Genomic DNA, 57,671 nt, shown 5'->3' with positions numbered 1-57,671 from the left:
GCCAACAGCCTGTCATCCCTTTCCGAAGCAGATGGTGGCGGGCTGAAACGACTTGAAGGTGACTTTGGCCAGTTGCGCGCCATGGCTGCTGACGAACGCCCGGATGGCTGGCGCGTGATGGCGATGCCGTTCAATATGGGTGGCAAGATTGAACAGGTGCAATTGGGCTGGCGTCACGGGGACCGGGACGAAGATGCCGAGAAAAAGGACGATCAGGGCACGCGTTTCTTGCTTGATCTGTCCTTTAGCGAAGTGGGCCATACCCAACTGGACGGACTGGTCAAAGGCGAAGACAGCAAGTTTGATCTGATCATTCGCACGGAAAATCCACTTCAATCACATAACCGCGACGACATTCGTGGCATCTTCCGCGAGGCATTGCAAATTTCCGGCTATAGCGGCCATATCCTGTTTCAGGATGGTTCGCGCTTTGTCCATATCGCGCCATCTGCCGACAGCGGCGGACCAAATTCCCATCATGGCATCGAAGCGTAATCCCGCAATATCTGCCTAGAACACCCGCCAATAATCCGATGGAAGATTGCGCAATCGTTCGGACATGCCGGGATTATCAATCATGAAATGTTTGCGTTCCGACATCTTGCTGTCCTCAAGTACACGTTTGATCATCGGGTGCTTGTTGAAATAGCTGTCAAACGCGCCACTTGCATGGGCCCGCTGCAATCCTTGGGTCAGGATCGCATGGCGGCGCGTGTCGGTCCGATTGACATACAGAAAATAATCAAACGGATAGATCACCTGAACCGAATGATCGATCACCAGATCGCGGCCTTGGTCACGCTGCTGTTCGATTTCGACAAATGCTTCGTGAATGCCACGGTTAAAAATATCAAACCGTTCATTTTCAAGCATCTTCCAAAGATTGGCATAGGTGCTTGATACGACGTTAAAGCCGTTTTCGCGAAACACGGTCGTATCAGGCCAATCAGTACCCGAACCAACACTGAACTGTTTCAGGTCATCCAATGTTTCAACCCGCTGAAGGGCGGAAAGCATATCAGGGCGCGTGATGAAAATCCGGTTGCCCAGCAAACCACGGGTCATCGGGAAATCGACCTGAAGAAAATGCTGTTCGCGGGCGGGACTGTGCCCGGTGAAGAACACATTGATTTCGGTCCCGTCTTCCATCAATCGCAACAGGCGTTCCTGCGGTGTGCGCGGTAACAGAACCAGTTCAAGCTGATGATCGCCATCGGCATATTCCAGTGCCAGCTTAACGACCCCGATTTCATAATCAAAAACTTCGACATCACCATGCAGGATCGCCAGGCGAAAAACTTCTGCATGCGCCTGTTTGCCTGCGATCAAGACAATGCAAATCCCGATCGCGACCACAGCAGCCAAGATGCGCCTCTGCACGTTCATGCCGCCCCCTTGCGACCGTTCCAATGCCTTAAACGTGGGGGCAGCTTGCTGATACACAAGGACAAATTGTTAATTTCGTCACCTTGGGAAAGGCAAATGAATGCTTTTCCTGATCTGGACACAGGCGTATCCTGATTGATCTGGAAACATAAGAACGGTTCAACGTCATGCTGGAAATCTATCAACGCCGAAACCTGATCCTGACCGAAGCCAATCCCGGTCCGCAGGTGGACTATGTTGTGACGTTGCAAAGCAATCTGACCGGTGCTGAAAACGTCTTTCCGGCGCGCATGACATTGCGCTATGTGCCTGACCGGCTGATCCTTAAAACTGACAGTTTGGCAGAATATTACGCCGAGGTATCAAGCATCGCCTTTGACAGCTTCGAAGCCGCTGCCGTTCTTTTGATGGATGATTTCAATAACGAACTGGTCCCGCGCTGGATCAGCTTGCGGCTTGACAAACAGACTGCGGATAATGATCAGGTCTTCCATCACGAAACCGCCCTTGAAGACCGTCAGCCAAAATGGGGCAACCCGCGCCTGCTTGATCGTCTGGAACGCTACTAGGCCCATCCCCTTCAAGACGCCTTATTCCTGATCAGCGGAACGGATTTCCATGCACCCACTGGGTCAGGGAATAACGAAGGCCCGCGGTGGTCGGGGCAACCCGGTGCAGAACAAAGCTAGGAAAGAAGATCGCAGATCCGCGTTCCATCGGCGCATCAATGAAATGCCCCGCCGGGTTTAATTGCAATTGCCCGCCTTCATACTGATCAGGTTCAGAAAGCTGGATCACCATGGTCAGTTTGCGACGACGTGCGACTTCGGATGCACCAACATCGCTGTGCCAGTCATAATGACCGCGCAAGTCCCCTGCATAGCAGGCAATCTGGGCGTCCTCGGCAAAGTCGGTCAGGCCGAAATCAAACACATTGCGGTTCACATCGGCCACCAGATCAATGATCCGGCGGGACACGACCGGTTCCTGTGTTTCATTGAACCAGGTGATTTTCGAACGGCGGATATGGGTTGCGGTTTGCCCCTGGACCAGACCGCCTTCATCCATCTCGTGGGCGAACCCTTCGATCAGACGATCACAGGTTTCAGTATCGAGCGCATTCGGGACAACAGCATACATTTCTTCAGGGAACATCACCACATTCTCCATGCCGCACGGGCCTTGTGATTTAACGTCTCGGGCCCAAGACAATTCTTTTGCGGTGAGTTGCTATTACGACCAAACCCCCGGCAATACCAGCAAATTTGATCCCCTGTGCCATGACATAAATCACAGGGTTCTATGCAAGATTGATCACGCGTCCACCTGCCGCTGCCCCGTCTTCGGGATCATGGGTCACCATCAGGGTCGGCAAGCCATTCTTGCGGCACAGATCAAAAACAAAGGCCCTGATCTGATCGCGCAATGCGCTATCAAGTTTTGAAAACGGTTCATCAAGCAAAAGCGCACAGGGCTCGGACAACAATACCCGCATCAGGGCCACACGTGCACGTTGCCCGCCCGATAATGTTGCCGGGTCTCGATCGGCAAATCCGTCCATGTCCGCACTTTTCAGGGCTTCCTCGACCCGTGCCCGCCGGCTGTCTTTGCCCTTGATCGATGCGGGCAAGGCAAAGGCAAGATTGCCGCCAACCGAAAGATGCGGGAACAACAAGTCATCCTGAAACAAAATACCGACATGCCGGTCCTGTGGCGGGCATCCATCAAGTATCCGACCATCCAGAATGACCTGCCCTGACACATCAAACTGCGCGGGCAAGGTGCCACAGATATGCCCCAGCAAGCTTGATTTACCCGAACCGCTTGGCCCCATCAGGGTGACGATTTCGCCCGGCGCAATCACAAGATCAACCGCAACCAGTTCCCGACCGGCAAGACCGATATGCACATCGCGAAGTGCAAGACCTGTTTTTAATCCGTCGGCCATCGCCTATCCCCTGTTCTGTGCATCCATGCCCCGCCGATGGCGGAACAGGATTGCCGGTATCAGCAACGCACAGGCAAATCCGGCAAATGGCAAAACCATCTGCAACAATCCATAAATCCCGATCATCCGCCGGTCTCCGCCCGATGCCAGTGCCACGGCCTCGGTCGTGACGGTGGCAAAGCGTCCGGCACCGATCAAAAGTGTTGGCAGATATTGCCCGACTGTCACCGCCAGCCCGACCGCCGTCGCGGTCATAACCGCACGGGTCAAAAGTGGCAGGCGCACCTGCCAGAACACACGCGCAGGCGACGCACCATGACACAATGCCGTCTGCCCATAGCGCGGATCAAGGGCGCGAAACGGATCAGAAAGCGACAAGAACACATAGGGCAACACAAACACCAGATGCGCCACCACCACCGATATCAGGGTTCTTTCCAACCCGATCAGGGTAAAGAACACCTGCAACCCGAACATGAAGCTGATCTGCGGCACCAGAAGCGGCAAATAAACAAGCCACATCGCCCCGCGACCGGGCTTATGCGTGCTGCGTGTTTCCTGTTCGAGACATCCCAGGACAAGCGCAATCGCGATCATAACAGTCGGGATGGCAATTAAAAGCGTCGCGCCAAGATGACGACCAATCGCATCATATTCACGCATCCAAAGGCGCAAGCTGAAACCGCGTGGCAGAATATCGGGAAAACCCCAAAAACCCGCAATGCTCCAGACCAAAAGGATGACTAGCCCAAGGATCACCGCACCGGCGGCAAGCCCCGCCAAAATGGCTGAACCGGACCGAAGCCCGCCATCGCGGGCAAACCGCCAACCGTTTTGCGCCCAACCATATCCAAGCACAGCCACAATCCGCTCGCCCGCGATCCAGATCGCAATCGCCCCAACGACAACAAGCAATTGAAGGATCGCGGCACTGGACGCCATAAAGCGCAAACCAAGATCAGGATCGGATAACCAGCCCAATATCCGAACCGCAAGCGGCGCGGGCGTCGTCGGTCCCAGAATGATCGCCACATCAACAACCGAGGTGGAATAGGCAAGTACGGCCAAAACCGGCAACCGGATTTGGGGGTAAATGCGGGGCAATGTAGCCTTGAACCAACCTGCAATCCGGCCATAGCCCAATGTTGCAGTTATTTGGGCAGTTCGTTCGGTGTCTGCCTGTGGCAGGGCCGCCAGTGTCATCAAAAACAGAAACGGGATTTCCTTGGCAACCAGTCCGGCAATCATCGCCAAACCCCATGGATCATGAATGATTGCGATATCGGGCGGGCGTTCCCAACCGGCAAATTGCGCAACCAGCCGGGCAATCCAGCCCGATGGCGCAATCAAAAAGGCCAGACCGAATGCCGCCGTTGCATGGGGCACGGACAGGATCGGCGATAATATCCGCTGCATGGCCCGAAACACAGCCGTCCCCTGCCATGCAGCACAAAACAGCATGACAATCGCAACCGAGATAAAACTGGCAACAAGACCATTGACCAGCGACAGGCGCACCGACTGCCAAAGTCCGGGTTGGTCAAACAAGGCAATCCACGGATCAAGTCCGGGTTCAATCCCGCCAAGGGCCGGTAAAATGCCAAAGGCAGGCAGCAAAGTGCCAATCAGCCCGGCAGATACGGGGCCGATCATAAAGGCAATCGTAATGATGGGGACAAATCGCAACATGCGCGATTATTGCACCACGCCGTAATGTTTCTGCCATTCGGTTTCGACCAGCTCCATCCAGCTTGGATGGGGTTCGGGCAGAACCGTTCCACGTTCAGCCGGTGCCAGGGACGCAATGCCAAGATCAAGATTGGCAAAGGCTTCCTGCATGTCAGCGGGCAGTTTATCCATCGCCAAAACCGTATCAGCTCCCCAATATTGCGGGTCCTGTTTGCGCAACTGTGCTTCTGGTGACATCAGGAAATCACCCAGAACAACCGCCCCGGCCTTGGCCGACGCATTATAGGGAATGGCAACAAAGTTGGTATTGCCCAGCGTGCCATTGTCAAACACATAGGAACGCACAGTATCAGGAAGCTCGAACGCCTCGATCGCCGATGAAACTTCGCCCGAGCTGAATGAAAATGCGATATCAACCTCGTTATCACCAAGCAGGGTCCGCATCGCCGCCCCGTTCTGCGGATAGGCCTGTCCATTGCGCCACAAAAGCGGCTGCAAATCTTCAAGATATCCCCAAAGCGGTTCAAGAACGGCCTTGGCATCGACTTCATCTGCGGGTTGTTGCAATACCTTGGGGTCTTTGACCAGTTCGGTCAGGATCTGCTTCAGGAAAGTCGATCCCATATAGTTTGGCGGCTGCGGATAGGTGAAACGCCCCGGATTTTTCACAAGCCATTCCAGCAAACCTTGTGCTGATTTCGGCACGCTATCAAGTTTGGCCGTGTCGTAATAGAAACTGACCTGCGCCATGCCCCACGGTGCTTCAAGCCCGTCGGTCGGAACGGTAAAGTCATTCACCACGGTCGGCTTGCCTTTGACATCGACATAGTCAAAGTTGGGCGTGTCTTCGACCCACGGACCAAACAGCAATTCATTGCGTTTCATCGCGGCAAAGTTTTCGCCATTAATCCAGATCATATCAACCGCCCCGCCGTCATTAACCCCGGCGGTCTTTTCTGACAGTACCTTGGTGACCGCATCGGCGGTATCAGTCAGTTTGACCTGAACGACCTTGACGCCATAACGTTCAAAAACCTGATCACCGGCCCAGGCGATATAATCGTTAATGCGCGGCTCCCCGCCCCAGGCATGCCAGTAAACCGTCTGCCCGCGTGCCTGATCAAGAACCGATTGCCAATTGCCGACATCCGGTGCTGGATCGGCAAAGGCCGGTACGGAAACCGATGCAGTTGCAATGCCCGTTGCCAGGGCCAGCGCAGAGACAAAAGCACGCATTCGTAAGCGCATGTCGGACAATCCTTTTCACCTGATAACCTGTCACCATCGCCCATTTCATATGGGGATGATCGCGGTAGCTGCTTGATTTTATTGTTGGCATTGTTTTAAGCGCCAACAGAGTAAAATCAATTCACGCTTGCGTTAGATCGCGATGAAACACACCTTACTCCCTGTCAATTAATCGTACGCACAGCCTGCATTGGGGTTTTGATAATGTTTGAATGGATGAGCGATCCGCACATGTGGATGGGTCTTGCCACCCTGACCGCGTTGGAAATCGTTCTGGGGATCGACAATATCGTTTTCCTCTCGGTGATCGTTTCCAAACTGCCCAAAAACCAGCAGGCGGCGGCACGACGGATCGGATTGCTTGCCGCGATGGGAATGCGGTTGGCACTTCTGGCCGGGATTGCCTGGGTGATGCAATTGACCGCCCCGCTATTTGCCGCCTTCGGACAGGAAATAAGCGGGCGGGATTTGATCCTGATTGTCGGCGGTCTGTTTTTGATCGCCAAGGCATCCAAGGAAATTCATCACACAATTGACGAACCCGAAGAACACGGGCCCGGCAAACTGATGACCGGCTTTGCCATGACCATCATCCAGATCATGCTGCTGGATATCATTTTCTCGCTTGATAGCGTGATCACAGCGGTTGGTCTGGTCGATCACATTTCAATCATGGTGATTGCCGTGATCCTGTCCGTTCTGGTCATGTTGGCAGCCGCCAAAACCATTGGCGACTTTGTTGAAAAGCACCCGTCGGTTAAAATGTTAGCGCTATCATTCCTGATACTGGTCGGGTTTGTACTGTTGCTTGACGGGGTCGAGATCCATGTCCCCAAAGGATATATCTATTTCGCGATGACCTTTAGCCTCGCGGTCGAAACCCTTAATCTTTTGAACCGCAAACGCAAACTGAAACGCCGCGCACAAGAGAACGGATCATGAAAAAAGTTTCTCCGCCCCAATGCCTGCAAAACGCGTTTGATGAAAACAACCTTGATCATGTCGAGGTGTTCGAATTTCCCGATGGCACGCGCTCGGCTGCTGACGCGGCAAACGCGATTGGCTGTGATATCAGTGACATCGGCAAATCACTGGTCTTCATGACCGAAGGCAATAAACCCGTGCTGATTATCATGAATGGCGCCGAACAGGTCGATCTGAACAAGGTCGCAAGCCTGATCGGATTATCGATCCGCAAGGCCGATGCCACCGAAGTCCGCGAACATACGGGTTACGCCATTGGCGGCGTCCCGCCATTTGGTCATGCGCATCCGGTTGAAACCCTGATTGATGCCAAACTTCTGGCCAAGGAAACCATCTGGCTTGCCGCAGGCACGCCCAAAACGGTGTTTTCACTGACACCTGATGAATTGCGCAATGTCACGGGAATTGACACCGGGGTCCACATCGCGGCCTGATCAACCGCGATAATCCCGACCACATCAGATCACATCAGATCAACCCGTCATCGCGGGTGGCGGAACGTGTGCCAATCTCGTCCAGTTCGTCCTGTTCTTTTTTGTCTTGCTCGGCCCGTTCGGCTTCGACACGGTTGCGTTCGGCGATTTCGGCCGTCTTCATTTCCTTGAAGGCATCGGCCACTTCATCGCGGAAGGCATCAATCTTGGCCTCCTGATCGGCAATCATTTTGCTGATGGCCTCGCGCTCGGCGATCACGGCATTGGCAAACCCGCCATAGGCAAACCCCGCAAGCTCGGGATTCTCGGCTGCAATGCGCTGTTCGCGAAGAACGGCCTGTTCAAGGGCTTCCTTCTCGGCCTCAAGCTTCCCCAGCACGCCAAACATTTCACCAAGCTGGCGTTGCTTGTCATCAAGCGCCCATTTGCGCATGCGTACCAGTGTTTTGAAATCCTTGGCCATCGGTTACGTCCCGACATTCCAGACAAATGCCATCACGCGATATTATCCCCGATTGCCATCACGGCGAAGGGCGCGCTTGGCTTCGTTCAAATCGCGTTCACCACCGGAATTTGACCGGCTGTTGACCTTCGGCCCGCGATTGATTTTGGGACCCGTCGAAGGCGGCGGTGCCGGTGCAGCGGCCGGCATTTCATTTGGAACACCCTGCGCCCCGGGCCGGTTGGCCTGCCCGTTTCTGGCCCCCTGTTGTGCCGCTTGTGCCGGATCGGGTTCTGCTGCCAGCATATCAAGTCTGCGCGCCAGCTCGTGATACCCTTCATTAAGGCGGGTACATTCGATTTTGCGCTGTTTCAGGAATTCTTCGATCAGCGGGAAATAATGGATGGCTTCGTCGACTTTGGGGTCCGTCCCCTGCCGATAAGCCCCCAACCGGATCAGTTCGGCCATATCTTCGTAGGTTGCAAGCAACTGACGGGCGCGGGCAACGATCTGGTTTTCTTCCTCGCTGTTACAGCCGGGCATGGTACGCGACACACTGCGCAGGATATTGATCGCCGGATAGCGCCCCTGTTCGGCAATCGAACGATCCAGAACAACGTGCCCGTCAAGAATACCACGCACCGCATCGGAAATCGGTTCGTTATGATCATCCCCGTCAACAAGGACGGTGAACAGACCGGTAATCGATCCCTGCCCCGGACCACCGGGACCGGCACGTTCAAGAAGGCGTGGCAATTCCGCGAACACGGTTGGCGTATAGCCCTTGGATGCAGGCGGTTCGCCGACCGACAGGCTGATTTCACGCTGTGCCATGGCAAAACGGGTAACGGAATCCATCATGCACAAAACATCACGCCCGATATCGCGGAAATATTCCGAAATCGCCATGGTCATATAGGCCGCCTGACGGCGCATCAACGGGGGTTCGTCCGACGTCGCCACAACGACCACCGACCGGCGCAGACCTTCTTCGCCCAGATCATCCTCGATGAATTCACGCGCTTCGCGACCACGTTCCCCGATCAGTCCGACCACCGAAACATCCGATGTCGTGTGCCGGGTCATCATCGACAGCAAACTGGATTTACCAACACCCGACCCGGCAAAGATGCCCATACGTTGCCCGCGACAACAGGTCAGGAATGTGTTCATCGCCCTGATGCCCAGATCAATCTTGCCCGACACGCGCTGACGCGAATGGGCCGATGGCGGCATATTGCGCATCGGATAGGCCTTGTTACCCTCTGACAGCGGTCCTTTGCCGTCAACCGGCTCGCCAAAGGCATTCACAACACGCCCCAACCAGCTTTCATCGGGATAGACCTGTGGTTGGGTATCGCCCAGTTCGACCTCGCACCCGATCCCGATGCCATCAAGGATACCAAACGGCATCAAAAGGGCCCGTTCGTTGCGGAAACCGACCACCTCGCAGATCACCGCCTTGCCATCACGTCGCTTGACCTTGCAGCGGTCGCCAACCGACAGTGCGCCTTCGACACCGCCAATTTCGACCAGCAAGCCAAGCACCGCAGTTACCCGTCCGACCACGCGGTAATCGGGAATGCGACGAAGCTCGGCGATGATGTTACGACCAATCTGAAACACGTCTCTGAACTTTTCAGCCAGCGGTTGATATCAAACTCCGTGACACGGGGACTGGCAAATCGCGCCGCGTCGTACCAAATATATTGGCATATTCGACGTTAAAAAGCTGTGTAGACGACAAAAAGGCAAAAATTTTGTCTGTGCGCCCCCAGTGGGTTAACGTCGCAAACCGTTGGGAAAACTCGCATTCCGGCCCCGAGTCGTGTTTTGGGATGAAAAAAAGTTAACAAGATGCGACTCGCCTGCTTGCCACGAGTCGCAAAGCAACGTATCGTTAACGGAATGGGAAAAAATTTCCTACCGACAAACGTTGGGGCGCTTGTCAAATAACCGGATCAACACGGACTTATTGCGGAACACGGTAACGGAGCAGAGACATGCGGGTGCTGCTTGTAGAGGATGACAACACCTATGCCGATAGCATCGAATTGATGCTTAAGTCGGAAGGCATGGTGATTGACACAACCGACCTTGGGGAAGATGGCCTCGAGATCGGCAAGCTGTATGACTACGACATTATTCTTTTGGACCTGATGCTGCCAGATATTGACGGCTACGAGGTCCTTCGACGTTTGCGCGATGCGCGCGTCGACACGCCGGTTTTGATCCTGTCGGGTCTGACCGAAACCGAAGACAAGGTCAAAGGCCTTGGCTTTGGCGCCGACGACTATCTGACCAAACCATTCGACAAGGTCGAATTGCTGGCACGTATCCAGGCGATCGTTCGTCGTTCGCGTGGCCATGCCCAGTCGATGATTTCGACCGGCAAACTTAACGTGAACCTTGATGCACGCACCGTCGATGTTGACGGTTCGCCGCTGCATCTGACCGGCAAGGAATATGGTATCCTTGAACTGTTGTCGCTGCGCAAGGGCACGACACTGACCAAGGAAATGTTCCTCAACCATCTTTATGGTGGGATGGACGAACCGGAACTCAAGATCATTGACGTCTTTGTCTGCAAACTGCGCAAGAAAATCCAGTCTGCAACCAAAGGCGACAACTACATTCATACGGTTTGGGGCCGCGGTTACGTCCTGCGCGATCCTGATACCAATAGCGCTGCCGCCTGATTTCCGACCTTTCCTGTCCAACTGTGTCCGGAAACGTCTCTGCAGTGCTCGTTACACAAAAAGCCCCGGTTCTGCACCGGGGCTTTTTGCATTCCAGTTTGCCGGTATCGACCGTTAGGGCAGATGAATAAACGGATGGATCATCCCGTTCACCTGAAGCCAGTCAAACAATTCCATCAGCGGCACAGCCAGGAAAAACACCATTCCGTCCCGCAATGTCCGCCACAACAGTTTCGGCCGAACCGCGATCGTTTCCTGATCCTTCCAGGTCGCAAAGCGCGGACCGAAACGCGGCACACGTGCCTGATATTCCTTAAACGTGTCGCCAAACAATTCGGCAAGGGCGCGTTCCTCGCGCAGGATCACCGGCAAAAACACCGCAACCGCCCCCAGCACAAAGACCATTGAAATAACAATGCTGCCTGTCTGCGCGCCAACACCGGCCGCACCGATAAAGCTGAAAACATAAAGGGGATTGCGACTGATGGAATAAGGACCAGTATCGGTCAGTTGCTGCGCCTTGCGACCACCAATATAAAGCGTGCACCAGGCCCGGCCGAAAATGGCAATGGCAATCAGCAACATGCCCGCCGCCTCGACCAGTTCATGGGTCGACATCTGCACCTTGGCCAGTGACTGGATCATCGGCAAGGCACCAAGCAATACAACGGCAAGCGCCGCAATAATCAACTTGCGGCGACGTTGCAGCAACGTCAATGCCTGACGCGGCGCGGCGATTGTCTGGGTCAATTGAGGGATCATGTTCATTCCCGACGTTTCAGTTTAACGGAAACAGTCGGCAATGAACCGGCTGCCGACTACTTTTTGTCGTCCGGTTTGCCGAAACGTGACCGATCAAACGTCGAAGCAGGGCGGGTGGTTCCGGATGTACCGGACGAACTGCCACTGGACGGGTTTGACGTCGTTCCACCGGCACCTGTTCCAGTACCCAGTGGACGGCGATAGGTCGAACCGGTGGTTCCGGTCGTCCCCGGACGGGTTGTCGAACCTGTACCAGTCGAACCTGACGGTTTGCTGAACGAGCTTCCTGTTGTTCCGGTGGTGCCAGTGGTCCCCGGACGGGTCGTCGAACCGATCCCGCCAAGTGGCCGCTGCGTTCCCGTACCAACAGTGCCGGTTGTTCCCGTTGTGGTCGGGCGCGTTGTAGACCCAAGACCGCCCGTTGTCGACGGACGCAGGCCGGCTGTACCGGTGCCTGTGGTTGTCGTCGGACGGGGTGGTGGTGTGCTGCCAGCCGTACCGGCGGTACCCGCCGCACCGGTTTGCATGTGTTTTGGTTTCGGGAAGGCAAAGCCGCCCGCCGCCGCACCTGCTGCGGCACCGGCACCGGCACCGGCGGCCTGCACTTTTTCAAGAGCACTGACATCAACATCCGGTGCCCCCGGACGGTTCAGCTGATAAATGCCGCGCTGACGGGCAAGCGGTTTGAACTTGTCAGAAATCCCCAGAACCGTTTCCGCACCGCCAAGGAACAGGAAACCGTCGTCGGGCATCAATGCCGCCACGCGCGACAACACATCACTTTTGGTCGGCTGATCGAAATAGATCAGGACGTTGCGGCAATAAACGACATCAAACTGCCCCAGCGGACGGAAATCTTCCAGAAGGTTGAATTCCTTGTACTGGACCTTGGAGCGAATTTCCGATGAAATCTGCCACTGGTCTTCTTTCTTCTGGAAATATTTGACCAGAAGCCCGATCGGCAGTCCCCTTTGGACTTCGAACTGGGAATAAAGACCGGCCCGCGCCTTGGTCAGAATTTCACGCGAAATGTCGGTCCCGATGATTTCAACCCGCCAGCCCGCAAGCTGGGATTTGAATTCATCCAGGATCATGGCAAGCGAATAGGGTTCCTGCCCCGATGATGCCGCCGCACACCAGATGCGCAAATGACGTTTCGACGCACGTTCCTTGATCATGTGTGGCAACACAACATGGCGGAACTGGTCAAACGGTTTGGTATCGCGGAAGAAGAAACTTTCATTGGTGGTCATCGCATCGACGACTTCTTCGACCAGATTACGGTCGCCACCACGCAGGGTTCCGATAAGTTCGCCGAGATCCTTAAGCCCACGCTTGCGCGCAATCGGCATCAGCCGGCTTTCGAGCAGATAAGTCTTGTCCTCGCTCAGAACGAGCCCGGACTTGGACTTAATCAGTCTGCTTACGAAATCGAAGTCTTCCGGCTTCATCATTGTGGGTTAACGACCCCCCGCAAATTTTTTGATATAGGCCGCAATTCCGCCAACCGGCAAGACGGCGGAACAGATACCTGCATGTGCTGCTGCGCCTGGCATCCCCCACACAACACTGCTTTGTTCATCCTGCGCAACGACCATCCCCCCGGCATTCACTACGTCGCGACCACCCAACATACCATCCTGACCCATTCCGGTCAGTATCGCGGTTAGAATATTTCCACCGTAACTGGCGACCAGACTGCGCAACATCGGATCAACCGACGGACGACAGAAGTTTTCCGGTGCATTCTGGTTCAGCATCAGATGCCGGGAACCACCGCGTCCCTCCACTGTCATGTGGTAATCACCGGGCGCAAGATAAACCTGTCCGCCAACAATCGGCATATTGTTCTTGCCTTCCTGACACTTCAAACCGGTCAGGCGCGTAATATGTTCGGCCAAAATCGTCGTAAAGGTCGCAGGCATATGCTGGGTAATGAAAATCGGCTGTCTTACACCGTTCAGACCGCGCAAAACTTCAAACAAGGCCTGCGGCCCACCTGTCGAGCTGCCGATTGCAATGGCTTCGACATTCACCCGCTTTTCCGGCAACAGGCTTATCTCGCCGCGCGATGCAGGACGGCGCACCGGCGCCGGTGCCGAAGCATCACGCGCGCCCTTTAAACGGCCGGGCTTTGTCGCCCCTTCGGAAGCATTTGCAGCCGCACGACGTGGCGCAGCAGCAGGTGATGCCTGCATTGGCCGTGTTGGCGTTGCAGATGCCGATTTCGGTGCGCCCCCTGCCGCAATCGCGGCATCACGGATCAAACGCCCCGGATCACGCGAAGGGGTTTGCGGACGGGTCGGAATGCTGTTGGCAACCGCCGCACTGCGGGTTCCCGAAACACCATCAGCAGGACTGTTGTCCTTAAGATTCTGGGGCTGGGACGATGCTGAGGTCTGCGGTGCCGGATGATGTGGCTGAACCGGTGCCTGCCGCATCTGCATGGCCTGCGGGCGCGGATGCTGTTGCATCGGACGCGGACGCAGTTCGGCGGTAAATCTTTTGCGCTGGATGCGCCCCTGCTTTTGCAGTTGCTGATGTTCGACCGACATTTCCGCACGGAACGGGCCCTGCTTGCCATCATGATGTCCGTCATCAGCCGGATGATCATGATCGGCTTCGGCCGGATGTGCAGATGCTTCTTCCGGAGCGTGATCGTCTTCGTGGGTTGGCTCGGCATCCGCATGCGCAGCCGCTGTTGCCGCCTCTTCGACTTCCAGCATCTTGCGACGCTGTTCCGCCCATGCCTTGACCTTGTCAAGAAGCTCGGCACGGAAACCGGCACCGACATTCAGGTCTTTGGATGAACTCGGCTTGGGGATGTAATCCACCGCACCAAGGGTCATGGCCTGAAAACTGATATCGGCATTTCGCTTGGTCAGGGTCGATGCCATGATCACCCGAACGGTCGGATCGATTTCCAACAGTTTGGGCAAGGCCGTCAAGCCATCCATAACCGGCATTTCGATATCAAGAACAATGACTTCGACGCCACCTTGTTCCATTACCGATAATGCTTCTTCGCCATTGCTGACCGATCCGATGACTTCGATTTCCGCGTCATCGGACATCATGCGTGTCACAAGTCCGCGCACAATGGCGGAATCATCCACGATCAGAGTTTTGTATGGCGAATGGATAGGCGTGTCTTCCACGTAGCAGGTCCCCGCTTGGATCAGGAGATCAATCTCGAAATACTGGAATGGCACCGCAAAAGTGCCATCCAGTCTAGATCAGGCCGACCTGTTCAAATTTCGCCTGAATGATCTCGCTGTCGAACGGTTTCATGATGTATTCGTTCGCACCGGCTGTGATTGCTTCCTGAATATGCTCCAGATCGTTTTCCGTCGTACAGAAAACGACAACCGGCTCATCTCCGCCCGGAGTTGCACGCAAGTCACGCAGGAACTCGATCCCGCTTTTAACTGGCATGTTCCAGTCAAGCAGAACCGCATCTGGCATGGATTCAAGGCATTTTTCCAACGCCTCTTGTCCGTCTACTGCCTCTACGACCGCAAAGCCCAATTCTTCAAGGATGCGGCGCGCCACCATTCGGATGACTTTCGAATCATCGACGACGAGACAACTCTTCATCGACTTCCTTCTCGTTTATTTAGGTCGTTAAGCCACTAACGGCAGAATACCGGGCACATTACGCGCCCGGCATGTCAAAATCTATATTACCCAGCCTGCTTGATCGACGAGGTAAAATCAAGAAGACGTGTGACGTCGAGAATCACCAGAAGCTTTTTATCCAGACGGAAGATACCGTCGGAAAACTCGCGCCAGCGCGGATCAAGCGTTGCCGGGTTCTGCTCGAACGCCTTTTTCGGCACGCTCAGAACTTCGCCAACCTGATCGACCATCAGGCTGTAAAGCTCGCCGCCCTGATCGACCACGATGCTCATGCCGGGATTGTCGTCATCCTTGTCACGCAGACCAAGACGCTTGCGCACATCAATGGCAGTCACGATACGTCCGCGCAGGTTCAGCGAACCGGCAACTTCTGGCGGGGCCAGCGGAATGCGCGTAATGCGCTGCGGACCAAGCACGTCCTGAACGGTCAGAACCGGAATGCCAAAAAGCTGCTTGCCGATATAGGCGGTAACGAAATCCTGGCTGTCACCACCAAGATCAAGCGCGCCGCCTCTTTCGTGGCTCGGGACGAGTGCGTTGCTATCGCTCATTGTACTTTCTCCCGATTATACGTTGCTCAATGTCTGGACCAGGGTCGAGACAAGCGCATCACGGTCAAACTTCGCGACATAGTCGCTGAAACCGACCTGACGACCGCGTTCGAAATCTTCTTCGCTGGTGTGCGAAGACAGGGCAATGATCGGAACTTCGCCCCACTGCTCGTCATTCTGAAGCGCCTCGGCGAATTCAAAGCCGTTCATACCCGGCATTTCAATATCGCTGATGATCGCATCAAACAGATCGCCGCGGTTCTTAAGTTCCATCGCCTGTTCTGCGGTCTCGACCGCCGTCACCCGGAAACCGGCCACCGACAGCATCGGTGTCAGCAGGTTACGGAAGAACGGGCTGTCATCGATCAGAAGAACACGCTTCTTCTCGCCGCCATTATCCTCGGTTCCGAACCAGTCACTGAACGCCAGTTCAAGATAGTAACCGGCATCAATAAGGTCGGTTGCCTTGCCATCGATCACAGCCGAACCAACAAGTCCGTCCTGATCTGCGGTCAATTCAACATTAAGGACATCATCGACGATATCGACGATTTCATCAACCACCAGACCCATGGTCCGTTCGCGATCCTGGAAGACCAGGGTCGGCTGGCGACCTTCGGCCTTCATCTGATAGCTGCCGTCAATAAAGACCAGCGGCATCAGCTTGCCACGATACTGAACCAGCGGGCGACCGTTGGAATGTTCGATATTCTCGACATCGATTTCTTCAAGACGGGCAACAAGGGCGAGCGGAACCGCACGCACTTCGCTGCCACCGGCCCGGAAGACCAGCATCGAGGTGGTTTCGCGATCCGAAGCATCGGTTTTGGCTTTGCCTTCGACACCCTGCGAACCACCCACGGTGATTTCGCCGGTGCGGGTCGCAATGCCGTTCGGATCAAGGATCATGATCACGCTGCCATCGCCAAGGATCGTGTTACCCGAGAACAGCGACAGATCACGCAGGATCGGTGCGACCGGTTTAACAACGATTTCCTCGGTATCGAAGACGCGGTCAACGATGATACCGAACGAATAGGTGCCGACCTGGGCAACAACGATGAATGCTTCTTCATCGACGCCCTCGTCACTTTCTTCCTTGGTATCCAGACCGAGAATTTTCTTCAACGTCACCAGCGGCAACAGACGGTTGCGCAAACGCAGAACCGGCGTGTCGTGGATACGTTCGATCGAATGTTCGGAATTGTTCGATGCACGAACAAGTTCAAGGACGCTGATCTGCGGAATGGCAAAGCGTTCGCCGCCACTTTCGACGATAAGGGCCGAAACAATCGCAAGGGTCAGCGGGATCTTGATGATAAAGGTCGAACCACGGCCTTCGACCGATTTCAGTTCAACCGTACCACCGATCTTTTCGATGTTGGTACGCACAACGTCCATACCCACGCCGCGACCGGAAACCGACGTTACCTTTTCGGCGGTCGAGAAGCCCGGCTTGAAGATGAACTGCTGAATCTGCTGTTCAGCCATCCCTTCAAGTTCGCTTTCGGTGGTCAGGCCGTTGGCAATTGCCTTTGCCTTGATACGATCAAGGTTCAGGCCACGACCGTCATCGGAAATCTCGATGATGATGTGACCGCCTTCGTGATACGCATTCAGCGTCACGGTACCGGTTTCAGGCTTGCCTGCTTCGCGACGGCCCGGAATATCTTCCAGACCATGGTCGGCAGAGTTACGAACCATGTGGGTCAGCGGATCCTTGATCAGTTCAAGAACCTGGCGATCCAGTTCGGTATCGGCACCGATCATTTGCAGATCGATCTTTTTGTTCATCTCAAGCGCAAGGTCGCGAACAATACGCGGCAGTTTCGCCCAAGCATTGCCGATCGGCTGCATACGGGTCTTCATCACACCTTCCTGAAGGTCGGTGGTGATGTGCGACAGGCGCTGCAACGGTACGGTAAATTCACTGTCATCCTTGCCGCGTACCATCTGCAACAGCTGGTTACGGGTCAGGACAAGCTCGGAAACCAGGGTCATCAGGTTTTCAAGCAACTCGACATTCACACGAATGGTCTGGGCTGCGACCGAGCTTTCCTTGGCTTCGCCACGCGGGGCTTCGGCCTTTTGCTCGGCTGCCGGTTTCTTGGCCGGTGCAACCTGCTGGGACTTCGCCGCTGCCGGGGGTGCCGGTGCAGGCGCCGGTGCTTCCGGTTCGGACGAAGTTGCAAATTCGGGATCGACTTCGGTTGCGTCAAACGCAGCCTGAAGCGCATCGCTATCAACCGCGACACCGCTTTCCGGAACGTCGAGCGGCGGCTCTTCGACCGGTTCGGGTTCCGGCGCAGCAGCTGCTGCCGGTGCAGAACCACCCAAAATCGTGCCGGTATCGGCAAAATGGTTCAGGCGTGCGATCAGATCGGCGTCATTGCCATCCGGCTCGGCTTCGTTCTGTTCAAGCTCGCCCAGCAGATATTTAATCGTATCGATGGATTCCAGAACCAGCGTCACCGCCTCGGCGGTCACAACCAGCTCGCCATCGCGGATTTTGCCAAGAACGTTTTCACCGGCATGCGCAACGGCTTCAAGGCGCGGCAGCCCAAGGAAACCACAGGTCCCCTTGATGGTATGCACCAGACGGAAGATGTTCGACAGAATGTCCGGATCATTCGGGTTCTGCTCAAGCTTCACCAGCTCAACGTCAAGCGTCGAAAGACTTTCCGAAGTCTCGGTCAGAAATTCACTTAATAGATCGTCCATATACCCCCTCCAAATCTCCGACAAAGGAACGTTTGCCGGAACCGGAACTCCCATTCCACGTGCTCATGGCCAGAAACGTATGTTACATCGGTTACTTACGTAGAAGCTAGCACACGTTATTACCAGACCCACAGGTCAAATTTTTATACATAGATCAATGCAATATTTCCGTCCTGTTGCAAGACCGAAAGCGCCCCGCCCGTCCGATTGGCAAGATTCCTGACGAAAAACCCGTGAACAGTACGCGGATCAAGTGTATCCGCCGCCACATCTTTCTCCAAGACCTCCATAACTTCCGGACGAAATGCCGCACGTTTGCCTTCTGCAAGGACAGTTGTACGACCGGATTCGTGTGAAACGGTAATGTCTCCGCCAAAGGGCAAAGCCTCGCGGGCCAACATCACCATGTTCAGGACGACTCGTCCATGAGCTGGATCAATTCCAAGGTCGGTCCAATCCAGACTGACCTTGCCTTCGGCTTCATAGGTCTGGCGTGCTGCATCGCGCATGGATTTGGTATCAACACTGTTGCCCGCCCGGCCAAAGGCCAGACGGAACAATTGCAAACGGCGCGCTGCTTCAAGGCCGCTTTTGCGCATAAGGGCAAGCGCCTCGTCATCGGCAACACCGTCTTCGCCCATCAGTTCCGCCCCGGCATTGACGGCACCAACCGGGCCGACAAGATCATGGCAAATGCGCGAACTGATCAATTCAATCAGCGTCATTTCAAGGGCGTGGTCCTGAACCATTACGCGGGTTCTCCAAGGTATTTTGATCTATTCATCAATGCATCACGTCCCCAAACATGATGCCCGGTCTCTCGGGCCCCATGATTGACCTTGATATGTTAAGAGCTTATTTAGCGAGGATGAAAATTAAGCGATCCCGACCCGGCAAAATTTGCCGACGGAACCTGCAAACATGACCAAAACCTGTTTGTACGACCCGACAAATTTGTGCGATGGACGCAAGCGACCTATATTACAGTCACGATACATTCAAGACAGAGCACCCCATGGATTTCTTGCTGACCCCAGGCACCATCGTCCGCCACCCCAACCAGCCCGACTGGGGTTTGGGCCGTATTCAGGCCGTTGACGGTGACAGGATTGCCGTCAATTTCGAAGAAGCTGGCCGCCAGATCATCCGGCCGCGCTATGTAGTGCTTGAAATTGTCGAAGCCGCGGCGGGCTACGAATAGGATTCCACGACCCGGGCTGTCGATAATCCCTGCCGGAGCCCCGCACGGATTGCCGACATCGATCCTGATCCGATGACCGCGCCTTGGCACACGAATTGCTGACATCGAATTGTTAATAAATTCGGCGTATGCAGAATTCAGGGCCCTATTGGATCTATCGCAACAGATAGACCCGCCTGATCATGCATATTCCGCCATAATCAAGGTCTGGACACTTCATGATTGCAGCCAACAAACCACCACGCGACAGCTTCAAGCAGCGCCACCATGTTGCCGCCTTCACCGTACTGGAACAATTTTCCCAGGGGCTGATCCATTTCGCGCGCAACCATGGCGGTGCGATCACCGAAGAACAGATTCTCAAGGCCATTGATGGCCTGCGCGAAAAAGAAGACCTGTTTGATGCGGCCTGGGCCGTGCTTGAAAGCGACCTTGAATCGATCAAGGCCCGCGAACATGCCGCAGTCCGCCATGATCCGTTTGGCCGTTTGCTTGTTTCGCGCTTTGATCACCTGCTTGAAGGCAGTACCGCGGGTGACATTGAACATGGTGCCCTGCCGCGTTCGATCCTGCAGCCGTTCTTCAAGGTGATCCGCATGATGGTCGGCATGGACATGCTTCAGGAAATCGACCGCGAAATTCATGAAATCATCGAAGCCCATGCCGACGAGGATGATGAACTGCGCGATCCGGCCGAATATTGGGATCACCTTGCCAAGGAACCGGCCGTCAAATTGCGGATCAATCTGGTCTTTGCGCGCATGGCCCTGCATTTCCGCGACTATGAACATCGCAAGAAATGGCTGCTTCAGCTGGTCAATGACAATCTGCCTGCTGGCGATGTTCCCTGGACCTTTACCGAGGCCCATTGCGTCCGTCTGCTCGATGCGCTGTTTGGTGATGTCCGTGAAATCCTGACCGTTCCGGAACAGTCCGCCGAACTGGTCGCGAAAATGGGCAGCGAAGATGTCGCAAGCCTGCGTGAAGTCATGAAATCGATTGATGCGGATATCGCCCGTCACGCTGCGGCGTAAGCCGGGCGCGGACAACCGCACATTTACCCAACGGTTACCCGTTACAGACATATGATCAAAGCCGCACAGCCGATATCTTTGGATATTGCCCGCGGCTTTTTTCTTTTCATCTGACGGAAAGGTGAATGCCCGACAGTTAATCGGGCTGGTCAACAGCGGGGCTGCTGTGCGACAGTTATGTTATAGAACACCCCGCGAAACTCAGAATAGTGTTGCAAACCAACGCCATGACCAAACCACTGATCGACAAATATGGCCGACATGTCTCGTACCTGCGCGTATCCGTAACGGATCGCTGCGATTTTCGCTGCACCTATTGCATGGCGGAAAACATGACATTCCTGCCCAAGTCCGAAGTCCTTTCCCTTGAAGAACTTGATCAGCTGTGCACGGCCTTTATCAATCGCGGTGTCCGCAAATTGCGCCTGACCGGCGGCGAACCGCTGGTGCGCCGTGGCATCATGGATTTGATTTCCGATCTGTCGCGTCATCTGAAAACCGGTGCGCTTGATGAACTGACCATGACCACCAATGGCAGTCAGCTTGCCACCTATGCCGATGATCTGGCCCGCCTTGGCGTCAAACGCCTGAACATCTCGCTTGATAGTCTCGATTCCCAGAAATTCACCGAAATCACCCGCCGCGGCCGCCTTGAACAGGTTCTCGCCGGGTTGGAGGCCGCCAAGGCCGCCGGGATCAGCATCAAGATCAACACGGTCGCGCTTCGGAATTTCAACGAAGATGAAATGTCGCGTCTGGTGTCATGGTGCGGCAAGGAAGGTTTCGATCTTTGCCTGATCGAAACCATGCCGCTCGGTGATATCGATGGCGACCGCACCGATCAGTATTTGCCGCTGACCGTGGTCCGTGAACGTCTGGAACAGGAATTCACCCTAATCCCGTCCGACCACGTCACCCCCGGCCCGGCCCGCTATACCACCGTGGCCGAAACCGGCGGGCGTCTGGGCTTCATCACGCCGCTCACCCATAATTTCTGCGAAGGTTGCAACCGAGTACGCGTGACCTGCACCGGTACGCTTTACATGTGCCTTGGCCAGGAAGACCACGTTGATCTGCGCGCCGCCCTTCGCACCGGCGATCCCCGCGCCCTTGATCAGATGCTTGATGCCGCCATGGACCTCAAACCCAAGGGCCATGATTTCGTCATCGACCGCAAAGGCCAGAAACCAGCTGTCGGTCGTCATATGAGTATGACCGGGGGCTAATTGCCTCCGCCATCAATCTTCGAAAAATCAGCGTCCCAACCGATCCGCATCTGTACCAGATGCGACGGGCAATCAGCGCAATCGCTGCTGCCAAAGCCGGGGACCGGAACAACTGTATTTGGTTCCTGAAACTTCGCCCGAAGTTCGCACTCGTTCCCGTCCGGCACCACCAGAACACTTACAACCCGCCCGACCCCGTTTGAAGTCAGTTCATCAACATGCCAGTGGGGTTTCTTGTCCTGCTTGCAGTGACGTTTGACGCGTGCGGCAATGCCGCCGGGGCCATTGGCCGAGCCGCAGTAAAGATAGGTGCCTTTGGCTAATATCGTTCCGGCGAAACGTTTGTTTTGAAGAGTCAGGTCAGTGGCGAGTTCGATCACCAAAACATATGCCCCGGCAACTTTGGGAAGCTGCCGGAGCGTTTCGTCATTTATCTCTTGGAAAAACCGGGTCACGAATTATCTGGATCGCGGAGCAGCAGATCAATCGAAAGCCCCGGTCCGGCCATGCCGTTGACCAGCACCGGTTCACAATGCTCGTTGATCCGGGCGGCAATGCGTTGGCGAAAACCGCTGAAGCGTTTTGAGGCAACCACGTCGACCGGTTCATCCAGATGCACCTCGACCCGGAACACGCCCGGTGTTGGCGTTGCCGTGACACTGCGGATCAGGCCGGTGACCGCATGACCAAGATATGATCCGGCAAAACGTTTGCCGATACCAAGGTCGGAAACATTGGTCGGGATATTGCGACGCGCCATGGCAACCGCCGTATTCCAATCGCGAAAACCGTGGCTTTGGGCCAGAAGTTCCAGCGATCCGGCATGTGATATCGAAACATCACGCGCAGCCAAGGCTTTGCGCAGGCGTTTGGCCTGTGCCTTGAATTGCTCGGTCGGGTCCGTGTCGATCTCGGCACGGCTGATATTGAGCGTATTAGAAGTCATTGTCGTCTCCACACAGGAGGCCGGGGGTCCGCATTGCCGGGCCGTACCCTGATCGGGAAACGGGTCCGATTTATCTATAAGCGCCCCTTTACCAAAGGATGAACCTTGCGGACGGCGGGTGTGCGCAACCCAAGGCTGGGTAATTAGCTTAATATCTTGCCCAAGACAAGCCTTGCAGCATCATTCACCAATGATTGATCCGCCCCCGTGCGCAGAAATTGACAGCCCCCGGCGCAACAACATATACCAGATAAAGCAGGTTATATCGGGCCCGCCAAGGATGCCCGATCAATTATAAGGAATAAACGCCATGGCCATGGAAGCCTATGAAATCGAAAGCATGATCAAGGAAGCCCTTCCTGATGCCGAGGTCCGTATCGAAGACCTGCGCGGTGATGGCGATCATTATGCAGCAATCGTTGTGTCTGAATCCTTCCGCGGCAAAACCCGCGTGGTTCAGCACCAGATGGTCTATTCCGCGCTGAAAGGCAAAATGGGCGGCGAACTTCACGCCCTTGCCCTTCAGACTTCTGCGCCGGAATAATCCCGCCAATCGGCATTTGGCAAACGCCAAGATCTTTTCGGGCGCCGGCATAAAATCGGCGCCCGATCTCGTTAAACCGGGAACGGCACGCCACCCACATGCAGTCCGGACCATGCAGCCCCATTAACTGACCACGGCTCATCAAAATGTCATCTCAGGATAAACCGGCTTTGATCGGTGCCGGACCGCTTGCCGGACTTGGTGCCTTTACCATCTGGGGCATTTTCGGCCTGTATTTCAAAATGGTGTCCTTTGCGGTGCCGCTTGAAATTCTGTCGCACCGGATCATCTGGTCGGCGGTTTTGACATTTGCGATGATTTTTGCGCTGGGCCGCCGCAAGCAACTCTGGGTGCTGATTTCATCGGCGCGCACCTTGGGGCTTTTGTTCCTGAGCAGCCTTTTGGTCGCCGGGAACTGGGTGATTTATATCTGGGCGGTCAATACCGGCAACGCACTTGAAGCAAGCCTTGGCTATTACATCATGCCGCTGATCATGCTGATTTTGGCGCGCATCTTCTTTGCCGAAAAGCTTAACCGCATCCAGATCCTGTCGGTTGGCATTTGTGCGCTGGGGGTTTTGAACCTTCTGGTGTCCTATGGGCATTTGCCCTGGATCGCGCTTAGCCTGTCGTCGCTTTTCGGGTTTTACGGGGTGATCCGCAAATTTGTCCCGGCCGATCCGATTGCCGGTCTTTTTGTTGAATGCGCCCTGATCACGCCCATTGCCCTGATCTATATGATCTGGCTGCATGCACAGGGCGACATGGCGTTTGGCAATACCGGCCTTACCAATGATTTGCTGTTTATCGGGCTTGGGGTTTGCACCACGATCCCGCTGATCATGTTTGCCTATGCCGCCCGGAACATGAAATTTTCGGTGCTGGGACTGATGCAGTATCTTAATCCCACCCTGCAATTCTTTGTCGCGGTTCTGGTATTTGGCGAAACCTTTACCAGTGCGCATATGGTGACGTATGGGCTGGTGTGGTTCGGACTGGCTGTTTTCACCTGGGATAACCTGCACAACGTGCGCAAAAACCGCCGCAACAGTTGACAGAACCACAGGTTCCAGCCATATCTTCGGCCATAAAAGTTTAATCTGTTTCCGCGGACGAGAGATCGCCGCCCAAGCCAAGGACAATCATTATGACCGACAATCCGGTTTTCGATCGCATCCAGAAGGACATTAACGATAACGACATCGTTCTGTTCATGAAGGGTACTGCAATGTTCCCGCAGTGCGGTTTCTCTGCTGCTGTGGTTCAGGTCATGGCGGAACTCGGCGTTCAGTTCAAAGACGTCAACGTTCTGGTCGATCCGGCAATCCGTCAGGGCATCAAGGACTTCTCCAACTGGCCGACCATTCCGCAGCTTTATGTTAAAGGCGAATTCGTTGGCGGTTGCGACATCGTTCGTGAAATGTTTGCGTCGGGCGAACTGGCCCAGCACATGAAAGACAAGGGCGTTGCTGTCGCTGCCTAAGGCGCGATAGATACCCGATCAGAAAACGCGCTGTGCAATATCGCCAGCGCGTTTTTTCTTGCCCACCGGTCTGGAAAACACATCTTTTGCGTTTATTGAACCGATGCTGGCAAAACTATTCCTTGATGACTTGCCCGAACTTCCCCATCTTTGATGGATGCGATCACATCGCGTCACTGGGGGAAGTTTCGGGGATGAAACACGCAATTAAATCAATCGTCTGTCTGGCACTTATGGTCTTTGCTGCGGGCGTGACATTACCCAATGCACCGGCATTTGCGCAGGCAGCGGCCCTTGCCGCCATCGCAAGTTCCAGTGACAACACGTCCCCCCCGACAAGTGTCGCAAGTGACGTCGCCGCCGATACATTCAGTTATTACGAATTCCTCGACGAAGGCGTTGAACGCACCCAGGAACGCATCGCCGAAACACAGGCAGGCCTGACCAATTTCGGTGCGGAGTGGGATGCGACTTCCACATACCTATCAACCGATGTCGGCTCCCGGGGCTTGATACATCTGATCATGTTTACCGTGATCTTTGTTGGTGTCGGGATCATTGCCGAGCTGATTTATCGTCGGGCAACCGCCCCGATGTGCGCCTTTGTTGAAGCGCAAACCCCGACCCTGTTCGTCAACAAGCTCAAACAGATTGCGGTTCTGTCCGTTCTGTCGATCCTGTCTTTGACGGTCTTTGCCATCGGGTCCATCGGCACTTTCATGATCTTTGACTGGACCGAGATCATGAAAAAGGCGCTGATGTCGCTTTTGATGGCGTTCTTTATGCTGCGCATTCTGATGATAGCCCTGCAATTCCTGTTTGCGCCAAAGGCCGACGGGTTGCGGATGATCAATCTTGATCCGTTGGCGGCAAGGAGACTGAGCAAGACCATCACGATTGCCGCGGCCGTGTCGCTGTTTTCATTCGGATTGGCCGGGGTGTTTAGCGCCGCCGAAACCATGGTGACAAGCGATATCATCCTGTTTGATATGGCTGTTATCATCACTGTGGCGTCGTTCTGTATCGCCAGCCTGTCACTTGGCCGGTTCTTTGCCGTCCATAAATCCGGCGATCAGATAGAAGCCATCGCCCTGCCGACGTCAATCGCACGCTTGTGGCCGACAATTGTCTGTGCATGGCTGATCGTCACCGGGGCGACCGCCATTATCGGGGCCGAACGCGGGCTTAAGGCCCTTCTGGCGATTGGCTTTGCCTGTTTGTTTGATGTCGTCTTGCGCAACATCATCGAAAGCCAGCATCGCAAAAAGGCACAAGTCGCCGAACAGCTTGCCCACGAACAAAACGCCGCCGCCGAGGCCGCCGCAATCGAGACCGACGAAGAGTTCGAACCGGTTAAACCCAAAATGCCGGTCTTTACCAGCGTTCTGAAACGGGCGGTGCGCCTTCTGGCACTTGTCTTTGTTTTGGCCAGCATGTGGCGCATCTGGGGATTGGATCGCCTGGCACTTTCGACAGATGCCGGGATCTTTGCCCGGATCATTGATGCCTCGACCGAGATCATCATGGTCCTTTTGATTGCCGATCTCGTCTGGTCACTGACCCGCACCTATCTTGACGAACGCATGAGCAGCAGCAATCAGGGAAATGCCGGGGATGAGGGCGGCGGAACCGGCCTTTCGCGCATTGAAACCCTTTTACCGTTGCTCAAGAACTTTGCCCTGACCGTGATTGTTATCATGGTCATCATGTTGACCCTGTCATCACTGGGCGTTGATATCGGGCCGCTGATTGCCGGTGCCGGTGTGGTCGGCTTGGCCCTTGGTTTTGGCAGTCAGGCACTGGTCCGTGACGTTGTCGCCGGGGTTTTCTTCCTGCTTGATGATGCGTTTCGCCTTGGCGAATATATCGAAGTCGATAACCTGCGCGGGCGGGTCGAAAACATTTCCATCCGCTCGATGCAGTTACGCCACCATCGCGGCCCGCTTCAAACCATCCCGTTTGGCGAGATCAAATCAATCGTCAACCACAGCCGTGACTGGGTGATCGTCAAACTCGAATTCCGGGTGCCGTTCGATACCGATGTCAACAAGATCAAGAAGCTGGTCAAAAAGCTGGCGGCGGAGCTTTTGAATGATCCGCTGATCGGGGACAGCTTCATCGAACCGTTAAAGTCCCAGGGCGTACGCCGGATGGAAGAATTCAACATGGTGATCGGGCTTAAATATACCTCCAAGCCCGGCGAACAATTCACCATCCGCAAAACCGTCTATCAAAGCGTTCTGGCGATGTTCAAGGAAAACGGTATCCAGATGGCATCACGCAACGTCAAGGTCGACGTCCCCGCCGATGCCACGCCCGAACAGAAACAGGAAGCCGCCGCCGCCGCCGCCCAACAGGCATCAGAGCAGCAAATGCAGCCCTAGCCTGCCTGCGCTCCACGAACCTGTTTGAAATTTTCGTCAGTCAAAGGCCAGGAAAATGGCCAGCACCGGCAAAACAATCAAGGCAAGGACGGTCGCCACCAGCATGGTGGTGGCCGTCCGTTCGCGCGCGGTTTCATAGGTTGACGCCATCAGAACCGAATTCACACCCGGCGGCAGGGCCGCGATGATAATGGCTGGTGCCAGACTTTGCATCGGAACCCCCAACATCATGCCAATCACAAAGACCAGGGCGGGCATCAGGCAGACCTTGGCAACAGCACCGATAATACTCGCCCCAAGATTGCCGCGCAGTTTCTGGCCGTAAATGCCCGCCCCGATCAGCAACAGGGCAATTGGCGGCATCGCAGACTTCAGCATGCCCAAAAAGGTGGTCGCGAACTGCGGCACGGGGATTTCAAAGGATGCAACAATCACCCCGCACAGGATGGCGACGATAATCGGATTGCAGATTTGCGCACGCAGGGTTTTAACGACGATGGCGGCCGGATTACCGCTTCGATTGCGTGTCCATTCCAGCAACATGATCGTCAAAGTCAAAAGGCTGATGGCGTGGATACAAAGAATGGTCGCCAGAACAAGCAGTCCCTGATGCCCGAACAGAATATCCACCACCGGGATTCCCAACATCCCGATATTGGAAAAGATCGCCCCGAAGGCCAGAACGATTGCCTCGGGCGTGCTGTTTCCCTTGGTCAGGCGCAGGACGATAAAAACAGAAATGGCCGTCAGCGCGACGGCACCGTAATAGGCGATCCAGATCGACAGATTGAACAGTTCAGACACCCGGTTTGCTGAAATTGTAACAAACAGGGTCGCCGGAATAAGCGTCCAAAACGTCATCTTGGTCATGCCGGCAATTGATGCCTTCTCTACCAAACCGATCTTGGCCAGCCCGTATCCCATCGCCACCAGCAGGAAAATCGGGCCAAGTTGATCGACAAGGTTAATCAGCATCATAGTTCCAGTTCATGGTATGCATTGACAGTGTCAAAAAAGAAAAGGCCACCTGCCTCGGGAAGGAAACGAGGCAGATGGCAAGTTCAGCAGGAGATTGTCAAGCCTTGGGTGTTTTCGGCACTCGAATGACCATGAAATAGAAGAAGATAGCTGTCAGGACCAGGAAGAACAGACTGTCGGGACTGGTCACGAATGTCAGCGGATTTCCGTCATTCAATGACAGCGAACGACGCAAATACTGTTCAAGATCCGGCCCCAGAATAAAGCCCAGCAACAAGGTCACGGTCGGGTAGTTCTGCTTGCGCAGGAAGAAGGCCAGAACACCAAAGACAAGGGCCAGCATCATCTGGAACGGCGAATAGGTCGCGACATAGCTTCCGACCAGCGCCACAACCGCGATGCAGGAATATAAAAGCGCCTTGCGGATCGAAACGATTTTGACGAAGTACGGCCCCAGAAGGAACAGCGTCAACGGGATCAAAATCAGGGCACTGATCAAAAGCGATGCGAACATCGGTGCGATCAGATCAAGCTGCGTATCAAGCAGCCGCGGCCCGGGTTGCAGACCATTGATCACCAGAACGCCCAGAACGATTGCCGTGGTCGGATCCCCCGGAATACCGAACATCAGCATCGGCACGAAAGCCCCGCCGCACATGGAATTGTTCGCCGTTTCCGCAGCGGCAATGCCTTCGCGCGATCCTTTACCATATTCTTGCGGTTTCTTTGATTTCCGCATGGCTTCGGCATAGGACACAAAGGCCGCCATCGATCCGCCAGCCCCCGGCAGAACACCAATGAAATATCCGATCAGCGCACTTTTAAGATAGGTAAAGACACCGATTTCCCGAATTTCACGCAAGGGTGGCAGGAAATCCCTGCGCCGGATCGGCGCCAGCTTGCGCGTATCGACATCAATCGCAAGCGGATCACGGCGTTGATAGGCCTGATACAGGATTTCACTGATGGCAAAGGTGCCGATGATCAACGGCATCATGTCGATACCTTCAACCAGCGCCTCAGTCCCAAAGTTAAACCGCGCAATCGGTTGCATGACATCAATACCGATTGTCGCAATCATAATCCCCAGAAGGGTCGCAACCATACCCTTGGCAATCGCATCGCGCTGGGAAATGACGATCACGACCATCGCAAACAGGATCAGCGAAAATTTGCCCGGCGTCTGGATCAGCAACGAGACCTTGGCGGCAACAGGGGTCAATGCGATCAACAACAATGCGCCAACCACGCCACCAATCATCGAGCCAAGGGCGGCATGACCAAGGGCATTCGCACCATAGCCCTGTTTCATCAGGGCATAGCCCTCGATCGAGGTCATCATGGATGATGGCGCACCCGGAATATTGATCGTGGTTGCGGTGATTGATCCGGCATACATGCCGGACATGAAGATTGATGCGCACATCACCAGCGCCGGAACAACATCAAGGCTGTAGGTAATCGGCAATAACAGCGCAATCGCCAGAACCGACGTCAAACCGGGAACACTGCCAAAAAAGGTCCCGATCAAAAAGCCGACAATCATGTAGGCCAGAACTTCCGGGGATGCGAGGGCACTAAACCCGCCGAGAATTTCGACAATGAAATTCATGGTAGCAGCCCCTCCAGCAACGGTAGACGAACCTGGAAAATCACAGCAAACAACACATAAAACACGCCGGTAATGATCACGGAATAAGCGATGCGACGAAGCTGCCCGGTATTTTCAAGCTTGAAGAGAAACAGCAGCGCATAGACATAAAGGAAGGTCGAAATCGGATAACCGACGGTCTTGAACGCCGCGATATAAAGGGCGGTAACACCGACAACCTTAATCGGAACGACAAGCGATGTTTCCTCGTCCGATGTATCTTGTGTTTCGCTATCAGCGGCACTTTGTGCCTTTGAAGTCATAAGGACATCGCGAAAAACAAAACCCAGTGCGAGATACATTAAGATTGATGCAAGAACCGGAACGAAAGACGGTCCGACCAATCCTTCGTCGAACTGAGGGGTAATTTGAAGTGCAGTGGCAAGGTAGATAGTCGTAATGATCAGCAAGAAAAGAAGCATCAGAATGCTTTCCCGTCTTGCGGCAATGCTGGAAGATGACATTGCGGCGAACTCCGTTCCGGCAGTGCTCAACCCAAACAGGTCCGGACAGCCACCATATTTTGATGATGCGCCGTCCGAACCGTATCCGGGACTAGTTACTTCTTGATAACGCCCTGATCGACCAGGGTCTGCATCTGATCAAACAGGGTCTTCTGCGTACCGTCGGCCCATTCGGTTACCTCGTCGGTGCCAAGCCAGTTCGGCGATACACCAACTTTGGAAACCCATTCCTGGAACTCGCTGCTTTCAAGCGCGGACTTGTAGCTGGCTTCGATCTTTGCAACGACGTCATCGGGCGTATTTGCCGGTGCTGCAAGAACGATGAAGCTGCCGATCTGAAGATCAACGCCTTCTTCCTTGGCGGTCGGGACGTCCGGGAAAGTCGGGTTACGGCTGTCAGAGAATTCAACAAGACCGCGAACATCACCGCCCTCGATCAAGGCCGAGAAATCCCCCATGCTGGTTGCGACCACGTCGACTTCTTTCGACAGGATGGCTTCCTTCTGCGGGGCAGCACCACCCGGATAGGCAATCAACTTGAACTCGGTGCCGGTTTTTTCCTGGAACTGCAACATCGCAAGATGCAAACGCGAACCGGTGTTCTGAATGGCAACCTTGATTGTTCCCGGATTTGCTTTGGCTGCGGCAATCAGGTCAGCAACGGATTTGTACGGTGCGTTGGACGAAACCAGAATTGCATCAGGTTCGCTGGTCACACGCGCAATCAGTTTCAGCTTTTCAAGCTTGTAGGTCGGCAGAAGCCCCTGCCACGGAACAGTGACAACACTGTCATAGGTCAGCGAACCGACGGTATAGCCGTCCGGACGTGCTTTCATGACCTGCATGACGCCGGTCGCGCTGATGCCGCCTTCGATATTTTCCGCATAGACCGACTGGCCGATTTCTTTTTCGGCAATCGTGCTCAGCTTACGGACGATCCCGTCGGTACCGCCACCGGCACCCCATGGGATCACCATGCGGATATCTTTTGTCGGATAGTCAGCAGCAAATGACTGGCCACCAAAACCAATGGTGAATGCCAGCGCAGCGCCAGCGATTTTCAAAAGTGATTTCATTGTTTCCTCCGTGATGTCCTGCCCTTGAAGACAGGGAACTTCTTTTTGCCGTCGGTGCTTCGCACTTCTTTTTGACCGGCGCGGGTACAAGCTCGTTTTACAGGGCCGCCTTACTTTTAAAATTCATAAGATGAATGGTTATCTGACAACTTGTTTTGCGGACTCTCACCCGGAATGCAAGACAACCTCTGCTTCTTCACCGCAAGGACACTGATATGCGGTGATTTCATTCTGCGCGACACTGTAGGAAATAGAATAAAGGATGTAAATAACATATTATGACATTGTCATTACCGAAACCCGAATACCGGCCAAAAACCGCCAATCAATGCGGGAATCACCAAAATTCATCATATGAAAATTTTAAAAAATAACACTCATAATACAATTATCATCCGCTGTTTTACCGGTCCAATCCCCGCCGGATAGACCACAAACCCGTCGCCCCGAATCCTTCCACCAGAATTCAGACAACAAAAAAAAGCGCCCGCTTTCCCGCGGACGCCTTCGTATCGTCTTGTCGCAAAATCCATAAGGATCAACGCAAATGGAATTCAACAAACAAAAACGCCCGCTGTTTCCAGCGGGCGTCTTCGTATCGTTTCGTCGTGAAATCCGTAAGGATTAACGCGAGTAGAATTCGACGACCAGGTTCGGCTGCATCTGAACCGGGTACGGAATTTCTGCGAATTTCGGAACGCGAACGAAGGTACCTTTGAAGGCTTTCGCATCAACGTCGAGATATTCCGGAACGTCACGTTCTGCAAGGGTAGCAGCTTCGAGAACCATCGGGATTTCACGCGAAGCGGATTTCACTTCGACAACGTCACCTTCCTGAACCAGGTAGGACGGAATGGTTACTTTCTTGCCGTTGACAAGAATGTGGCCGTGGTTAACGAACTGACGTGCAGCAAACACGGTCGGAACGAATTTCATGCGGTAGATAACCGCGTCAAGGCGCTGCTCAAGGATACCAACGAGGGTTTCCGAGGTGTCACCCGGACGGCGCGATGCTTCTTTGAAGTAACGCAGGAACTGTTTTTCGGAGATGGAACCGTAGTAGCCTTTGAGCTGCTGTTTAGCGAACAGCTGGGTACCATAGTCGGTCGGCTTCTTACGACGGGTTGCGCCGTGCATGCCTGGTGCGTATTCGCGCTTGTTCAGCGGCGACTTTGCACGACCCCAAAGGTTAACGCCAAGGCGACGGTCAATCTTATGCTTTGCAGCAATACGTTTCGACATTTTGTAACTCTCTTTTTTTAAAGATCACTTATTGTCCCGATAGTTTCCGAAGGCCCGGAACACGGACATACGGAACGGGGACGAAAACACCTGTTTCGACCCGCTTTCTCGGAAGTGAGGCGCAATATAGAGATGATTGATCAAGAGTCAAACATTAATCGCCGCCCGTGACTTGCATACAAGCCCTGCGTTTCTGCCGCATTGAGCCGGTTTGACACTGCGCCTTCTTTTCCCACATCCCCCGCCGTTGCGCAATGCCCGGCTCCGCTCGCCCTAACCCCTTGGTAAAAAAAACATCATCAAATCTGAAACCCGATGGCACAGCCCTGCGTAGCTTCGGGTGGAATGCGTGCTCGAACAGGAAAAACCGATGACAAAGTCGGCTCTTGGGAATGACAGAAACCCTGATTTCACGCGGCAGAAGCACGCACAAGAACAAACCGCGCCGCGGAGGCAAACTGACAAGGACACCTTTTTAGATGTTTAAGAACACCAAGATGGTCATCGCCGCATCGGTCATCGCACTCAGCCTCGGCGCTTGTGCCGGGAATACAGGTTCCGACCACGCAATGTCGGACGAGAAAACCGTAATGGTCGGTGGCGCGCCAATGTATCCGTCCAAAAATATCGTTGAAAATGCGGTGAATTCCAAAGACCACACCACGCTGGTCGCAGCCGTTCAGGCCGCCGGTCTGGTTGACACTCTGGCAAGTCCCGGCCCGTTCACAGTCTTTGCACCGACAAATGCCGCCTTCGCCAAACTGCCCGACGGTACGGTCGATACCCTGCTTAAACCTGAAAACAAGGCAACCCTGACCAAGGTTTTGACCTATCACGTTGTCCCGGGCACCCTGACCGCGGCCGATCTGATGGAAAAGACCAAGGCGATGGGCGGCAAATATGAAATGACCACCGCATCGGGTGGAACCATCACCGCCGAAATGAAAAATGGCGGCCTTTACGTCGTGGATGACAAAGGCCAGTGGTCAAAAATCACCATTGCCAATGTCATGCAATCAAACGGCGTTATCCACGTCGTCGACACGGTTCTTTTGCCGGGCTGATTGCGTCCCAACATAGCCGCCCGCAAAAGACAACACCCGGCCATAAAGGCCGGGTGTTTTGCATTGCCCGTGACGGCAAAAATCAGCCCTTGGCTTTGAACTTGCCACCGCGCATGGCAACAATCATCCCGCGCAGGGTCTGAACCTCCTGATGGGTCAGGTTTGCACGGTTAAAGATGTTGCGAATATTACGCTGCATGTTCGGGCGCTTTTCCTCGACCCGGAAGAAACCCGACTCATCAAGCTCGGCCTCCAGATGAACAAACAGGCGCTCCATATCATCCTTGGTCGCCGGGAAGGTGTCATTCATCATCATCTGATAATCGGGCACATCGACACCGGCCTGCCACCATTCATAGCCGATCAGAAGAACTGCCTGCGCCAGATTAAGTGACGTGAAACCGGGATTAAGCGGCACAGTCACAACCGCATCACCCATGGCGATGTGTTCATTGCGCACCCCGGTCCGTTCCGGACCAAACATCACGCCAACTTTTTCACCACGTGAAATCACATTGCGCATTTCCGGCGCCAGACCCTTGGGGGTAAAGACCGGCTTGATTGCATCGCGGGTACGTGCCGTTGTCACATAAACACGGTTCAGATCGGCAAGCGCATCTTCTTCGCGTTCGAACACCTTGGTGTTATCAATGACGATATCGGCACCCGACGCATTGGCCGTCGCCCGCTCATTGGGCCAGCCATCGCGTGGCCGCACCAGACGCAAATCAACCAGACCACAATTCAGCATCGCGCGCGCCGCCTTGCCGATATTATCGCCAAGCTGCGGTTCAATCAGAATGATTACGGGCGGATTGGCAATGCCCCCTGTTTCGGGCTTGGCACTCCCTACGGCGTCGCTCATCGGGTCAGATCTCCGGTCGTGATATGCGGGGTGGTGACGGATATTCCCGTCCATATTGGCGCTTACTTAGCAAAAGCCAACCGCTCGCGCCAGTCTCCTTGCATATGATGATACAGAGCACCGGGGCACAAGCACCATCAAATGCAAACGGCCGGGCAATGATTACCCGGCCGCATGACGTTTTCGATTCAGTATCAGCACTTAGCCGTGCTGGCTGCGCACGCCTGATTTGAACAGCTTGTAGGTAATGGAATCGCGAAGGGCGTTATAGGATGCCTCGATAATGTTGGTCGAAACACCAACCGTCGACCAGCTATTGCCTTCCTTGTCGCGGCTTTCGATCATAACGCGGGTTACTGCACGCGTACCGTCGCCGCGGGTTATGATGCGGACCTTATAATCTATCAGTTCGATCTGCTCGACCGCTTCGCGGTATTCGGGCACCGTTACCAGAACCTTGCGCAGGGCCGCATCAAGGGCGTTGACCGGGCCGTTACCCTCGGCAACCGACATATATTGTTCGTCACCGACCACGACCTTGACGGTGGCCTCGGACATGGTGATGACCTGTTCGTCCTGTTCATCGACCCAGCGACGTTCGTCAATGACGCGGAACGATGTCACGCGGAAATAGCGATCAAGCTCGCCCATGGCTTTACGCGCCAGCAATTCAAAGCTGGCCTCGGCCCCGTCATAGGCATAACCGTCAAATTCACGCTGCTTGACGGTTTCAACCAGCTTGCCGATTGCTTCGGATTTCGGATCAACCTCGACCCCGATTTCACGGAAACGGGCCAGAATGTTTGAACGTCCCGCCTGATCCGAAACAAGGATATGGCGCTGGTTACCCACCAGTTCGGGTTCAACATGCTCGTAACAGGCCGGGTTCTTTTCCACCGCCGAAACATGCAATCCGCCCTTGTGGGCAAAGGCACTGTCACCGACATAGGCTGCCTGACGCAGCGGCTCACGGTTAAGACGCTCGTCCAGAATGTGCGAAATCCGGCGCAGATGGGTCAGTTGTTCACGCGAAATGCCAACGTCATAGCCCATCTTCAACATCAGGGTCGGAATGATCGAAATCAGGTTGGCATTGCCGCACCGTTCGCCCAGACCATTCAGGGTGCCCTGAATCTGTCGCGCACCGGCGCGCACCGCTGCCAAAGAGTTCGCGACCGCATTTTCGGTATCGTTATGGCAGTGAATGCCAACATTACCGCCCGGAATGACAGTACAGACATCAGTAACGATATCAAAAATCTCGTCGGGCAACGTGCCGCCATTGGTGTCGCACAGCACGACCCAGCGCGCGCCGGCCTCATAGGCCGATTTGATGGCGGCCAGGGCATAATCCCGGTTGGCCTTATAGCCGTCAAAGAAATGCTCGGCATCGAACATGACTTCGGAAACCTTGGATTTCAGATGCGCGATGGATTCCGAAATCATCGCAAGATTTTCTTCAAGCTCGATCCCGAGTGCTTCGGTTACCTGAAAATCCCAGCTTTTACCGACCATGCAAACAATCGGCGCATTCTGCGCAAGGCTATTAAGCCCCGGATCATTGGACGCCGAACGCCCGGCCCGACGGGTCATGCCAAATGCGGTCAGTTTGGAGTTTTTAAGCTTGGGCGGATTGGCAAAAAACGCGTCATCGGTCGGGTTTGCCCCGGGCCAGCCGCCTTCAATATAGTCAATCGACAATTCGTCCAGTGCCTTGGCAATTGCGGTTTTATCCGCTGCCGAAAAATCCACGCCCTGGGTTTGCTGCCCGTCGCGCAAGGTACTGTCATAAAGATAGACGCGCTTGTCTGACATATTCATTCCAAACTGATCGATATTCTCTCTTTGCGGCAGGGGTGCTTTTCCTTACGGATCGGCCTGTTCCCGCCATCGGGTCTGGCAAATTGCAGCAAAACAACCCACAGCGCAACAGCATTACGCAAATCGGGCATTTCCCGCAAATTCGGACCCTATCCCACCCCTGACTCCCCATAAGGATAGCAGACCTGTCCCCCTGAATGATTGTAACCCCCACCTATCAATGCTTAACTCTACCTTACATTGTAAAGCGGTCGGGTTCTGTTCGATAAATTGAGGCAGACCTGCTGCGACTAGGGACATCGACGATGGCATATGAAGCCACCAGCAGCGTTGATATTATGATGCTTGCCGGACTTACCTGGGAACGGACCGGTAAGAATTGTTGGGCGGCATCGGACAGGTTCGCCCAATACACAATTTTCCGCGACATTGATGAACGCTGGTACGGGGAATGGGAACGCGACGGCGAACGCACCCGTGCGAACTGGTCCTGCCCGATCCTTGAAACATTTGCCGAATATATGGTCGACCACGCCCGGCGCAGTCCGTTCGAAAGCCCGGAATAGACCCGGTTCGATCCCGGTGCGTCTTTCCTGAAATCCGTGCGATTGTTTGACCCGTTTTGGGCGGGTGTTTGTCATGGAAACGGCGCATGGCCGCCGCCTTTCTGACAAAGCTTTGCGATCTGTTCTTGCGTTTGGCCCCATACATATTATGTCATGGGCAGTACAAAGTTACATAACGCAAGGCTTATAAATGACGAACGCCATTCCCATGCAGATTGACATCGTTTCCGACGTTGTCTGCCCCTGGTGCATTATCGGGTATAAAAACCTTGAAGATGCCATCAGCCGTCTTGATGGCGAGATCAACGTCACCCTGCGCTGGCATCCGTTCGAACTGAACCGTGACATGCCGCCAGAGGGTCAGGACCTCGCCGAGCATATCAAGGAAAAATACGGTCTTAGCGCCGATCAGAGCGCGGACAACCGTGCGCGCATCACCATGATGGGCGAAAATGTCGGCTTCCCGATCCATTTCAGCTCGGACAGCCGCATCTACAACACCTTTGATGCCCACCGCCTGCTCTATTGGGCTGGCAAGGAAGGTGAATACGGCCAGCAGACAGCACTTAAGCTTAATCTGTTTGCCGCCTATTTCCAGGGTGGGGACAACCCGTCCGATCATGGTGTCCTGAAACGCGCGGTCGAGGAAGTCGGTCTTTCGCCGGACCGTGCGGCAGAAATTCTTGCCAGCGATGAATTCGCCGCAGAAGTCCGCGCCGAAGAAGACGAGTTCGGCGAAGCCGGCATCAGTTCGGTCCCGACCTATGTTGTGAATGGTAAATTTGCCATTTCCGGCGGTCACCCGCCCGAAGTCTTCGAACAGGCACTTTCTGAAATCGCCCGTCAGGGGGATGAAATCCTGGCAGAAGCCGAAAGCGAAGCCTGATCAATCTGCACGGCAAGGATCAGACACGTTATATAATACACAAAGCCCCGGTCACATGCCGGGGCTTTGTCATTTGACGGACGCTGACAGACCGCCCGAAAAATCGGATCGCAAATCTAGGCCAGATAGTCGGCCATTTCCGCATTGAAATAGGTTTTGGTGCGCGGGCCGGTGATGATCGGATCGATACGGCGCACGCATTCCTTGTAATGCTCGGTCTGGCGATGGGCCTGAAAATCGTCTTCGGAACGGAACACTTCATAGATCATGAATTTATGTTCGTTTTCCGGGTCGCGCAGCACGTCAAAACGCAGGTTGCCTTCCTCGTTCTTGCGCGTGCCTTCGTAATTGATCCGAAACGCTTCGATGAATTCGTCGACATGTCCCGGTTTGACTTCGATATGCACCATTTGTACGAGCATAATGTATCCTTTTTAACTTAATTCACTTCGATAAATGTCTTGCCGGGATCAGATGCCCGGCGCTTTCCACATAGAGGTCGTAACCCCCTGATCGACCAATTGGCGCTGCGCGGCATAGGCCTGCGCCCAGCGTTCACCCAATGCGTCATAGTCGGATTTGACCTTGTCATTTGGCTCAAACGTGCCTTCCCAGCGCACCCATTCCCGCCCAAGGGCGGCAAGATCATTGTGCAATCCACCGCCAACGGCGGCGGCCGCCGCACAGCCAAGTGCGGTTGCCTCCTTGATCACCGGGGTTGCAACAGGAATGCCGGTCACATCGGCAAGCATCTGTGACCAATGCGGGCTTTTTGCCGCACCGGCAGCAAAGACGATCTTGTCAGGGCGCGTACCACTCAGCTTAAAGATCGCATCAAGGTTCCGCGCCGCGACGATACAGGCATTTTCCTGCAACGCCCGGAACAGCACCGCCTTGCCGGATTTTTCGGGATCGATGCTTAGATTAAGGAACGAAGGGGCTGCGTGATACCAGCTGCCATAGCGCATCACGTCCGAGAAAATCGGAATAACACCGTGCGCCCCAAGCGGCACATCCTTTGACAGATTTTCCAGAAGTGTATAGGCTTTGCCCGGATCATCGACCTTGGACAGTTCCTCCTGCCCAAAGGCATCCCGGAACCAGCGCATGACTGCACCAACAAAGAAACTGATCGCTTCGGCCTGATTAAGTCCGGTGATCACATGCGGGTTGATGCGCAAATTCATCGACGGGTCGGTCAGGGTCAAATCGACATTGACGATCTGCTGCCAGAACGTCCCCCCAAGAACGGCACAATCGCCGATCCCGGTAACGCCAAGCCCGGCCGTTCCCAACTGACAATCCCCGCCACCGACAACAACCGTTGTTTTGGTCGAAAGTCCGGTTTCCGCTGCCGCCTTTGCGGTTACATGGCCAACGGCAGTGCCGGTTTCACAGGCCTGCGGAAAGATATCATCGCGAAGCCCGACAGCACGCATGGCCTCAGGCAGCCAGTCGCGTTCACGCAAACCGAAAATGCCGGTGGTCCCGGCATTTGACGGATCAGATGCAATCACCCCCGAAAGCCTTGCAACCACCCAGTCCGAAAGCATCGCGATGCGATCAATCTTTTCATAGATATCTGGCATCTGCTGGCCGATCCAAAGAAGCCGCGGCAACGCACCAAGCGCAAAGGTCTGGCCGGTTTTGCCATAAAGGTCTTCCTCGACACCCGGGAAGCTTTCCTTAAGCGCGCGCACCTGATCAACAGCACGTCCGTCGACATTGGCACATGCCCAGATTTCCTTGCCATCCGCGTCAAAGGCAACAATGGCCTCGCGCATCGACGTGGCACTGACGGCGGCAATATCATCGCCCGATACACCGGCCTCGGACAGCGCACCGGCAATACAGTCGCAAATCAGCTTCCAGTTGCCATCAACATCAAAATCCATTGATCCGGGAAAACGCGGATCTTCCTTGTGCCACCATTCACGCTGGCAAGCGCCAAGCTGATGACCATCCCGATCAAACACAACTGCCCGACCGCTGCCCGTTCCGGCATCGATCGCAAGCAGGTAATTTCCTGCTGACATTCCCTAGACTTCCTCCAACAATTTTTCTGCCGTTTTTTCATCCGTAATCAGGATGTCGACATATTTTCCTTTAAGTGCGGCCCGGATCGCGCGCACCTTGCTGTCACCACCCGCGGCAGCGATGACATTCTTTGATTTATTCAGGGATTCGAGACGCGCACCGATCACGCGCTGATGCAGCGACAGATCAAGTACATCGCCATTGTCATCAAAGAATTGGCACAAGATATCCCCAACCGCGCCCTTGCGACGCAGGGGCTCGACCTCGGCCGGGGTGACATATCCGCTGCGCACAACGGTCGACTCGTTATTAAGTTCACCAATACCGACAAGCTGATAGGCCGCATTCATCGCCATTTCGAGAACATTGGAAATGCCCGGCTCGCCCATAAGGGCGGTCGCGACCGCATCCTCGGAAACAACAAGCGGGGCCGGCAAAAGATGAACGCTGCTACCCCAGTTGGCCGTGCGCATACCATCGACATAGGTCGCAACCCCGCCGGTAAGACTGACCAGCGACACATTGCGTTCATTGGCCATATGACCAATACGCTGGATGGTGTGGCTTACTGTTGCACCCCAACCCACGGCAAGCAGGTCATCATTGCCCAAACGCTGCATCAGAAATTGCGCAGCCGCCTGGCCAAGACGTTCGTTCAGATCGCCATTTTCCAGATTGGGAACAACCCGCACTTCGCGCAGGCCCCAGGCATCCTGAAGACGCTGTTCGTGTTCAAGGCATCCCTGATAACGGGAATTGATGCGCACCTGAATGATGCCGGTACGACGTCCGCTTTCAAGCAGACGGGAAACCTTGATCCGCGACAGACCAAGCTTGTCGCCGATCTCACCCTGGGTCATGCCATCGTTATAGTAGTACCACGCAATACGGGTTAGAGTTTCCTCCTCCGCATCCGCATAACTCCAGTCGTTTGCATCCGACGCCATATTTCCAGTCCCTGAATTTTCTGTATCGCTGTTCATTTGATTATCTATGAAACAAATGATCACGTCAACAGGTCCGCGCACACCATAAAATTGCAGTGCCATATACTGCAATGCAGCAGAAATATTGCCATATATAGCCAAAAATAATGATCTTCATTCGAAAATCATGGTTATTGACGGATTTGGAATCATGTGATCAAATGTTTCTCATAAAAACAAATGAACAGGCTCCTAGGGATGGAACAGAATACAACACCCCGGATCGCGGTCCGCGTTGCCGACATATGGAAATCCTATGGCGGCACACCGGTTCTTAAGGGGATCAATATCGAATTGCTTGCCGGACAGGTTCATGCCCTTCTGGGCGGGAACGGTGCGGGCAAATCTACCTTGATGAAAACGATTGCCGGTCTGGTCGATGCCAATCAGGGAACCGTTGAAATCAACGAACAGACTCTGGGAACCGCATCTCCATCGGCGGCCCAGTCCCTTGGTCTGTATCTGGTCCCGCAGGAAGCACATATTCTTCCGAACCAGTCCGTTCTTGAAAATATCTGCCTTGGCCTGAAAGCCAAGCCGCGCGCCCTTCGCGCCGAGGCCGAAGCCCTGCTGCGCGATCTTGCGGTTTCGCTTGATCTTGATGCGCAGGCCGCCACCCTTGAAATTGCCGACCGCCAGATTGTCGAAATCATGCGCGGGCTTATTCGCAAGGCCAGCGTGCTGATCCTTGACGAACCGACATCCGCCCTGACCCCGCACGAGGCAAACGCCCTGTTTGATCGCGTCCGTCAGCTTAAGGCACAGGGTGTTGGCATCTTCTTTATTTCGCACAAGCTGCGCGAAATCCGCGAAATTTGCAGCGTGATCAGCGTCCTGCGCGATGGTGCAATTGTCCTTTCCGGTCCGCTTTCCGATTATGACGACAATCAAATCGTCGAAGCCATGACCAAAACCGTCCAATCGGCCCAGCCGGTTGCACGTGCGGAAACCGACATTGATTTCAGCACCCGCGACGTGGTTCTTGAAATCGACCGTTTCAGCGGCGAAGGATTCCGCGACATTTCCTTTAATGTCCGTGCCGGCGAGATTGTCGGTCTGGCGGGCGTGGTTGGCGCGGGTCGTTCCGAACTGGCCGAAACCCTGTTTGGTTTGCGCCCGGCCCGCAGCGGCAACCTTAATCTTCTGGGCACGCCGCTTACCAAACGCTCCCCGCGTGATTGCGTTGATGCCGGTCTGGTTTACCTTCCCGAAGACCGTCAGCAGAACGGCCTGTTCCTTGAAGCATCCCTTGCATGGAACATGTCGGGCTACACCATGCATCGCCTTGGTTTCTTCCCGAAACGCAAGGACGAGACATCGGCCTTTGATGCGTTCCGTCAAAGCCTTGGCATCAAGTGCGAGGGCGAAGGCCAGCAAGCGGGTCGCCTGTCAGGCGGCAACCAGCAAAAAGTGCTTTTGGCCAAATGCCTTGCCGCCGATCCGCGGGTTCTGATCCTTGATGAGCCGACCCGCGGGGTTGACGTTGCCGCACGCAACGACATTTACCGTCTTATTCGTGAACTGGCTGCCAAGGGACTGGGCGTGGTTCTGATTTCGTCTGACTTTGACGAGATAGAACAACTTGCCGACCGGGTTGTCGTCATGGCGCATGGCCTGCAATGCGGCGCGCTGGAACGTGACGCCGTTACGGTTGACGCCGTTGCCCATCTTGCCTTCGAGTCCGGGAGCCACTCACATGCTTGACTTCTTCGCACGTAATCGCGTGGCGACCCTGTGTGCTGTCACCATTCTTGCCTTTCTTCTGATCGGGGCAGCGGCGCCGGGATATCTGTCGTTGTCAACCGCATCGGTTGTCATGTCCAACAGCCTTGTTCTGATGTCGGTGGCACTGGGCACCATGCTGGTGATCCTGACCCGCAACATTGATGTTTCAAGCGGTTCGGTACTGGGACTAAGTGCCGTGGTGCTTGGCATGATGCTTAATGACGGGCACAGCCTTGGCCTTGCGATTGCGGCCTGCCTTTTGACCGGGGCGGTTGCCGGGCTGATCAACGGCCTGTTGGTGACCATGCTAAATGTGCCGTCGATCATTGCCACCCTTGGCACCCTTGGCCTGTTTCGTGGCGTGATGCTGATTTTGACCGGCGGCAACTGGATCGAAGAACTTCCCCTGTCGCTTAAGGCATTGGCCGATAATGGTGCTGTTGGTTTCTCGGTCCTGACTGTCATTGTCATTGCATCCCTGATCGTGGTCGGCCTGCTTGTCCGCCAGACCCGCTTTGGGCGTTATTTCTATGCGGTCGGCGATAACCGCGAAGCTGCCCGCCATCTTGGCATTCCGGTTAAACTGGTGCAGATCGCGGCCTTTGTTGCCGCCGGTGTATTGGCCGCAATCGCGGGCATGATCTTTGCCGCACAGATCGGCTTTATCCCCAATCAGGCCGGTAACGGACTGGAACTTAAAGCGATTGCAGCAAACGTTCTTGGCGGTGTCAGTCTTTTGGGTGGCAGCGGCACGGTTCCGGGCATTTTTGTCGGCGTCATTTTCCTGACCTCGATCGACAGTGCGCTGGTTTTCCTGAAAATCCCTGCCTTCTGGAACGATTTCATTGCCGGTGCGGTGTTGCTTTTGGTGCTGTTGCTTGATGGTCGTGTGCGCATGGCCGTTGATCGTGCCATCCGCGCAAAACGCTATGCGGTGCATCACCACAACACCCCCGCTCCATCGGCACCAACCAATTCCGAAACCATGTCCAAGTCCCGCACCCAGGAGGCAGGTGAATAATGAAACGTTATCTTCTGCGTTGGGAAACTGCCCTTCTGGCCATGCTGATTGCCGAATTTGCGATCTTTGGCATGATCAATCCGCGCTTCCTTAATCTGTCGAACCTGCTTTACAGCACCAGTGACTTTGCCCAGATCGGTATCGTTGCCCTGCCCCTGACCATCGTGATCATCGCGGGCGGCATTGATGTGTCATTTGCTTCTGCGGTTGGTCTTTGTGCCATTGTCTTTGGCATTGCCAACTTCTTTGGCATGCCGCTGCCGGTATCCATTCTGGCATCTCTTGCGGCGGGTGCGGCGGCGGGTCTGTTTAACGCCACCGTCATTCATGTATCGCGCATTCAGCCACTCGTCGTAACACTGGGCAGCCTGTATCTGTTTGGCGGCGCGGCAACCGTGCTTTCGGGTGTTGTCGGGGCAAGCGGTTATGAGGGGATTGGCAACTTCCCCGATGCCTTCACGTCCTTTGCCTATTTCGAACTGGGTGGTTTGCCCGCACCGTTCCTGGTCCTGCTGGTCGAAGCGGTAATCCTGTTTATTGTTTTGCATTATTCGCGCTTTGGCCGGTCGGTCTTTATGTGCGGACTAAGCGAACATGCAGCACGCTATAGCGGCCTTCCGATCAAAACCATTCAAACCATCACTTATGTCATGACCGGCGTGTTTGCCGCGATTGCCGGTCTTGTTCTGTCATCCTATTTCGGATCGGCACGTGTGGACCTTGGCACCGCGACATTGCTGCCTGCGATTACCGCAGCGGTCCTTGGTGGTGCATCCATTTATGGCGGTCAGGGTTCGATCATCGGCACCCTTCTGGCCACCCTTGTCATCGGCTATTTGCAGCAGGGCCTGCAAATGAGCGGTGTCCCAAGTCAGATTTCCAGCGCGCTCTCCGGTGCGTTGCTGGTGGTTGCGGTCGCATTGCGCCATGGAAGCGCAGTGCTGGCCGATTTTGTCGCTGCGCGAATAATGGCGACGAACCGAAAACGCGCAGCATCATAAGGAGGAAAGAAATGTCAGGAAGAACGCTTAAACTGATGACCGCAGCAGCCTTTGCCGGCTCGCTTCTGGCAGCAGCACCGGCATTTGCCGAAAACCAGATCGCCTTCATTCCGAAACTTGTCGGTGTTGGCTTCTTTACCAGTGGCGGCAACGGCGCAACCACAGCCGGCAAGGAACTGGGCATCGATGTGACCTATGACGGCCCGACCGAACCAAGCGTTTCCGGTCAGGTCCAGTTCGTGAACAACTTCGTGAACCAGGGTTACAACTCAATCATTTTGTCGTCTGTTTCCCCGGACGGTCTGTGCCCGGCCCTGCAGCGCGCCATGAAGCGCGACGTTCTGGTCATGACCTGGGACAGTGACGTGAAGCCGGAATGCCGTTCCTACTATGTCAACCAGGGCACCCCGGAACAGCTCGGCGGTCTTCTTGTTGATATGGCAAATGACGGCGTGAAAAAGGAAAAGGCCAAGGTTGCCTTCTTCTATTCCAGCCCGACCGTGACCGACCAGAATGCCTGGGCCAATGCCGCCAAGGCGAAAATTGCTGCTGAACATCCGGGCTGGGAAATCGTCACCACCCAGTACGGCTATAACGATGCACAGAAATCCCTTCAGACTGCTGAAAGCATCCTGAAAGCCTATCCGGATCTTGATGCAATCATCGCACCGGATGCCAATGCCCTTCCGGCATCTGCACAGGCGGCTGAAAACCTTGATCGCGCTGGCAAGGTTACCATTGTCGGCTTCTCGACCCCGAACGTCATGCGTCCTTATGTCAAACGCGGCACTGTCGAGCGTTTCGGTCTTTGGGACGTCACCGAACAGGGTAAAATCTCGGTCTTTGTTGCCAACCATGTTCTTGATAACGGCCCGATGAATGTTGGCGACAAGCTTGACATTCCGGGTGTTGGCACCGTCGAAGTTTCCCCGAACAGCGTTCAGGGCTACGACTACGAAGCTGACGGCAACGGCATCATCCTGCTGCCGCAGCGTACCGTCTTCACCAAAGACAATATCGACAACTTCGATTTCTGATCTTTGGCGCAACGGGTACGGCAGTCCTGGGGGTTTGCCGTACCCGGATTTGTTTAGTCATTATTTTTAAAGCTACGGAATTTTTGATGGAAAACCTTTGGAACGATAACGATGCCGCGCGCTATGCCAACGAAGCCCGCGAAGCCGGTCAGCCCGAGGCCCTTGGCCTGCGCGTTTACACCTCGCGCATCATCGGTCAGGTCGCCGACCTTGTTCTGCATGGCGGTGGCAATACATCGGTCAAGGTTACCGATACCGACGGCGAAGCCATCATGCATGTTAAAGGCAGCGGCTGGGACCTTGAAACCATCGAAGCCCCCGGTTTGCCTGCGGTGAAGCTCGCCCCGCTTCATGCCGCACGCAAAGGCAAAAAGCTTTCCGATCCGGAAATGGTCGCCCTTCTGCGCAGCAACCTGCTTGATCCGTCCGCCCCGAACCCGTCGGTCGAAGCATTGCTGCATGCCTATCTTCCGTTTGATTTCGTCGACCACACCCATTCCACGGCCGTCCTCGCGCTTGCCAACCAGGACCATTCCGAAGAAATCATGCGGGAAATCTATGGTGATCGCCTTGCATTCCTGCCCTATGTCATGCCGGGCTATGATTTGTCGATTGCCGGTGCTGATCTGTTTGACCAGTTCCCGAATTGCGAAGGTCTGTGGCTTAAGAACCATGGCCTGTTCACCTTTGGCAATACTGCCAAGCAATCCTATGACCGCATGATCGATTTCGTCACCGATGCCGAAAACTATCTGGCCGCCAAGGGTATCGCCCTACCCGGCCCGGAAAGCTCGGATCGTGACATTGACCCGGCACTGGCGGCGAATGTTGAAACCGTCCTTCGCGCTGACAACTCGCCGTTTGCCGGTGGACTTGCCCTTGATTTCCGCAGCACACCATCAATCCGCCGCTACCTTGAAAATGGCGATCTTGAAACCATTGCTGTGCGCGGCACCGCAACGCCGGATCACGTGATCCGCATAAAGCCGTTCCCGCTGATCATTGGCGCGGGTGCCAGTGTTGATGACATCGCCGCCGCACTGGCCGATTTCAAAAACCGTTACACCGCCTATTTCGAACGCAATGCCCCGAATGCCAGTGAAACGAAAGTCATGCTTGATGCATGGCCGCGCATGGTTCTGGTCAAGGGTGTCGGCCTTATCGGGCTTGGTGCCAATGACAAGGCGGCACGTATTGCCGGTGATCTTGGCGAACAGACCGCACGCATCATCAATGCTGCCGAAGAAGTCGGCACCTTCCAGCCGATCAACGAAGCTGATCTGTTTGACATGGAATACTGGTCGCTTGAACAGGCGAAACTCCAGAAGAAATAACTCCCTGTTGTTCCAATGCCTCTCACTCCCCCACTTGGGGCCGGAACGACTGCAAACCACCTCGACCCCTGTCATTTGCAGGGGTTCTTTTTTGGCTGCTCGACACCGGGGTATCTCCGGCGTACAGTTTTTACGCCACCATATAAGGAAACCGCCCCATGCCATCCTTTACCGAAATCGGGATATATCTTCCCGGTATTTTGCTGTCCTATGCTGCCCTTCTGGTCGGGTTGATCAGCCCCGGCCCTGCCCTGTTGGGACTGATGGGCGTTTCCCTTGATCGGGGGCGCTTTGCCGGGCAACGCTTTGCCCTTGGCATTGGTACAGGGTCTTTTTCCATCGGACTTTTGACCCTGACCGGATTATCTGCCCTTCTGGCCGCCTATGCCGATGCCATGACGGCCATTCGCATCATTGGCGGGTTGTATTTGCTTTGGATGTCGTATCGGGCGTTTCGGACCGCGTTTCGCAAGGCACCGGCATCCGATATTCGGACCGCGGCAGAATCCGAACAACAGATTTCCGGGCGCGGCTATTACCTGCGCGGGCTGGCACTTCACTTGACCAATCCCAAGGCCATCCTGACCTGGATTGCGATCATTTCCATCGGCTTCCATGACGGTGCACCGATGTGGGTGGGGGCGGCGATTGTGATTGGCTGCGGCATTTTGTCGACCAGCATCCATCTGCTTTATGCCACGGCCTTTTCGACCGCACCGGCCATATCGCTTTATCGCCGGGCGGCAAACTGGATCAACGCAGTCCTTGGTGTGTTTTTTGCCATTGTCGGCATCAGGCTTTTGTTCAGTCGCTAGCGGCTGGCGGATGGGCAAGTTCGGCCTCGGTCAGGCGGCGGGTGGTCACACCGTTCTTAAGGTCCAGCCACCCGGAAAAGATCGTCAACCAAACTGCGGCCAGCATCACATAGGCAACCTGTTGATCCATCACCCAAAGGGTCGCACTGGCAAAACCACACCAGACAAGCGGCACAGGCAATAGCAACCAGCGCCATGTGCCGCGCGCCATCAGGACAAATCCCAATGTACCCAGTGCGGTCGGATCGGCCGCACTGCCAAACAGTTCCGCCTGTATCCAGTCGCGCCCTTCGATCAGACCGACAAACGGATAGACCACAAGTGCGACAATCATAATCCCGGCCCCGACATAGGATGTCAGATCACCGCGCCAGCCAAACCGCAAGGGCAATGGCCGGGCCGCAAAGATCAAAAGCAACAGGGCCTCGACCGCAAAGCCCGGCAGGATATAGGCCACCGCCCAGTTTATCGGCTGATAATATTGCCAAACAAAGCCATACCCGCACCAGGCCCAGATCAGCGCAAGCAACACAAGGATCACACGATTACCGCGATGGCCGTGACGCATCGCCATTCCGGCAGCAACAAGCCCCGCAACAAAGGCAGCAATCACCGCAATCCACCAGACACTGTTCAAGGTCTCAAACAGCCGATAATAGACACGCGGCGAAAACAGCAGAAAGTCTGCCAATCCGTAATCCCACCATTCACTCATACCTGTGCCCCCCATATCCGCGTTCTAAACCAGTAATCCGATAACAGCCGCGATCTGTTCGCGCATCTTGTCATCGGGCAGCTGCCCGGTTGCCGCCCGCATATTTTCCGCTGCATGGGCCGGATTGGTCGTTGCCGGGATCGGACAGGTCACCGCCGGATGGGCAATCAGATATTTCAAAATCAACTGCGCCCAACTATCGACCTTCAGCTCGGCTGCAAACTCCGGCAATGGCTCCCCTTCAAGGCTTTGGGTCAGGCTGCCGCCCCGGAACGGTCGATTAACGATCACCGCAATCCCGCGATCATAGGCAAGCGGCAGTAAATATTCCTCCACCTTGCGGTCAACCGGGTTATAGGTCACCTGAACGAAATCAAGCCGTTCGTTTTTCATCAATGCAATGACATCCTCGGTCCGGCGTCCATGGGATGTGGTGATACCGACATAGCGCAGCTTGCCTTCGTCCTTCATCCGAAACAAAAGCGGCAGGTTTTCATTGATCCCGACAAGATTATGAACCTGCAAAAGATCAAAGTTTTTGGTGTTCCAGCGTGCTGCTGTTTCATCAATCTGCCCTGCCCCGTCGCCGGATGTCCAAACCTTGTCGGTCGAAAATACCCGGTCATGGGCCCCCAGTTTATCAAGGCAATAGCCAATAACCTCCTGGGCTGATCCATACATCGGCGAACTGTCGATCATGCGTCCACCGGCGTTGAAAAACGCCGATACCACATCTGCACATTGATCACGCAATTCCATGTCATTACCAACATTAAACGTGATCCAGCTTCCCAGCCCGATGGCGGGAATTTCCTCGCCCGTCGACGGGATCGGTTTGCGGATAATGTCGGGCACCTTTGATGACATCGCGGCCTGTGCCGCACCGGGCACCACCGCGCCAAACGATGCCAGCACCCCGGCGGCACCGGCAAGCTTGATGAAATTCCGACGGTCAATTTCAGACATGAAAATACTGCCTTACTGTTGTGTCATTTCGTTTCGCATGATGATCCATCAAGAATTGGGCAGAAATCTGCCCATGCGCAACCTTTGGTAAGCAATCCTCATACCGGGCCCTTTTCTTTTGCCGACAACCTTGCAGAATAATGCTTGACCTAGAGTGCGCTCTAGCACCTAGCCTTGGTCAGGATTGATGAACCCACAACAAAGGTGACCGTCATGATGATTGGCGAAGTGGCAGAGAAAAGCGGCTTTTCTGTCCACACCCTTCGGTATTACGAAAAGATCGGTCTTCTGCCCCCGTCCCATCGCGACAGTGGCGGACGCCGGTCCTTTGACGACGATGTCTTGCGATGGCTTGAATTTCTGGGCCGTCTCAAGGATCTCGGCATGCCGATCCGCGACCGGGTTTTATATGCCCGGATGCGCGCAGAGGGTGACAGCACGATTGAGGCCCGCCGTAATCTGCTTCAGACTTATCGCGATGAACTGGCCGTTCGCGTGGCCAGCCTGACCGAAACACTTGAAGTCCTTGATGCCAAGATCGCCAGTTACGACACGACGGGAAGCCCATCCACGGAGCCCCGATATGACCAAGACACCATCCACCCTTGATACCGCCCCTGATACCGCCCTTGATGTCGGCCGCGACATTGTCGCCCAACTCAACCCGCCACTGGAAGGACAACTGGCCGAAAAATACGATGACCTTGTGCCCGACTTTGCCGAAAGCCTCGTTGAATGGGCCTATGGCCGTCATTACGCCCGCCCGGGACTTGATCTTAAAACCCGGCAGCTTTGCACCATTGCCGCGCTAACCGTTCTGGGTGGTCAAACCGCCCCGCAGCTTAAGGTCAATATTGCCCACACCCTGTCTGCCGGCGCATCACGCACCGAAATCATCGAAGCGATCTGGCAGATGGCGGTCTATGGCGGCTTGCCTGCCGCGATCAACGGACTGAACGCCGCACGCGAACTGTTTGATGAAATGGATCGGGCGGCCTAACCACAGGCCCGCCAACGCAAAAGGCCGCAGTCAATGCTGCGGCCTTTTGTCATTCGTCGGTCAGATGCGCCTTAAACGCGCTTCCAGCTTGTGCCTTCCTTGAAGTCTTCAAGGATGATACCCCGCGCCAAAAGATCATCACGGATCTTGTCAGCGGTTGCGAAATCCCTGTTCTTCTTGGCCTCGGCACGCTGGGTAATCAGACCATCGATCTCGGCGGCTTCGTCGGCATCGGCCGAACCTGTAAACCAGGCTTCGGGATCGCCTTCCAGAATACCAAGCAACTTGGCCGCGGCAAGGATTTCACCCTTGGCCTCAGCGCGTTCATACTTGGTTTCCGCCTTGTTGAAACGGGTCACAAGGTTATGGAACTCGGCAATCGCAAGCGGCGTATTCAGATCATCACACAGCGCCTCAAGAACCGCACGCGGCACCGGAACATTTTCCGGGGTGACGTCCGCACTTTGACGCAAGGCCGTATAGAAACGATCAAGTGCCTCTTTGGCCTGACGCAGGTTTTCTTCCGTCCAGTTGATCGGCTGATGATAATGGGTGCCCATCATTGCCAGACGGATGGCTTCGCCCGGCCAGTTTTCCAGAAGTTCATGCACGGTGACAAAGTTGCCAAGCGACTTGGACATCTTTTCACCTTCAACCATCAGATGGCCGTTATGCATCCAGTATTTGGCATAGCTCGAACCCTTGTTCGCGCAGCAGCTTTGCGCCAGTTCGTTTTCATGGTGCGGGAACACCAGATCAGAACCACCGCCATGAATGTCAAAGTTTTCACCCAGATAACGGGTCGACATGGCCGAGCATTCAATATGCCAGCCCGGACGACCACGGCCCCACGGGCTGTCCCAACCCGGAATGTCGTCATCTGACGGTTTCCACAGGACAAAGTCCGCCGGGTCCTGTTTATAGGGGGCGACTTCAACACGGGCACCGGCGATCATTTCCTTGCGGTCACGACGCGACAGCTTGCCATATTCGTCAAACTTGCTGACCGAGAACAGAACATGCCCTTCGGCGGCATAGGCAAAGCCCTGTTCGATCAGGCTTTCGCACATGGCGATCATTTCGGCGATATGTTCGGTCGCACGCGGTTCGATATCGGGCTTGGCGGCATTAAGCGCCCCCATATCATCCAGATATGCCTGATGCGTGCGTTTGGTGATTTCGGAAATCGGCTCGCCGCTTTCCTTGGCACGGGCATTGATCTTGTCGTCAACGTCGGTGACGTTCCGAACATAGGTGACTTTGGGATAGATATGGCGCAGAACGCGCACCAGCGTATCAAACACCACCACCGGGCGCGCATTGCCGACATGGGCATAGTCGTAAACGGTCGGTCCGCAGACATAAAGGCGCACGTGATCGGGATCGATCGGCTCGAACACCTGCTTTTCGCGGGTCAGCGTGTCATAGATACGAAGGGTCTTGGTCATGTCGAATTTTCCGTTTGGCTGTGTTGGCGATTGAATGCGGGAATTTCCGGCGATCAAAGCAGATGCTTAGACCGCCTTCCCACACAACCGCGCACGCGCCTTTTCAGAACCGATCAGAACCAGCATCGCCGACATTTCCGGGCCATGCTCGCGTGCGGTCAACGCCTTGCGAAGCGGCATAAAAAGCTGCTTGCCCTTGCGGCCGGTCGCATCCTTCAGCGCCCCGGTCCAGGTTTTCCAGCTCGTCGCGTCAAGTTCACCTTCGGGCAGCATATCCGCCGCCTGTTTGACGAACTCGGCATCCTCGGCATCGATTTCCGGGATCACGGTCTGATGAATAACGTCCCACCATTCCAGCGCCTCTGCCACGCGCCAGCAATTGCCGCGCACCGCGTTCCAGAACATCTCGTTGGCATCTGCCATGCCCGCTGTCACCAGTTTTGACTGGGCGGTTTCAAACGACATGTCATGAATGACTTTTTCGTTCAGGCTGGCCAGTTCGGCCGGATCGAATTTCGGCGTCGAACGACCATAATGATCCAGATCGAATTTCTCGAGAACCTGGGTCAGGCTTGCCGGTTCGATTTTGTCAGACGCACCAAGGCCGGTCAAAAGACCCACAAGGGCTTCGACCTCGAACCCGTCATTGCGCAATTCGCGCAGTGACAAGCTGCCCAGACGTTTGGAAAGCTGCGAACCACCCGGACCTGCCAGAAGCGGCATATGGGCAAATTCAAGCGCGCCAGGCTTACCGCCCATCGCCAGATACAGCAAAATCTGCGACACGGTGTTGGTCACATGATCTTCGCCGCGGATGATATGGCTAACACCCATTTCAAGGTCATCAACCACCGAGCCCAGCATATAAAGCAGCGAACCGTCTTCACGGATCAGAACCGGGTCAGACACATGTTCGGTATCGAACGAGCAAATCCCGCGTGTCAGGTCATCCCATTCAACCAAACCGTCGGTCAAAAGGAAACGCCAGTGCGGCTTGCGGCCTTCGGCTTCAAGGGCGGCGATTTCGTCGTCGCTCAGTGTCAGGGCCTTGCGGTCATAGATGAACGGCTGGTGACGCTGGCGGGCGGCCTTGCGTTTCCAGTTCAGTTCACCTTCGGTTTCGTAGCACGGATACAGCAATTCGCGCTTTTTCAGGTCTTCGATGGCCGCGTCATATTTATCCTGACGCAGGCTTTGACGTTCTTCCTGATCCCAATCGATGCCAAGCCATTCAAGGTCTTCGCGGATGGCGTCGACATATTCGTCTTTGGAACGAACCGGATCGGTATCGTCAAAGCGCAGGATGAATTTACCGCCTGATTTACGGGCAAAAAGCCAGTTCATCAGAGCCACGCGGGCATTGCCAACATGGAGAAGCCCGGTCGGGCTGGGTGCAAATCGAAGGACAGGTTTCGTCATATCAATAATTTTCAGGTCACTAAATTCGTGAAGCCATTGGTGATCGGATAGCGACGGTCACGGCCAAAGGCACGCGGGGTAATCTTGACCCCCGGCGGTGCCTGACGGCGTTTATACTCGGCCCGGTCCAGCAAATGCCAGACCCGGCGTACTGTGGCCTCATCGTGACCACTATCCACGATATCGCGTACAGACCGCTCGCCTTCAATCATCTGATGAAGAATATCATCAAGAACGTCATAAGGCGGCAGACTATCTTCGTCTTTCTGGTCCGGGCGCAATTCGGCGGATGGCGGTTTGGTGATGATCCGTTCGGGGATCACCATGCCATCCGGCCCCATTGCACCGGAAGGTTTGTGTTCATTGCGCCAGTGGCACAAGGCAAACACGGTCGTTTTATAAAGGTCTTTCAGAACCGAATAGCCACCGCACATGTCACCATAAAGGGTGGCATAGCCAACCGACATTTCCGACTTGTTGCCGGTGGTCAGGACCATATGGCCGAACTTGTTTGAAATCCCCATCAGGATAATCCCGCGCGAACGGGCCTGAATGTTTTCTTCTGTGATGTCGGCATCGCGTCCTTCAAAGGCCGGGCCAAGCATCTGTTCAAATGCGCCCATGGCCGGACCGATATTGATGCTTTCGATCCCGGTCTTCAGCATCCCGGCACAGATTTCGGCATCTTCAAGGCTTTCACGCGACGTATAGGGTGACGGCATCATCACCAGACGCACACGATCAGAACCCAACGCATCCACCGCAACTGCGGCCGAAAGCGCGCTGTCGATCCCGCCCGACATGCCGATCACGACACCCGGAAAGTGATTTTTATTCACATAATCGCGCAAACCCAGAACAAGGGTCTGATAAATCGCATCAAGACCAACCGGATAATCGGCCTTGGGCGCAGCATCGTCGCAATGCCATTTGCCATCATCGCCCTTTGACCATTTGGTCACGACAACATCCTCGGCAAAGGCAGGCAAGGCAACGGCAAGCGATCCATCGCCATTCAATCCGAATGATCCGCCGTCAAAAACAAGCTCGTCCTGACCGCCAACCTCGTTGCAATAGATCATCGGGGCTTTGGATTCAGATACCCGATCCTCGATCAGCTTGCGGCGCAGACCGCCCTTGTCGGCTTCGAACGGCGATCCGTTCGGCACAAGGAAAAGTTCCGCCCCGGCATCGGCAAGATAGGCAACCACATTTGGCGTCCAGACATCTTCGCAGATCGGCACACCAAGCTTTATGCCCTTAAACGAAATCGGTTCGGGCATCGGACCGGCACTAAACACGCGTTTTTCGTCAAACACACCATAATTGGGAAGGTCATGCTTGGCGCGCACATCAACGATTTTCCCCTGATCAATCAGAAGAACCGCGTTATGGCGCTGCCCGTCAATTTCCCATGGCGTGGTCAAAAGCAACGCCGGACCATTGGCGCGTTTGGCCGTCTGTTCGCAAATGCTGGCTACCGCTTCATGCAGATGACGCATGAAGGCCGGTTTCATCACCAGGTCTTCTGGTGGATAACCCGACAAAACCAGTTCGGAATACAAAACAATATCAGCGCCCTGATCGGCCGCAGATTCCCAGGCAGCCACAACCTTGTCCCGGTTACCGGCGACATCACCGACAATCGGGTTAAGCTGGGCAATCGCAATGGCAAGCATGTTTGTCATGATGTTGGAATAGGAGCGCCCCTGCGCGGTGTCAATTGCCGAATGTGCAATATCCCATGTTTCAAACGCGACCATCATTCCTGCATGGCAGAGATGCAGCCCCGTCTTTGCGGCTAATATACTGGCATTTCAGCGATTTTTTCAATTTTTTGTTACAGACAGGTGCCTATCTACACTTGAAAAAACAGCCAAGGACCGCTCTATTCCCCAAGACCGTGAAAACACGGCAAAAACGAAAACAAACGTTACGAGCAAACAAATGACCAACACCACCAAACCGGCCGCCGATATGGCGGTGGTAACCATTTCCCATGTTCCGGGTCGGGAAATCTCGGAAAACCTTGGCATCGTCTTTGGCAGTTCGGTGCGCAGCCGCAGCTTCCTGTTTGATATCTTTGCGACCTTCAAGAACCTGTTTGGCGGCGAAGTACGGTCCTATACCCGCCTTCTCGAAGACGCCCAGCAAGAAGCCATCAGCCGTCTGACCGCGCAGGCACGGAAAATGGATGCAGACGCCATTGTCGACGTTCATTTCGCAACTTCGCAGGTTGCCTATAAGGCCGCCGAGATTTTTGCCTATGGCACTGCTGTGCGTCTGAAATAACGGGTTGGTGCAAAGATCATGGAAGAACTGTTTCTTCCGGGAATTGGACTGATCATCCTGATCGGAATTGCCTATCTGACCGGCCGCCTGGCCGACAGGGCGCATGAACGCGCGCTTAAACGCGACGAAGCCCTGTTGCCGCACCAGATATTGAATTCCGGGGATGCAATTCCCGAAAACACAACATTACACACAACAAAAATGGTGACCGGCAAGGTCGTCATCGCCGAGGATCGTTTTCGCAATCTTCTGGCCCGGTTGCGCATCTTTGTTGGCGGGCGTCTTGCCGCCCACGAGGCCGCAGTTATCCGTGCCAAACGCGAAGCCATCCTTCGCCTGCGCATCAATGCCAAGGGTGCCAGTCACATCATCGGGCTTCGTTTCCAGTCGGCTGAAATCAGCCGCGGCATGATCGAAATGATCGCATCGGGCACTGCCCTTTATACAGATCATCGTCCGACTGGCGGCAAACCGGCGGCACTGCCCGATGACGGGGTAAATATCAGTCACCGTAATCTTTTGACGGAATTTGCATCGGCCAGCATGGCCTTTCTTCTGATCTGCTGGGGGATTTACACTGCAAGCGGCTTTGCCACCGAATGGGCGGCAAGCAGCATCTCGGTTCAGGACGAAATGGCGATCTGGTCACAGATTGAACCCGAACTGATCGAAGAACATCGCGAAGATTATGAACGCAGCCTTCCTGAACGCTATCTGGTCGATCTGATCAATTCGATCCCCAAAGAGGCGCTTGGACCGGCAAAGGATTATGACTTTGACGTGCTGATCATCCCTGATGACAGCCCGAATGCCGCGGCATTGCCCGGTGGCCTGATCCTTGTTCATACCGGGATGCTTGATCTGGTCGACAGCGAGAACGAGCTTCTTTCCATCCTTGGTCATGAAATCGGCCACTATAACGGTCGTGACCATCTCGAAGGATTGGGCCGTGAAGTTGTTGGTGTCGCCCTGTCGGCCATGATGTTCCAGACCGATGCGGTTTTGACCGCCTGGGTTGCCGGATGGCCAAAGCTCCTGGCCGATCGCGATCATTCGCGCAGCCAGGAACTTGATGCCGATAACTGGAGCCTCAAAATCCTGATGGCCAAATATGGTCATGTTGGCGAAGCGTCCAGAACCTTTGAAAAGCTTGCCGAACTTCAGGGTGATCACAGCGTTCTGGATTACCTTTCGACCCATCCCCATCCGCGCGACCGGGTTGAACGCCTTGATGACATGGCCCGTGAACAGGGCCTGCCAATCGGGGAACCGGTCGAACTTCAGACCGCCTTTGAAGACTTTCTTGTGCGCGTCGGTGAAATCCCGGCAAGCGCCCTTGAAAACCGCCACCAATACAATCTTACCAACACAGGATCCTGATCCATGCGTGGACTTTTTGCCCCATTCCGCTTTCTAAGTGTCAGTGGTCAACCCAACACCGAATTCTGGCTGACGCAATGTGTCATTCTGGCCTCAACCGTGTTGGGTGTGTATCTGGCAAGTTTCGCCGGTTTTAGCATTGCCGTTGATTTCGACCGTTATCAAAGCACGTCGGATGTCTATAACCTTGAACGGTCACTAGAGGCGGAATTCACCGACAATATCGAAACAGTTGAAACCTGGATTGCCGACTATCCCGAAAGCCCGATGACCTGGCACGCAGCACAACTTGCCCCGCGTGAAAGCCACAAGCTTGATGATATGGTGTGGGAAACCATGCGCTATTCCCAGCGCACCTTCGAGGTCGATCCGCAAATCATCACCGGCGTTCGCCGCTTCTATTCCGACATCGACGCCCAGATGACCATCATGTTCATGCAGCAAAATGCCAATGGCATGGCGCGCAACGCACTTAAGAACATGAAGGAAATCGTTGCGGCTGCGCGTGCAGATGTCTTGCCGCTGCTGAAATCGGAAATCCAGCGGCTTGATGCCCAACTG

General features: G+C 54.9%; 57 protein-coding genes (2 of these 57 cut by a window edge). 26 read left to right on the top strand and 31 right to left on the bottom strand.

Annotation, left to right across the window (positions count from 1 at the left end):
* Positions 1–495, top strand: partial view of a hypothetical protein gene (locus TH19_RS15635; RefSeq protein ID WP_114103280.1) — the final stretch only. The gene continues 1,083 nt to the left of window position 1, outside the view; 495 of the gene's 1,578 nt are visible here — the last part of the coding sequence; its start codon lies beyond the left edge, outside the window; it ends in the stop codon at positions 493–495.
* A 15-nt stretch (positions 496–510) separates the two neighbouring features.
* Here TH19_RS15635 and TH19_RS15630 read toward each other — a convergent pair whose 3' ends face one another.
* Entirely contained in the window at positions 511–1,386 is an 876-nt protein-coding gene (locus TH19_RS15630; protein ID WP_114103279.1) for a hypothetical protein, read from the bottom strand.
* Between the two features lie 167 nt (positions 1,387–1,553).
* On the opposite strand from TH19_RS15630, the gene TH19_RS15625 reads away from it, so the two are divergent.
* Positions 1,554–1,955, top strand: a complete 402-nt coding sequence (locus TH19_RS15625) for a hypothetical protein (protein ID WP_114103278.1) — start codon at positions 1,554–1,556, stop codon at positions 1,953–1,955.
* Positions 1,956–1,986: 31 nt separating this feature from the next.
* Here TH19_RS15625 and TH19_RS15620 read toward each other — a convergent pair whose 3' ends face one another.
* The 4 genes from TH19_RS15620 to TH19_RS15605 form a co-directional block, all read right to left on the bottom strand.
* Positions 1,987–2,541, bottom strand: a complete 555-nt coding sequence (locus TH19_RS15620; RefSeq protein WP_114103318.1) for a prolyl hydroxylase family protein — start codon at positions 2,539–2,541, stop codon at positions 1,987–1,989.
* A gap of 145 nt (positions 2,542–2,686) precedes the next feature.
* Positions 2,687–3,334 carry an ATP-binding cassette domain-containing protein gene (locus TH19_RS15615; protein ID WP_114103277.1) on the bottom strand — a complete coding sequence of 216 codons (648 nt, stop codon included), beginning with the start codon at positions 3,332–3,334 and terminating at the stop codon, positions 2,687–2,689.
* 3 nt (positions 3,335–3,337) lie between these two features.
* Positions 3,338–5,023, bottom strand: coding sequence for an ABC transporter permease (locus TH19_RS15610; RefSeq protein ID WP_114103276.1), 1,686 nt, complete (start codon positions 5,021–5,023; stop codon positions 3,338–3,340).
* A gap of 6 nt (positions 5,024–5,029) precedes the next feature.
* A complete protein-coding gene (locus TH19_RS15605) occupies positions 5,030–6,271 on the bottom strand; it encodes an ABC transporter substrate-binding protein (protein ID WP_114103275.1) in 1,242 nt (413 codons plus the stop codon).
* A gap of 204 nt (positions 6,272–6,475) precedes the next feature.
* On the opposite strand from TH19_RS15605, the gene TH19_RS15600 reads away from it, so the two are divergent.
* Positions 6,476–7,213 carry a TerC family protein gene (locus TH19_RS15600; protein ID WP_114103274.1) on the top strand — a complete coding sequence of 246 codons (738 nt, stop codon included), beginning with the start codon at positions 6,476–6,478 and terminating at the stop codon, positions 7,211–7,213.
* Positions 7,210–7,689, top strand: coding sequence for a YbaK/EbsC family protein (locus TH19_RS15595; protein WP_114103273.1), 480 nt, complete (start codon positions 7,210–7,212; stop codon positions 7,687–7,689). The genes TH19_RS15600 and TH19_RS15595 overlap by 4 nt, the downstream gene beginning before the upstream one ends.
* A 34-nt stretch (positions 7,690–7,723) precedes the next feature.
* On the opposite strand, the gene TH19_RS15590 is transcribed toward TH19_RS15595, so the two are convergent.
* Entirely contained in the window at positions 7,724–8,152 is a 429-nt protein-coding gene (locus TH19_RS15590; RefSeq protein ID WP_114103272.1) for a flagellar export protein FliJ, read from the bottom strand.
* Positions 8,153–8,194: 42 nt separating this feature from the next.
* Positions 8,195–9,748, bottom strand: a complete 1,554-nt coding sequence (gene fliI, locus TH19_RS15585; protein WP_404969490.1) for a flagellar protein export ATPase FliI — start codon at positions 9,746–9,748, stop codon at positions 8,195–8,197.
* Positions 9,749–10,134: 386 nt separating this feature from the next.
* On the opposite strand from fliI, the gene ctrA reads away from it, so the two are divergent.
* Complete coding sequence (gene ctrA / locus TH19_RS15580; RefSeq protein ID WP_068518026.1) at positions 10,135–10,830, top strand: response regulator transcription factor CtrA; 696 nt, start codon at positions 10,135–10,137, stop codon at positions 10,828–10,830.
* 114 nt (positions 10,831–10,944) lie between these two features.
* Here ctrA and TH19_RS15575 read toward each other — a convergent pair whose 3' ends face one another.
* From TH19_RS15575 to TH19_RS15545, 7 genes are all read right to left on the bottom strand, one after another.
* Positions 10,945–11,592 carry a methyltransferase family protein gene (locus TH19_RS15575; RefSeq protein ID WP_114103317.1) on the bottom strand — a complete coding sequence of 216 codons (648 nt, stop codon included), beginning with the start codon at positions 11,590–11,592 and terminating at the stop codon, positions 10,945–10,947.
* Between the two features lie 56 nt (positions 11,593–11,648).
* Positions 11,649–13,046 (bottom strand): CheR family methyltransferase, encoded by a 1,398-nt coding sequence (locus TH19_RS23195; RefSeq protein WP_114103270.1) that lies wholly within the window; start codon positions 13,044–13,046, stop codon positions 11,649–11,651.
* A gap of 6 nt (positions 13,047–13,052) precedes the next feature.
* A complete protein-coding gene (locus TH19_RS15565) occupies positions 13,053–14,750 on the bottom strand; it encodes a chemotaxis protein CheB (protein ID WP_114103269.1) in 1,698 nt (565 codons plus the stop codon).
* Positions 14,751–14,823: 73 nt separating this feature from the next.
* Positions 14,824–15,189, bottom strand: coding sequence for a response regulator (locus TH19_RS15560; protein ID WP_114103268.1), 366 nt, complete (start codon positions 15,187–15,189; stop codon positions 14,824–14,826).
* 86 nt (positions 15,190–15,275) lie between these two features.
* The gene (locus tag TH19_RS15555) at positions 15,276–15,782 is read right to left on the bottom strand and encodes a chemotaxis protein CheW (RefSeq protein WP_114103267.1); all 507 of its coding nucleotides are present in this window, start codon (positions 15,780–15,782) and stop codon (positions 15,276–15,278) included.
* Positions 15,783–15,797: 15 nt separating this feature from the next.
* Complete coding sequence (locus tag TH19_RS15550) at positions 15,798–18,503, bottom strand: hybrid sensor histidine kinase/response regulator (RefSeq protein WP_114103266.1); 2,706 nt, start codon at positions 18,501–18,503, stop codon at positions 15,798–15,800.
* Positions 18,504–18,646: 143 nt separating this feature from the next.
* Complete coding sequence (locus TH19_RS15545) at positions 18,647–19,252, bottom strand: histidine phosphotransferase family protein (RefSeq protein WP_114103265.1); 606 nt, start codon at positions 19,250–19,252, stop codon at positions 18,647–18,649.
* Positions 19,253–19,518: 266 nt separating this feature from the next.
* On the opposite strand from TH19_RS15545, the gene TH19_RS15540 reads away from it, so the two are divergent.
* From TH19_RS15540 to moaA, 3 genes are all read left to right on the top strand, one after another.
* Entirely contained in the window at positions 19,519–19,704 is a 186-nt protein-coding gene (locus TH19_RS15540) for a DUF3553 domain-containing protein (protein WP_114103264.1), read from the top strand.
* Between the two features lie 218 nt (positions 19,705–19,922).
* Positions 19,923–20,738: a hypothetical protein gene (locus TH19_RS15535; RefSeq protein WP_114103263.1), complete on the top strand. Its 816-nt coding sequence runs from the start codon at positions 19,923–19,925 to the stop codon at positions 20,736–20,738.
* A 227-nt stretch (positions 20,739–20,965) separates the two neighbouring features.
* Positions 20,966–21,964, top strand: coding sequence for a GTP 3',8-cyclase MoaA (gene moaA, locus TH19_RS15530; protein WP_114103262.1), 999 nt, complete (start codon positions 20,966–20,968; stop codon positions 21,962–21,964).
* Here the strand turns inward: moaA and TH19_RS15525 are convergent.
* Positions 21,961–22,344, bottom strand: coding sequence for a GIY-YIG nuclease family protein (locus TH19_RS15525; protein WP_114103316.1), 384 nt, complete (start codon positions 22,342–22,344; stop codon positions 21,961–21,963). The two genes, moaA and TH19_RS15525, sit on opposite strands and share 4 nt — an antisense overlap.
* Positions 22,345–22,415: 71 nt before the next feature.
* Positions 22,416–22,910, bottom strand: coding sequence for a glyoxalase superfamily protein (locus tag TH19_RS15520; protein WP_114103261.1), 495 nt, complete (start codon positions 22,908–22,910; stop codon positions 22,416–22,418).
* A gap of 310 nt (positions 22,911–23,220) precedes the next feature.
* Between TH19_RS15520 and TH19_RS15515 the strand changes: the two genes are divergently transcribed.
* The 4 genes from TH19_RS15515 (at position 23,221) to TH19_RS15500 (ending at position 27,321) form a co-directional block, all read left to right on the top strand.
* The gene (locus TH19_RS15515) at positions 23,221–23,454 is read left to right on the top strand and encodes a BolA family protein (protein WP_114103260.1); all 234 of its coding nucleotides are present in this window, start codon (positions 23,221–23,223) and stop codon (positions 23,452–23,454) included.
* A 146-nt stretch (positions 23,455–23,600) separates the two neighbouring features.
* Positions 23,601–24,509 carry an EamA family transporter RarD gene (gene rarD, locus TH19_RS15510; protein WP_114103259.1) on the top strand — a complete coding sequence of 303 codons (909 nt, stop codon included), beginning with the start codon at positions 23,601–23,603 and terminating at the stop codon, positions 24,507–24,509.
* A gap of 92 nt (positions 24,510–24,601) precedes the next feature.
* Positions 24,602–24,937 (top strand): Grx4 family monothiol glutaredoxin, encoded by a 336-nt coding sequence (grxD, locus tag TH19_RS15505; protein WP_114103258.1) that lies wholly within the window; start codon positions 24,602–24,604, stop codon positions 24,935–24,937.
* Positions 24,938–25,131: 194 nt separating this feature from the next.
* Positions 25,132–27,321, top strand: a complete 2,190-nt coding sequence (locus tag TH19_RS15500) for a mechanosensitive ion channel family protein (RefSeq protein WP_114103257.1) — start codon at positions 25,132–25,134, stop codon at positions 27,319–27,321.
* Between the two features lie 36 nt (positions 27,322–27,357).
* Here the strand turns inward: TH19_RS15500 and TH19_RS15495 are convergent, their stop codons facing one another.
* The 5 genes from TH19_RS15495 to rpsD form a co-directional block, all read right to left on the bottom strand.
* The gene (locus TH19_RS15495) at positions 27,358–28,299 is read right to left on the bottom strand and encodes an AEC family transporter (RefSeq protein ID WP_114103256.1); all 942 of its coding nucleotides are present in this window, start codon (positions 28,297–28,299) and stop codon (positions 27,358–27,360) included.
* A gap of 97 nt (positions 28,300–28,396) precedes the next feature.
* On the bottom strand, positions 28,397–29,911 hold the full coding sequence (locus TH19_RS15490) for a tripartite tricarboxylate transporter permease (protein WP_114103255.1): 1,515 nt from the start codon (positions 29,909–29,911) through the stop codon (positions 28,397–28,399).
* Entirely contained in the window at positions 29,908–30,414 is a 507-nt protein-coding gene (locus TH19_RS15485; RefSeq protein ID WP_114103254.1) for a tripartite tricarboxylate transporter TctB family protein, read from the bottom strand. The genes TH19_RS15490 and TH19_RS15485 overlap by 4 nt, the downstream gene beginning before the upstream one ends.
* 95 nt (positions 30,415–30,509) lie before the next feature.
* Positions 30,510–31,490, bottom strand: coding sequence for a Bug family tripartite tricarboxylate transporter substrate binding protein (locus TH19_RS15480; RefSeq protein ID WP_114103253.1), 981 nt, complete (start codon positions 31,488–31,490; stop codon positions 30,510–30,512).
* Positions 31,491–32,114: 624 nt separating this feature from the next.
* Complete coding sequence (gene rpsD, locus TH19_RS15475; RefSeq protein ID WP_114103252.1) at positions 32,115–32,732, bottom strand: 30S ribosomal protein S4; 618 nt, start codon at positions 32,730–32,732, stop codon at positions 32,115–32,117.
* 479 nt (positions 32,733–33,211) lie between these two features.
* Between rpsD and TH19_RS15470 the strand changes: the two genes are divergently transcribed.
* Complete coding sequence (locus tag TH19_RS15470) at positions 33,212–33,796, top strand: fasciclin domain-containing protein (protein ID WP_114103251.1); 585 nt, start codon at positions 33,212–33,214, stop codon at positions 33,794–33,796.
* A gap of 82 nt (positions 33,797–33,878) precedes the next feature.
* On the opposite strand, the gene TH19_RS15465 is transcribed toward TH19_RS15470, so the two are convergent.
* Both TH19_RS15465 and cimA read right to left on the bottom strand, forming a co-directional pair.
* On the bottom strand, positions 33,879–34,661 hold the full coding sequence (locus tag TH19_RS15465) for an RNA methyltransferase (protein ID WP_114103250.1): 783 nt from the start codon (positions 34,659–34,661) through the stop codon (positions 33,879–33,881).
* A 201-nt stretch (positions 34,662–34,862) separates the two neighbouring features.
* Positions 34,863–36,476, bottom strand: a complete 1,614-nt coding sequence (gene cimA / locus TH19_RS15460; protein ID WP_404969488.1) for a citramalate synthase — start codon at positions 36,474–36,476, stop codon at positions 34,863–34,865.
* Between the two features lie 311 nt (positions 36,477–36,787).
* Between cimA and TH19_RS15455 the strand changes: the two genes are divergently transcribed.
* Together TH19_RS15455 and TH19_RS15450 are read left to right on the top strand one after the other, a co-directional pair.
* Positions 36,788–37,048 (top strand): hypothetical protein, encoded by a 261-nt coding sequence (locus TH19_RS15455; protein ID WP_114103248.1) that lies wholly within the window; start codon positions 36,788–36,790, stop codon positions 37,046–37,048.
* 190 nt (positions 37,049–37,238) lie between these two features.
* Positions 37,239–37,934: a DsbA family oxidoreductase gene (locus TH19_RS15450; RefSeq protein ID WP_114103247.1), complete on the top strand. Its 696-nt coding sequence runs from the start codon at positions 37,239–37,241 to the stop codon at positions 37,932–37,934.
* Between the two features lie 116 nt (positions 37,935–38,050).
* Here TH19_RS15450 and TH19_RS15445 read toward each other — a convergent pair whose 3' ends face one another.
* The 3 genes from TH19_RS15445 to TH19_RS15435 are packed head-to-tail and all read right to left on the bottom strand — an operon-like array spanning position 38,051 to position 40,918.
* Positions 38,051–38,356: an antibiotic biosynthesis monooxygenase gene (locus tag TH19_RS15445; RefSeq protein ID WP_114103246.1), complete on the bottom strand. Its 306-nt coding sequence runs from the start codon at positions 38,354–38,356 to the stop codon at positions 38,051–38,053.
* A gap of 48 nt (positions 38,357–38,404) precedes the next feature.
* Positions 38,405–39,970 (bottom strand): autoinducer-2 kinase, encoded by a 1,566-nt coding sequence (gene lsrK, locus TH19_RS15440; protein WP_114103245.1) that lies wholly within the window; start codon positions 39,968–39,970, stop codon positions 38,405–38,407.
* Positions 39,971–39,973: 3 nt separating this feature from the next.
* Positions 39,974–40,918, bottom strand: coding sequence for a sugar-binding transcriptional regulator (locus tag TH19_RS15435; RefSeq protein ID WP_114103315.1), 945 nt, complete (start codon positions 40,916–40,918; stop codon positions 39,974–39,976).
* A 237-nt stretch (positions 40,919–41,155) separates the two neighbouring features.
* Here TH19_RS15435 and lsrA point away from each other — a divergent pair, with 237 nt between their 5' ends.
* The 6 genes from lsrA (at position 41,156) to TH19_RS15405 (ending at position 47,890) form a co-directional block, all read left to right on the top strand.
* A complete protein-coding gene (gene lsrA, locus TH19_RS15430) occupies positions 41,156–42,661 on the top strand; it encodes an autoinducer 2 ABC transporter ATP-binding protein LsrA (RefSeq protein WP_114103244.1) in 1,506 nt (501 codons plus the stop codon).
* Positions 42,654–43,703: an autoinducer 2 ABC transporter permease LsrC gene (gene lsrC / locus TH19_RS15425; RefSeq protein ID WP_114103243.1), complete on the top strand. Its 1,050-nt coding sequence runs from the start codon at positions 42,654–42,656 to the stop codon at positions 43,701–43,703. Before lsrA ends, lsrC begins: the two co-directional genes overlap by 8 nt.
* Positions 43,703–44,704: an ABC transporter permease subunit gene (locus TH19_RS15420; protein WP_114103242.1), complete on the top strand. Its 1,002-nt coding sequence runs from the start codon at positions 43,703–43,705 to the stop codon at positions 44,702–44,704. Before lsrC ends, TH19_RS15420 begins: the two co-directional genes overlap by 1 nt.
* Before the next feature lie 11 nt (positions 44,705–44,715).
* Positions 44,716–45,741 carry an autoinducer 2 ABC transporter substrate-binding protein LsrB gene (gene lsrB / locus TH19_RS15415; protein ID WP_114103241.1) on the top strand — a complete coding sequence of 342 codons (1,026 nt, stop codon included), beginning with the start codon at positions 44,716–44,718 and terminating at the stop codon, positions 45,739–45,741.
* Between the two features lie 86 nt (positions 45,742–45,827).
* The gene (locus tag TH19_RS15410) at positions 45,828–47,075 is read left to right on the top strand and encodes a class II aldolase (RefSeq protein ID WP_114103240.1); all 1,248 of its coding nucleotides are present in this window, start codon (positions 45,828–45,830) and stop codon (positions 47,073–47,075) included.
* A gap of 158 nt (positions 47,076–47,233) precedes the next feature.
* On the top strand, positions 47,234–47,890 hold the full coding sequence (locus TH19_RS15405) for a LysE family translocator (RefSeq protein ID WP_114103239.1): 657 nt from the start codon (positions 47,234–47,236) through the stop codon (positions 47,888–47,890).
* Here the strand turns inward: TH19_RS15405 and TH19_RS15400 are convergent.
* Together TH19_RS15400 and TH19_RS15395 are read right to left on the bottom strand one after the other, a co-directional pair.
* On the bottom strand, positions 47,880–48,605 hold the full coding sequence (locus tag TH19_RS15400; RefSeq protein ID WP_114103238.1) for a DUF6064 family protein: 726 nt from the start codon (positions 48,603–48,605) through the stop codon (positions 47,880–47,882). The genes TH19_RS15405 and TH19_RS15400 overlap by 11 nt on opposite strands.
* A 24-nt stretch (positions 48,606–48,629) precedes the next feature.
* Positions 48,630–49,571, bottom strand: coding sequence for an aldo/keto reductase (locus tag TH19_RS15395; RefSeq protein ID WP_114103237.1), 942 nt, complete (start codon positions 49,569–49,571; stop codon positions 48,630–48,632).
* Positions 49,572–49,784: 213 nt separating this feature from the next.
* Here TH19_RS15395 and TH19_RS15390 point away from each other — a divergent pair, with 213 nt between their 5' ends.
* The gene (locus TH19_RS15390; RefSeq protein WP_114103236.1) at positions 49,785–50,180 is read left to right on the top strand and encodes a MerR family transcriptional regulator; all 396 of its coding nucleotides are present in this window, start codon (positions 49,785–49,787) and stop codon (positions 50,178–50,180) included.
* The gene (locus TH19_RS15385; RefSeq protein ID WP_114103235.1) at positions 50,155–50,571 is read left to right on the top strand and encodes a carboxymuconolactone decarboxylase family protein; all 417 of its coding nucleotides are present in this window, start codon (positions 50,155–50,157) and stop codon (positions 50,569–50,571) included. Before TH19_RS15390 ends, TH19_RS15385 begins: the two co-directional genes overlap by 26 nt.
* A 71-nt stretch (positions 50,572–50,642) precedes the next feature.
* On the opposite strand, the gene cysS is transcribed toward TH19_RS15385, so the two are convergent.
* The 3 genes from cysS to TH19_RS15370 all read right to left on the bottom strand — a co-directional run bounded on the left by cysS (position 50,643) and on the right by TH19_RS15370 (position 55,126).
* Complete coding sequence (gene cysS, locus TH19_RS15380) at positions 50,643–52,019, bottom strand: cysteine--tRNA ligase (protein WP_114103314.1); 1,377 nt, start codon at positions 52,017–52,019, stop codon at positions 50,643–50,645.
* Between the two features lie 66 nt (positions 52,020–52,085).
* Positions 52,086–53,438 (bottom strand): glutamate--tRNA ligase, encoded by a 1,353-nt coding sequence (gene gltX, locus TH19_RS15375; RefSeq protein WP_114103234.1) that lies wholly within the window; start codon positions 53,436–53,438, stop codon positions 52,086–52,088.
* Positions 53,439–53,449: 11 nt separating this feature from the next.
* The gene (locus tag TH19_RS15370; RefSeq protein ID WP_114103313.1) at positions 53,450–55,126 is read right to left on the bottom strand and encodes an NAD+ synthase; all 1,677 of its coding nucleotides are present in this window, start codon (positions 55,124–55,126) and stop codon (positions 53,450–53,452) included.
* 259 nt (positions 55,127–55,385) lie between these two features.
* Here TH19_RS15370 and TH19_RS15365 point away from each other — a divergent pair, with 259 nt between their 5' ends.
* The 3 genes in view from TH19_RS15365 to TH19_RS15355 are tightly spaced (at most 18 nt apart) and all read left to right on the top strand, a layout consistent with a single transcriptional unit that may run on beyond the window.
* The gene (locus tag TH19_RS15365) at positions 55,386–55,730 is read left to right on the top strand and encodes a YbjQ family protein (protein ID WP_114103233.1); all 345 of its coding nucleotides are present in this window, start codon (positions 55,386–55,388) and stop codon (positions 55,728–55,730) included.
* 18 nt (positions 55,731–55,748) lie between these two features.
* Complete coding sequence (locus TH19_RS15360; RefSeq protein ID WP_114103232.1) at positions 55,749–57,110, top strand: M48 family metallopeptidase; 1,362 nt, start codon at positions 55,749–55,751, stop codon at positions 57,108–57,110.
* Between the two features lie 3 nt (positions 57,111–57,113).
* A protein-coding gene (locus TH19_RS15355; protein WP_114103231.1) for a hypothetical protein crosses the window boundary here: on the top strand, positions 57,114–57,671 show its 5' portion. Its footprint extends 18 nt past the window's final position; 558 of the gene's 576 nt are visible here — the first part of the coding sequence; the start codon lies at positions 57,114–57,116; the stop codon falls past the right edge of the window.

It is taken from the genome of Thalassospira profundimaris (genome assembly GCF_003326675.1).
GTDB classification, from domain to species: Bacteria; Pseudomonadota; Alphaproteobacteria; order Rhodospirillales; family Thalassospiraceae; genus Thalassospira; species Thalassospira aquimaris.
This window is presented reverse-complemented; position numbering and strand designations above follow the sequence as displayed.

Coding starts and splice junctions, on each gene's coding strand:
- TH19_RS15500 (WP_114103257.1), top strand. CDS start 25,132: ATGAAACACGCAATTAAATCAATCGTCTGTCTGGCACTTATGGTCTTT.
- TH19_RS15625 (WP_114103278.1), top strand. CDS start 1,554: ATGCTGGAAATCTATCAACGCCGAAACCTGATCCTGACCGAAGCCAAT.
- cysS (WP_114103314.1), bottom strand. CDS start 52,019: ATGACCAAGACCCTTCGTATCTATGACACGCTGACCCGCGAAAAGCAG.
- rarD (WP_114103259.1), top strand. CDS start 23,601: ATGTCATCTCAGGATAAACCGGCTTTGATCGGTGCCGGACCGCTTGCC.
- grxD (WP_114103258.1), top strand. CDS start 24,602: ATGACCGACAATCCGGTTTTCGATCGCATCCAGAAGGACATTAACGAT.
- TH19_RS15590 (WP_114103272.1), bottom strand. CDS start 8,152: ATGGCCAAGGATTTCAAAACACTGGTACGCATGCGCAAATGGGCGCTT.
- TH19_RS15575 (WP_114103317.1), bottom strand. CDS start 11,592: ATGATCCCTCAATTGACCCAGACAATCGCCGCGCCGCGTCAGGCATTG.
- TH19_RS23195 (WP_114103270.1), bottom strand. CDS start 13,046: ATGATGAAGCCGGAAGACTTCGATTTCGTAAGCAGACTGATTAAGTCC.
- TH19_RS15545 (WP_114103265.1), bottom strand. CDS start 19,252: ATGGTTCAGGACCACGCCCTTGAAATGACGCTGATTGAATTGATCAGT.
- TH19_RS15445 (WP_114103246.1), bottom strand. CDS start 38,356: ATGCTCGTACAAATGGTGCATATCGAAGTCAAACCGGGACATGTCGAC.
- moaA (WP_114103262.1), top strand. CDS start 20,966: ATGACCAAACCACTGATCGACAAATATGGCCGACATGTCTCGTACCTG.
- TH19_RS15495 (WP_114103256.1), bottom strand. CDS start 28,299: ATGATGCTGATTAACCTTGTCGATCAACTTGGCCCGATTTTCCTGCTG.
- TH19_RS15390 (WP_114103236.1), top strand. CDS start 49,785: ATGATGATTGGCGAAGTGGCAGAGAAAAGCGGCTTTTCTGTCCACACC.
- TH19_RS15480 (WP_114103253.1), bottom strand. CDS start 31,490: ATGAAATCACTTTTGAAAATCGCTGGCGCTGCGCTGGCATTCACCATT.
- TH19_RS15520 (WP_114103261.1), bottom strand. CDS start 22,910: ATGACTTCTAATACGCTCAATATCAGCCGTGCCGAGATCGACACGGAC.
- TH19_RS15535 (WP_114103263.1), top strand. CDS start 19,923: ATGATTGCAGCCAACAAACCACCACGCGACAGCTTCAAGCAGCGCCAC.
- TH19_RS15555 (WP_114103267.1), bottom strand. CDS start 15,782: ATGAGCGATAGCAACGCACTCGTCCCGAGCCACGAAAGAGGCGGCGCG.
- TH19_RS15395 (WP_114103237.1), bottom strand. CDS start 49,571: ATGTCTGAAATTGACCGTCGGAATTTCATCAAGCTTGCCGGTGCCGCC.
- TH19_RS15620 (WP_114103318.1), bottom strand. CDS start 2,541: ATGTTCCCTGAAGAAATGTATGCTGTTGTCCCGAATGCGCTCGATACT.
- TH19_RS15385 (WP_114103235.1), top strand. CDS start 50,155: ATGACCAAGACACCATCCACCCTTGATACCGCCCCTGATACCGCCCTT.
- TH19_RS15610 (WP_114103276.1), bottom strand. CDS start 5,023: ATGTTGCGATTTGTCCCCATCATTACGATTGCCTTTATGATCGGCCCC.
- TH19_RS15455 (WP_114103248.1), top strand. CDS start 36,788: ATGGCATATGAAGCCACCAGCAGCGTTGATATTATGATGCTTGCCGGA.
- lsrB (WP_114103241.1), top strand. CDS start 44,716: ATGTCAGGAAGAACGCTTAAACTGATGACCGCAGCAGCCTTTGCCGGC.
- TH19_RS15410 (WP_114103240.1), top strand. CDS start 45,828: ATGGAAAACCTTTGGAACGATAACGATGCCGCGCGCTATGCCAACGAA.
- ctrA (WP_068518026.1), top strand. CDS start 10,135: ATGCGGGTGCTGCTTGTAGAGGATGACAACACCTATGCCGATAGCATC.
- TH19_RS15435 (WP_114103315.1), bottom strand. CDS start 40,918: ATGGCGTCGGATGCAAACGACTGGAGTTATGCGGATGCGGAGGAGGAA.
- TH19_RS15540 (WP_114103264.1), top strand. CDS start 19,519: ATGGATTTCTTGCTGACCCCAGGCACCATCGTCCGCCACCCCAACCAG.
- TH19_RS15470 (WP_114103251.1), top strand. CDS start 33,212: ATGTTTAAGAACACCAAGATGGTCATCGCCGCATCGGTCATCGCACTC.
- TH19_RS15370 (WP_114103313.1), bottom strand. CDS start 55,126: ATGACAAACATGCTTGCCATTGCGATTGCCCAGCTTAACCCGATTGTC.
- TH19_RS15420 (WP_114103242.1), top strand. CDS start 43,703: ATGAAACGTTATCTTCTGCGTTGGGAAACTGCCCTTCTGGCCATGCTG.
- TH19_RS15490 (WP_114103255.1), bottom strand. CDS start 29,911: ATGAATTTCATTGTCGAAATTCTCGGCGGGTTTAGTGCCCTCGCATCC.
- lsrK (WP_114103245.1), bottom strand. CDS start 39,970: ATGTCAGCAGGAAATTACCTGCTTGCGATCGATGCCGGAACGGGCAGC.
- TH19_RS15550 (WP_114103266.1), bottom strand. CDS start 18,503: ATGGACGATCTATTAAGTGAATTTCTGACCGAGACTTCGGAAAGTCTT.
- rpsD (WP_114103252.1), bottom strand. CDS start 32,732: ATGTCGAAACGTATTGCTGCAAAGCATAAGATTGACCGTCGCCTTGGC.
- TH19_RS15450 (WP_114103247.1), top strand. CDS start 37,239: ATGACGAACGCCATTCCCATGCAGATTGACATCGTTTCCGACGTTGTC.
- gltX (WP_114103234.1), bottom strand. CDS start 53,438: ATGACGAAACCTGTCCTTCGATTTGCACCCAGCCCGACCGGGCTTCTC.
- lsrA (WP_114103244.1), top strand. CDS start 41,156: ATGGAACAGAATACAACACCCCGGATCGCGGTCCGCGTTGCCGACATA.
- TH19_RS15595 (WP_114103273.1), top strand. CDS start 7,210: ATGAAAAAAGTTTCTCCGCCCCAATGCCTGCAAAACGCGTTTGATGAA.
- TH19_RS15465 (WP_114103250.1), bottom strand. CDS start 34,661: ATGAGCGACGCCGTAGGGAGTGCCAAGCCCGAAACAGGGGGCATTGCC.
- TH19_RS15360 (WP_114103232.1), top strand. CDS start 55,749: ATGGAAGAACTGTTTCTTCCGGGAATTGGACTGATCATCCTGATCGGA.
- TH19_RS15600 (WP_114103274.1), top strand. CDS start 6,476: ATGTTTGAATGGATGAGCGATCCGCACATGTGGATGGGTCTTGCCACC.
- TH19_RS15400 (WP_114103238.1), bottom strand. CDS start 48,605: ATGAGTGAATGGTGGGATTACGGATTGGCAGACTTTCTGCTGTTTTCG.
- cimA (WP_404969488.1), bottom strand. CDS start 36,476: ATGTCAGACAAGCGCGTCTATCTTTATGACAGTACCTTGCGCGACGGG.
- TH19_RS15560 (WP_114103268.1), bottom strand. CDS start 15,189: ATGAAGAGTTGTCTCGTCGTCGATGATTCGAAAGTCATCCGAATGGTG.
- TH19_RS15630 (WP_114103279.1), bottom strand. CDS start 1,386: ATGAACGTGCAGAGGCGCATCTTGGCTGCTGTGGTCGCGATCGGGATT.
- TH19_RS15605 (WP_114103275.1), bottom strand. CDS start 6,271: ATGCGCTTACGAATGCGTGCTTTTGTCTCTGCGCTGGCCCTGGCAACG.
- TH19_RS15615 (WP_114103277.1), bottom strand. CDS start 3,334: ATGGCCGACGGATTAAAAACAGGTCTTGCACTTCGCGATGTGCATATC.
- lsrC (WP_114103243.1), top strand. CDS start 42,654: ATGCTTGACTTCTTCGCACGTAATCGCGTGGCGACCCTGTGTGCTGTC.
- TH19_RS15365 (WP_114103233.1), top strand. CDS start 55,386: ATGACCAACACCACCAAACCGGCCGCCGATATGGCGGTGGTAACCATT.
- TH19_RS15515 (WP_114103260.1), top strand. CDS start 23,221: ATGGCCATGGAAGCCTATGAAATCGAAAGCATGATCAAGGAAGCCCTT.
- TH19_RS15405 (WP_114103239.1), top strand. CDS start 47,234: ATGCCATCCTTTACCGAAATCGGGATATATCTTCCCGGTATTTTGCTG.
- TH19_RS15485 (WP_114103254.1), bottom strand. CDS start 30,414: ATGTCATCTTCCAGCATTGCCGCAAGACGGGAAAGCATTCTGATGCTT.